This is a genomic window from Silvania sp., from assembly GCF_051656365.1.
GTDB lineage: Bacteria > Pseudomonadota > Gammaproteobacteria > Enterobacterales > Enterobacteriaceae > Enterobacter > Enterobacter hatchlandensis.
On sequence record NZ_JBOGBT010000014.1, the window covers coordinates 1 to 47,523 of the forward strand.

Consider the following 47,523-nt stretch of genomic DNA (forward strand, 5'->3'; position numbering starts at 1 on the left):
TTCCGGCTTCGGGTCGGGCGCGATCCTACATCCATGTAGGTCACGCCCTCTCGGCGCATCCATGCGCCTCGCCCCGGCCTACAGGAAACGCTTCGGCGATTTTCAGCCGGACCAGGGTATCGCTGTAAGAGATTTATTCTCTTGTCGTTATTCCGTTGCTTTAAGATTAAAAATTACTGGGGATTGGTTAGCCCACAGGGAGAGGGAGAAAAACAGGCATCAGGCGTTGGACTTGACCAATAGCGTCAGCACTTCGTAGTGCGCGGTATGCGGGAACATATCGAACAGCTGCACGCGCGCGATGCGATACCCGGGCAGATCCCGGAGATCTTTCGCCATCGTCTGCGCATTGCAGCTGGAGTAGATAATAAACGGCGGGGCCATCTGGCTCAGGTAGTCGCACAGCGCTTTGCCAATCCCGCGACGCGGGGGGTTGACCAGCACCAGGTCCGGCACATCTTGCTGACCGGTGGCAAACTGGGTTGAATCCAGCGCCTGGAAATGCAGATTTGTTAACCCCAGCTCGCTGGCCGACTGCGTGGCACAGGCGATCGCCTCGGCGGAGATTTCGATTCCCGTCAGGCGCATCTGCGGCGTGGCGCAGTGCAGACCAAAGCCGCCGACGCCACAAAACAGATCCCACATATGGTTCACCGGCAGCAGGCCGACCCAGTCGCGCGCCGTGGCATACAGCTGGCTGGCCACCGTCGGGTTGGTCTGGAAAAAGCTTTTCGGGCGGATCCACAGCGGCACGTCGTTGAAGCGCTCGGCCAGCGCCTGCGCCGGAGTAAAGAAGATCTCCTCCTCCCCTTCCATGATCGCCATATGCACCGGCTGAATGTTCGCGGTGATCACCTTCAGCTGCGGCAGCTGTTCCTGCAGCCACGGCAGCGCCGCGCGCAGCTGGGCGACTTTAGCGTCGGAGCGCAGCACAAATCGCAGCATCATCCCGCCATCCTGCTGGCTTTCGGTCAGCAAAAGATACTTCAGCTCGCCGCGCTTGCGCTCGACGCTATAAGGCGTAAGGCCCGCGCGGGCAATAAAGGGTTTCAGAGCCGCAAAGACCGGGGCGAAAGAGGCGGGATAGAGCGGGCAGTCGGTCAGATCTTCTGGCGTGCCGTCGCGGTGCAACATTCCAAGCAGCGGTTTTTCGACGCTGCCGCTCACCACCATTTTGGCTTTATTGCGAAAAGCCTGCTCCGGCCCGCCGATCGGCGCGCACCACTCCGCCACCGGTAAGTCAGACAGTAACGTCTGCAGGTCGGACATTTTGGCGGAAAGCTGAGAAGAGACCGGCTGTTCAATCCACTGACAGGAGCGGCAGCGACCGGCGTCATAGAGTGCGCACTGCATAACAAAACCTTAATACGTCTGGGGGCAGCGATTATACACGTTATTGCAAACGGAAAAACCGTCGGCTGGCAGGCGGAATAAACAGCAGGCACAGCACCAGCACATCGGGCAGCTTTTGCATCATCAGGGTGCGGAAAATTTCCTGTTTGGTCTCACCGGGGATGCTGAAAAGCTCCGGATAACCGTAGCCCAGCGACGAGGCCCACAGGTATGCGGTGGTGATGGCGTGGATCAACATATAGACCCAGCGCGCCCAGTTGCGCCCCTTGATCAGTGAAAATGCGCAGTAGATCTCGGCAGACACCAGCAGCAGGCTGCTAAAAAACACCAGCGTTAAGCTCCAGCTTTGCACGCTGCGGTGGATAAACTCGGCGATGCCATGCACCCCGAGGGTGCTGAAAATCATCACCAAATCGAGACCGCGGATCAAAATAATGGCGAGCGCCGCCACCTGAACCAGCGCAGGGACGTTTAGTCGGGCATGGGTATGGCGTGTTTTTTTAAAAAATCCCAATGTTTCACTTCCCTGAAAAACAGTGCCGCGACAAGCGCGGCACTTTACGGGAAATTTTAATCGTTTCAGTGGCGCCTTGCACGCTGGATATCACGCACGCGCTGTTTTTCAGACCGCGCCATCAGATACCAGGCGATAAGCCCGACAATGCCGACTACGCCCAGAATCAGCGTCGCCAGAGCATTTATCTCCGGATTAACCCCCATTCTGACGCTGGAGAAGACCAGCATCGGCAGCGTGGTAGCCCCCGGGCCGGAGACGAAGCTGGCGATCACCAGATCGTCGAGCGACAGGGTAAACGCCAGCAGCCAGCCGGAAATCACCGCCGGCATGATCATCGGTAAGGTGATGATAAAGAACACCTTCAGCGGCGTGGCGCCCAGATCCATCGCCGCCTCTTCAATCGAGTGGTCCAGCTCGCGCAGCCTGGAAGAGATCACCACCGCCACGTAGGCGGTACAGAAGGTGACGTGCGCCAGCCAGATGGTCAGCATGCCGCGATCCGACGGCCAGCCAATGGCGTGCCCCATGGCCACAAACAGCAGCAGCAGCGACAGACCGGTGATCACATCGGGCATCACCAGCGGGGCGGTGATCATAAAGGCAAAGCCGTTTGCGCCGCGAAAACGACCAAAACGCACCATCACCACCGCCGCAATGGTGCCGAGAATAACCGCCATCGTGGCCGCACAGGCGGCAATGGTCAGACTTAAGCCGACGGCGCTCATCATCGCGTCGTCGCGAAACAGCTCCCCGTACCAGCGCGTGGACCAGCCCGCCCACACCGTCACCAGCTTCGAGCTGTTAAAGGAGTAGATCACCAGCATCAGCATCGGGGCATACAGGAAAGTAAAGCCGACCACCAGGATCAGGATCCGCCACGGAGAGCGCACTACCGGTAAGTTGTTCATCCGTGATCCCCCATCTGTTTCTGCTGATATTTGTGGAACCACATGATCGGCACGATCAGCAGCAGCAACATCACGATCGCCACCGCCGAGGCCACCGGCCAGTCGCGGTTATTAAAGAACTCCTGCCACAGCACGCGGCCAATCATGATGCTGTCCGGACCACCGAGCAGTTCCGGGATCACGAACTCGCCAACCGCCGGGATAAACACCAGCATTGACCCGGCGATAATCCCGCCTTTGGTCAGGGGCACAATCACGCTGAAGAAAGTTTTCAGCGGACGAGCACCGAGGTCCAGCGCCGCCTCGACCAGCGAGTAGTCGATGCGCGTCAGGGCGGTGTAAATCGGCAGCACCATAAACGGCAGATAGGCGTACACAATCCCGATATAGACCGCCAGATTGGTGTGCAGAATAGTCAGGGGCTGATCGATAACCCCCAGCCAGAGTAAAAAGTTGTTCAGCACACCGTTGTTTTTCAGGATCCCCATCCAGGCATAGACGCGGATCAGAAACGAGGTCCATGACGGCAAAATCACCAGCAGCAGCAGGATATTGCGCGTCGACGGCTTACTGTGTGCCACCGCCCAGGCCAGCGGATAGCCCAGCAGCAGACAGCAAATAGTCGCCACGCCCGCCACCTGCAGCGACTGCAGATAGGCCTCAAAATAGAGCGGATCGTCGGTGAGCTGAAGGTAGTTGCCCAGATTGAGGGTCACCGACAGCTGAGCGTCGGCCCAGGCCACCAGATCGCTGTACGGCGGGATCGCGCGCGCCATCTCCGCAAGGCTGATTTTGAATACAATCAGGAACGGCAGCAGGAACAGCAGGATCAGCCACAGGTACGGCAGGCTAATCACCAGCTTGCGCCCGTGTGCCATCTGCATCCGGGTCAGCCAGGACGTTTGCGTGCCCATTTGTGTGCGGGCCGCAGGTTCAGGTTTGTTCATTGCCCTTCCTTATACCGTCAGCACAACGCAGCTGTCCGCATCCCAGCACAGACGCACTTCGTCGCCCCAGGTCGGGAGGCCTTTACGGTAGCGGTCCGTGTTCTGCAGCTGGGCGCTGATCATCTGCCCGCTTTTCAGGCGAACGTGATAGATGGAGAGATCGCCGAGGTAGGCGATATGCACCACTTCGCCCACGGCAAAGTTACAACCATCGGCGGGCGGCGCATCACAGAGGGTAATTTTTTCCGGGCGCAGCGCCACGTACACCGGCACGTTATCAACCACCGAGTTATCAACGGCCACTTTCAGCGGGTGGATCAGCCCCGGGGAGTCAATCACCAGCCCGTCTTCCTCGCGCGATTTCAGCAGCCCTTCGAACACGTTCATCGAGCCAATAAATTCCGCACTGTAGCGGGTGGTCGGGTGCTCATAAATCTCTTCCGGCTCGCCAATCTGCACGAACTTGCCGCGGTTCATGATCGCGATACGACCGGCCATGGTCATCGCCTCTTCCTGATCGTGGGTAACCATTACGCAGGTTGCGCCGACACGTTCAAGAATATCCAGCACTTCGAGCTGCATGCGGTCGCGCAGCTTTTTATCCAGCGCCCCCATTGGCTCATCCAGCAGCAGCAGCTTTGGCCGCTTCGCCAGGCTACGGGCCAGGGCTACGCGCTGACGCTGGCCGCCCGAGAGCTGGTGTGGCTTACGCTTAGCAAACTCCTGCATGTGCACCAGGCTCAGCATTTCGGCGACCCGTGCGCTGATTTCGGCTTTTGGCAGCTTGTCCTGCTTCAGACCAAAGGCGATGTTCTGCTCGACGGTCATGTGCGGGAACAGGGCGTAAGACTGGAACATCATATTGATCGGCCGCTGATAGGGCGGCACCTGCGACAGGTCCACGCCATCGAGCACAATCTGCCCGGCGGTCGGCTGTTCAAACCCGGCAAGCATACGCAGCAACGTCGATTTCCCGCAGCCGGACGCGCCGAGCAGGGCAAAGATTTCGCCTTTATAGATAGTCAGGCTGACATCATCGACGGCGTGCTGGCCGTCGAACGATTTGGTCAGGTTACGGATTTCCAGCAGCGGGGTCAGCGCTTTACGGGTTTTCGCCTGTGGGCGGGGGATCGCGTCGTTCACGGGGTGCTCTCCGGCATCAATCAAACGGGTGCAGGCGCACCATGACGGTGCGCCTGATGCCGGGCAACGGTGCAACTGCCCGGCCTGATTCTTATTATTTACCGCTTTTCACTTTGGTCCACGCACGAGTGCGCACGCGGTCGATTTTCGGTTCTTGTACGCTGAGGGTGAACATTTTGGCGCGCACGTCAGCCGGCGGATAGATGCCCGGATTGTCACGCACTTCGGCGCTCACCAGCGCGGTGGCGGCTTTGTTGCCGTTGGCATAGAAGATGTGATCCGAGATATGGGCAATCACGTCCGGACGCAGCAGGTAGTTCAGGAACTGGTAGGCTTCGTCTTTGTTCTTCGCATCCGCAGGCATCGCGAAGACGTCGAAGAAGGCCATCGCCCCCTCTTTCGGGATAGAGTAGGCGATATTCACGCCATTTTTGGCCTCTTTCGCACGGTTAGCCGCCTGCAGAACATCCCCTGCCCAGCCGATCGCCACGCAGGTGTCGCCATTTGCCAGGTCGTTAATGTACTGGGAGGAGTGGAAGTAACGGATATTTGGACGCAGCTTCAGCAGCAGATCGGTGGCCGGGCCGGTGTAATCATCCGCTTTGGTGCTGTTCGGATCTTTACCAAGGTAGTTCAGCACCGTGGCAAAAATCTCTTCTGGCGCATCGAGGAACGAGACGCCGCAGCTTTTCAGTTTTTCGAGGTTTTCTGGCTTCAGCACCAGATCCCAGCTGTTCACCGGCGCGTCGGTACCGAGCGCTTTTTTCACTTTCTCGACGTTATAGCCAATACCGGTGGTCGCCCACATGTACGGCAAGGCGTATTTGTTTTCCGGGTCGTGCTTGGCAATCAGCTTAAGCAGATCGGGATCGAGGTTTTTCCACTCCGGGAGTTTGCTTTTATCCAGCGGCTGGAAGACACCGGCCGAGAGCTGACGCTCCAGGAAACTGGCTGACGGTACCACCAGGTCAAAGCCGGTGCTGCCCGCCATCAGTTTGCCTTCCAGCACTTCGTTGGAATCGAAGACGTCGTAAACCACTTTAATACCGGTCTCTTTTTCAAAATTAGCGACGGTGTCCGGCGCAATATAATCAGACCAGTTATAGATATGCAGCGTTTTTTGTTCCGCAGCGAGCGTACCAGCAGAGACAGCCATCAGAGCACCGGCAATCAGCCCCGAAACCCAGGTTTTTTTTAAAGCGATCATAGCGTTTATCCTTCTGAAAGCGCGTTAACAAACGCACTAAAAATGAACACTCTTAGTCTATGCAAGAATCGTGCATAATTTATCACTCTGCCAGCAGCAGAAGATATTGCTCTGTTGGCAGTATCTGCTCGCAATTAACAGCATCGCAAGAATAAACTGTAGCTTGTCTTTGCGGCTATAGCCCAGATTAAAAAACGCCTTTTATCAATTTTTTATGCAGAATCGGTCTACGTGATAAGCCGAAAAACGAGGAAGGTGGTGAATAATTCTTTAAAGAAAGGTTAAAGCCAGCACAAAAGAGGGTGTTACGCAGCCGCCACGACAGCGACTGCCTGAATGTCAGACAAGATTAGTGCAGGAACGGCGTAGCCGCGTCAGGATTCTCAGGCTCGTCTTCGGTGTTAAACAGCATGTGATGGGCGTTGGCTTCCAGCATCACCATCGAGATCTGCTCTTCGCTCTGCTGGAAAAAGCCTTCAAACTGCTGATAGGTTAACCCCGTGGCAGCGAATAAAGACTGGCAAACCACCAGCTTTGGCAGATTATCATCCTGTATGTCGAGAAAGGCTTTGACCGTCAAAGAACTGGCATTGATGGCTGACAGATCCGATGCTAACGCCAGCAGCGCTGTGGGTTTGACCTCCGCGAGGGCGGAAAAAAGAATGACGTCATTGATCACATCGAGCTTGGCATCGAACACGCCGTCAAAATTTTGCATGTGCGGCAGGTGCAACGCCTGACAGGTATCGCATTCAAAAAAGCTGATGCTCATATCGTCGAGCCATTGGCGTAACGTATCAAGTGTCGGTACGACGAGTGAATCCATAACCGTGGAGCCCCTTAAGAATTAATTCGCTAGCTTACGCAAAAAGTGTGCGTCATACCATTTATCCGCCCGTTTTCAGGCAAAACTCCGGCGTGGCATGACGTTCGATCCAGTCGATCATTTTCCCGGCGACATCAACCCCGGTGGTACTTTCAATGCCTTCGAGCCCCGGCGAAGCGTTGACTTCCATCACCAGCGGCCCACGATCGGCACGTAAAATATCGACACCGGCAATATCGAGACCCAGGGTGTGGGCGGATTTCAGGGCGATTTCACGCTCGCGTTCAGTGATCTCCGCCACCCGCGCCACGCCGCCGCGATGCAGGTTGGAGCGAAAATCGCCCTCTTTGGCCTGACGCTCGATGGCGGCCACCACTTCGTCGCCTACCACCAGACAGCGAATGTCACGCCCTTTTGCCTCCTGAATATACTCCTGCACCAGAATATGCGCATTCAGACCACGAAAGGCGTCGACCACGCTCTCTGCTGCCTGACGCGTTTCGGCCAGCACCACGCCGATCCCCTGAGTGCCTTCCACCAGCTTCACCACCAGCGGCGCACCGCCCACCATGTCGATCAGATCGCTGGTATCGTCGGGAGAGTGGGCAATACCGGTGATCGGCAGGTCAATTCCCTGGCGCGCCAGCAGCTGCAGGGAGCGCAGCTTGTCGCGCGCGCGGGTAATGGCAACGGATTCATTCAGGGGATAACTGCCCAGCAGCTCGAACTGGCGCAGCGCGGCGGTGCCGTAAAAGGTGATCGCCGAACCAATGCGCGGGATGACCGCGTCGTAATGCGGCAGCTGGCGTCCTTTATAGTGAATAGAGGAGGCCGCCGGGCTGATATTCATATAGCAGGACAACGGATCGAGGACTTCCACCAGATGGCCGCGTTTATGCCCTGCTTCACGCAGGCGCTTACACGAATAGAGCGTTCCATCCCGGGACAATATGGCAATTTTCACCCTGCACCTCTCAGATATGATCTGGTCAAAAGCCTGCGTATCATACACGCAGGCAGGCACAGGATGAATGGACTTATCGCGTCGCCCAGCCCTGTTTATGCAAATAATCCAGAATAAACGGACGGTTCTCTTTGATGATGGTGCGCTGGATATGATCGCTCCAGGTATCGCGACGGTTATTGGTCGCGCGGGAGAGGTAGTAGTTCGCCAGCTCCTCGTCGTACCGGGCAAGAACCTCGCTGTCCACCGGCTGGTAGTGGTTTTCATGTACCACCATCGCCGCAGGCAGGCGCGGCTTAACGTCCGGATTATCTGCCGGCCAGCCGAGGCAAAGACCGAACAGCGGCAGAACGTGTTTTGGCAGCTGCAGCAGCTCGGTCACCGCCTCGATGCTGTTGCGGATGCCGCCGATGTAGACCCCGCCCAGCCCCAGTGATTCCGCCGCCGTCAGCGCATTCTGCGCCAGCATCGCGGTATCCACCACGCCGAGCAGCAGCTGTTCTGCCAGGCCGAGCTGCGCCTCGGGGCAAATCTGCAGATGACGATTAAAGTCGGCGCAGAACACCCAGAACTCTGCCGCCTGTGCCACGTGTTTTTGCCCGCCGGTGAGGGTCACCAGCTGTTCGCGCATCGCCGGGTCAGTGATACGAATAATCGAGCTGCACTGTAAGAAGCTGGAGCTGGAGGTCCCTTGCGCGCCAGCAATAATTGCTTCACGCTGGGCATCGCTGATGGGTTGGTCGGTGAAATGGCGAATCGAGCGGTGGGAACGGAGCAAATCAATAACAGGTGTCATCTCGTCTCTCTTTACGGCTTAACTGACAATATTGGCCAGTATAGGCAAAGATAACCGTGCTGTAATTGGCCAAATATAGCCTGTAGATATCAATGCAAAAGGCAGAACCTGCTTTTCATTACTGAGCGTTAGCGGCAATATAGGCCGTATTCGCCGTCAGGCTTAGATTCAGGAGAGAGAAATGTTTGCAGTTATTTTTGGACGTCCGGGTTGCCCTTACTGTGTGCGCGCGAAAGATCTGGCAGAAAAACTGACCGCCGAGCGTGAAGATTTTAACTACCGCTACGTGGACATTCACGCGGAAGGCATTTCCAAAGCCGACCTGGAACAGACCGTGGGTAAACCGGTTGAAACCGTTCCGCAGATCTTCCTCGACCAGACCCATATTGGCGGCTTTACTGATTTTGAAGCCTACGCCAAAGAGCATCTGGGACTTTTCGCTGCCCAGTAAGTCTTTAACGCCCTCCCCGGAGGGCGTTTTTAGTTTCACGACGATGTTCGACTGCCCTGCGGACAAACAGAAAGAACAGCGCGCCCAGCGCACACCAGAACACCCCGCTCAATAGCCAGGCCAACTCCTGCATAATCGTGCGCGACGGGATAAACACCATACGCATCACCACCAGACAGATGGGTGCAGCAAGAATGGCACCGACCAGGGGTCGGACCACTTCCCCACCTCGAGAAACAAAGCTGGCAACGATACCCGGCAGGATAAAGCACAGCAAACCCAGCTCAGGATGTCCGGAGGCGATAAAAGCCCCTTGCACTTTGAAAGTCAGGCAGATACACACCGCCGTAAACAGTAAAAAGCAGCACGCGATACCCGGCCAGTTACGTTTAATATTCAAATCCTCCCCCTGCCCTGTCAGGCAAATACATTTTTCGTCACGTAAACACCCAATTAGATGAGTAAAGCGGCACTCCATGCCTGAAACAGTCGGTGATGATTTCATCGCCATCGAATTCCGATAACTGTTAAAAATAAACTAATTATTTGATATTTTTTTGTGAGCTAACTATAATGCGCGATCAGGCGCAGCCTTCTCGTCTTACAGCGCAAACATAGCCTAAATAGCCCATCCATTCAACCACTTACTGGTAAACGAAAAGTTATCCTCCGTGAACATAAACGTCGCAGAATTGTTAAACGGGAATTACATCCTGTTATTATTTGTGGTACTGGCTCTGGGTCTTTGCCTGGGTAAATTACGTCTGGGATCGGTCCAACTCGGTAATTCCATTGGCGTTTTAGTGGTTTCTTTATTATTAGGCCAGCAGCATTTCAGTATTAACACCGATGCCCTGAACCTGGGTTTTATGCTGTTTATTTTTTGCGTCGGTGTTGAAGCCGGACCCAACTTTTTTTCTATTTTCTTCCGCGACGGCAAGAATTATCTGATGCTGGCGCTGGTAATGGTCGGCAGCGCCCTGCTTATCGCGCTTGGCTTAGGCAAACTGTTTGGCTGGGATATCGGGTTGACGGCGGGCATGCTGGCCGGATCGATGACCTCGACGCCGGTTCTGGTGGGTGCGGGAGATACATTGCGCCATCTCGGCCTGAGTGATGCCCAGCTGTCGCTGGCGCTGGATCACTTAAGCCTGGGCTATGCGTTGACCTATCTGATTGGGCTGGTGAGCTTGATTGTCGGCGCGCGCTATTTACCGAAACTGCAGCATCAGGATCTGCAGACCAGCGCCCAGCAAATCGCCCGTGAGCGCGGCCTGGACACCGACAGCAAGCGCAAAGTGTATCTCCCGGTGATTCGCGCCTATCGCGTGGGGCCAGAGCTGGTGGCCTGGGCCGACGGCAAAAACCTGCGTGAACTGGGTATCTACCGCCAGACCGGCTGCTATATCGAACGTATTCGCCGCAACGGCATCCTGGCAAACCCGGATGGCGACGCGGTTCTGCAGATGGGCGACGATATTGCGCTGGTGGGCTATCCGGATGCACACGCGCGCCTCGACCCGAGCTTCCGTAACGGCAAAGAGGTTTTCGACCGCGACCTGCTGGACATGCGCATCGTCACCGAAGAGATCGTGGTCAAGAATCACAACGCCGTCGGACGTCGTCTGGGACAACTTAAGCTGACCGATCACGGCTGCTTCCTGAACCGGGTTATCCGCAGCCAGATTGAGATGCCAATCGACGACAATATCGTCCTGAACAAGGGCGATGTACTGCAGGTGAGCGGCGATACCCGCCGCGTAAAAACCGTCGCCGACCGCATCGGCTTTATCTCCATCCACAGTCAGGTGACCGATCTGCTGGCCTTCTGCGCCTTCTTTATCGTCGGCCTGATGATTGGGATGATCACCTTTCAGTTCAGCAACTTTAGCTTTGGCATCGGTAACGCCGCGGGCCTGCTGTTCGCCGGGATTATGCTCGGCTTCCTGCGAGCTAACCACCCGACGTTCGGTTACATCCCGCAGGGCGCGTTGAACATGGTGAAAGAGTTTGGCCTGATGGTGTTTATGGCGGGCGTAGGCTTAAGCGCGGGCAGCGGCATCAGCCACAGCCTGGGTGCAGTGGGCTGGCAGATGCTGGTGGCCGGACTTATCGTCAGCCTGGTACCGGTGGTGATCAGCTTCCTGTTCGGCGTGTGGGTTCTGCGTATGAACCGTGCCCTGCTGTTTGGCGCGATGATGGGTGCCCGCACCTGTGCGCCCGCAATGGAAATCATCAGCGATACCGCCCGCAGCAACATTCCGGCGCTGGGGTACGCAGGCACCTATGCTATCGCTAACGTGCTGTTAACCCTGGCGGGGACGCTGATTATCATCATCTGGCCAGGGCTGGGGTAGAGAGGGATTTTGCGCACTGGCGAAAAAAATTTCGCGATGCGCAGAACTTTTCGTTCAGACGTCAGTCATAACTATTGCCACTGCTTTTCTTTGATGTCCCCCAATTTGTGGAGCCCATCAACCCCGCCATTTTGGTTCAAGGTTGATGGGTTTTTTGTTGCCTGCTATATTACCCCTTAAAAATCACTATGTTATAGCCTCTAGACAGTGCCATTGGCGACAAAGTGGCGACAGAGATACAAAGTGTGAGATTCTTTACATGGATAAAGTGAATACCGTTTTGGTCCTCCTGATTACACTATCGCTAGCTCTGATAGCACTGTTCACGGGAACTGGTTCAGTTTCAGGTACAATACCGATTGGAAGTTCTGGCGTTTCATTCCTAGCACCAAAAGCAATACCTCTTATTCTGATGGTCATTTGGTTATTGCTATGGCAACGCTTCATGGTTCTCTCAATGCATGAAAATAAACCCGAAATAGACACATTAATCCAAAACAAACTGAACGTATCGGGCTTCGTACATAAAGTGTTCTCTGCTAAAAAGGTTGGGTTTCCTGGAGCTTATGCCGTGAGCAAATGGGCATGGCCCGATCCAAAAATCCCACAAGCAGCAACTGGAAACTACGTTCATTATGAAAGAGGGTTGCTGGCTCGGAGGTTCAAGTTTTCATATTTTGGCAACGATTCTACAGGCGGAGGGATGTTTGTTCATTTCGGACCAAAAGCGAGCAACATCAAGAACGGGACGCTGACCCCATTAAATTTGGGTTATTGGAAGTGCCTGCTTTTTGAGATGAAATTTCTTGTTATTCGCCTTTTCGATACCCCTTCAGTAGGGCAGCACTACATACCCCATGTAATTGCATGGGCTACAGTTCTAACAATCATCATCACAACAATATATCAATAAACCATCTAATTTTTTCAGTTTCGAACCGTTAACAGAAAGCGTTGCAATACAAACCAGCCAAAGCTTTTTGCACAAAAAAACCTGCTTTAGCAGGTTTTTTTTCATCCAGTGAATGGATTGCTGACCGCTATTTGTTGGGTGTGGTGGTGCAGGATTTATTTTTCCGGGGGTGACAATGAATCTTTCTACGGTTTCCATCATCACAAAAGCGGTGTCCAGCTCGCCACCGATTACCAGCAGCAGCCAGATATCTGGCGCAGTGAGCTGGTGTGGTTGATCTGAGTTGAGCTTATTGCGCAGTATTTGAACGTTCATACCTGCATTTTCTGCAAGCTTGGCCATGTTGTGGCGTAGAGCGAAGGTCCGGCAGGCTTCATCAAAGTGTCTGTTTTTGGAAACTTTATAATCAAACATAGTTTTCATCTCCGAACTTATCGCAAAATCGAACCTTAAAAGTGACTGCGATAAGCAAAAGTTTCTTAAGCCGATAGTGCATCTAAAGTCAGAGCAGCCATGTTAATCATGACCTTTTCGCGCTTTTTATCTTTACGAAGACGATGGCGGGGAAGGCGACCATCAGCCAACATGTAATTGATCGTATCGACTGGAAGGCCTGTAAGTTCGCTATAGCGCTCAATTGTGACGTGCGGTGTATTCAGAGTGATTGAAATGTTTGGGGTCATGGTGCAACATTCCTTCTTTAGTTCGGCTTGTGGCGAGCCGTTGTTTCTCGTGATTAGCTGTGAAGGCTCCAAAAGAACACTTCGAGTTCAACTTTAAGGTCGCTCCTGGAGTCTTCGAATGCAATTTAGATTCTTTTGGAGGACTTTGGGATTTCAATAGCGGCGGTAAGGAAGTGATTGAGCGGTTAGTTGAAGCATACGGTTTCAGCACACGGCAGGCCCTTTGCGATCACTTGGACGTGTCCAAGAGCACCATGACTACGCGTTACATGCGGGACATCTTTCCTGCTGATTGGGTTTTACAATGTGCGATGGAGACGGGGAACTCACTTAAATGGCTATCTTTTGGTCAAGGAGAAAAGAAAGCTAGTTTAAAAATAGACACCCGTACTTTACCCAAAAAAAGATTAAACAATGGGCGACTGGAAGATAATGGCTCATATGTCTTTGATAATGCTTTTCTACCTACAGACTTAACAGATGGATTAGTTATATCGGACGAACAATCAGAACTTATTTGTGAACTGAAATTTGAAGACGTGCGCGATGGCAAGTGGCTGGTTGATATAGATGGTGAAAGTTCTTTCAGAAAAATAACTCGCCTTCCCGGCGGTAGAGTGCATGTTACTTCAGAAAACCATTCATTTGAGTGTGCATTAACCGACATTAGCATTGTTGCTAAAGTTATGATTAGTTGCATTCGCTGACGTCATAAAACAATCAAAAGGATACTAAATTGGAACGTGGAGAATTCGATTGGCGCTGGAATGAACAAACCACATTTTCATTGAATGGAGAGGATGAATTTTTTTCAGAGGATAAGCTAGATAGAAGAATGTACGCTGAATACCTTTACTTTTATCTCGAAAATAAAGGCCGCGTTAATAACACCGTCATTAATCTAAATGCTGAATGGGGAGCAGGAAAAAGCTTTTTTATAAAAAGATTCTATAATTCAATAGCAAAAGTTCATCCCTGTGTATATATAGATGCATGGAAACAAGATTTTTCTGACGATGCTTTCCTAACTTTATTTTCTTCATTATCACAACAACTTCAGAAATATGCAGGTGATCTTGACGCTCGTTTGATAGAGTGCGGTCAAGCTATTGGTCGATTTACCAAAGGTGTGATCCCCGTAATTCTATCTGGCCTCATGAAAAAATATACCGGAGTAGAAAGCGTTGGTGATATAGCTAAAGAAGCATCCCAATTGATGCTGAAAGAACACCAAGAAAAACTAAAAAGCATTCTTAGCTTGAAAAAAGAGCTTGCTCTGTGGTCAAGATTGGCATTTGATAAAGGTTTTTCAAGTCCCATATTCATTTTCATTGATGAGTTAGACAGATGCAGACCAGACTACGCAATTTCTTTACTTGAGATCGTAAAACATATTTTCGACATTCCTAACTTTGTTTTTATAATTGCGACAGATACAGATCAATTACAACATTCAATTAAAAATATCTACGGAAGTGATTTTTCAGCAAATGATTATTTAGGACGTTTCTTTCATAGGCGCTTTACATTAAAAACACCAGAAATGAATGTGTTAATTAATGGGATAATTCAGGAAAGGCTAGGTAACCGTTATAGTGAATCAGCTCTTCAATTATATCCTATAACATCTACTGTCGTGAACTTTTCCTCAAATATCTCAGCAGTGTTTGAGGCTTTCGAACTAAATCTCAGAGATTCAATTCGTAACGTTGAAAGGTTAATAGATCTGATGGAATCTGATTTGCTCAAGAAAAAATTAGATTATATTTTCCTTTTAACCTTAATGATTATCTATGATAAAGATCGCTCTATAATTGATTCTTTAATTGGGCGAAGCAAGAATGAGAATAGGTTACCCGACCTAATAAAAGAAAGCCGACATTTGAAGGGAGTGTCTAAATCCGTGATCAATCTAGCTTTAGAAACAAGGAAAAATTCATTAGGTATAAATTACTATTACAGAAGTGCAAATATGAGAATATCAATATCTGAAGTTGCGTCAGAAATTGACATTACATTCCTTAGTTATTTAACACATGCAATTTACTTCATAACTAATATCCACATGCTGAAAATTGATATTAGAAGAACGGGTTTAAACTCCTTAATGTCTTTCTCCACTGTACCTTCGAATGGTGAGGATACAATTAAATATCTCAATGGCGTCCTTTTGGAAAGAGAACATGATTTACAGCTTTACTCCTTAAAAAACTATATAGAATTCATAGAGTTGGCCACTTCATTTGATTAAGTAAATATTTAAAATTATAAAATCACACATTGAACACTGTTCAAATACACAGTTAAATTTAGCCCTCAGACATGAGGGATTTTTTATGGCAGTACGAAAACTCGACACAGGAAAATGGATTTGCGAATGCTACCCCGCCGGACGCAGTGGGCGTCGTGTGCGTAAACAGTTCGCAACCAAAGGCGAAGCATTAGCCTTTGAGCGTCACACGATGGATGAGGCTGAGGCTAAGCCCTGGCTGGGTGATTCGGTGGACCGTAGGACTCTGAAAGACGTTGTTGAGCTCTGGTTCAAACTGCACGGCAAATCCCTGACTGCTGGCGAGCATGTTTACGACAAGCTGCTCCTGATGGTCAATGCACTCGGAAGCCCTCTTGCTACAGTTCTCAGTTCCAAATTGTTCGCGCATTACCGTGACAAACGCCTGACGGGTGAAATCTATTTCAGTGAGAAGTGGAAGAAAGGTGCCAGCCTGGTAACTATTAACCTTGAGCAAAGCTATCTCAGCGGAGTTTTTAGTGAACTGGTTCGTCTTGGAGAATGGACAGCACCGAACCCGCTAGAGAACATGCGCAAGTTCACCATTGCCGAAAAAGAAATGGCCTGGCTAACGCATGAACAAATCACTGAGCTTCTGTACGATTGTCAACGCCAAAGCGCCCTACTCGCTTTTGTCGTCAAAATCTGCTTATGTACCGGAGCACGCTGGCGCAAAGCAGTGAACCTCACCCGCTCCCAGGTCGCAAAGTACCGAATCACGTTCGTCAGGACCAAAGGCAAGAAGAACCGCAGTATTCCAATCAGCAAAGAGCTGTATGAGGAAATCATTGCCATGGACGGCTTCAAGTTCTTTACTGACTGCTATTTCCAGTTTTTGTCTGTGATGGTCAAAACTTTCATCGTGCTTCCACGCGGGCAGCTAACCTACGTTCTGCGTCACACGTTTGCTGCTCATTTTATGATGACGGGTGGAAACATTCTTGCTCTGCAGAAAATCCTGGGCACCACGACAGCAGGATGACAATGCGCTATGCTCATCTAGCTCCTGATCATCTTGAAACTGCTATGCGATTCAATCAGTTAGCAACATTACCAAAAAGTGATATAGAACATTAATAAATATGGCCATAATCTTCATGAAGTTCTTTCTTTTGAAATGACATCAATTTCACTTTTCGTTGCCCCCTCTCTATTAAACAGAAAGGAGTTAACTTATTAAATTTAAATACATTTAACTTCAACTCCCTTTTATTAATCACTTAAAAATCCATTTCCAGTTTAAACAACCTATTATATCCACCTTCAAATGAACCCTGTAACCTAGTCAACAACCCTACATCGATGCCAAAAGAAATATCTAGGGATAAATTATGATTTACTTTCCTCAACTGATTTGGATTATCTATCATCTGTTTTGCCAATGCGCGCAATGAAGGTACTAGATCTAATGAACTTAGTGATTGTTCCGCTTTTAGAGTATCTAAAGTTCCGTTTAATTCAGAATATAAACTATATGTCGATTTCCTATCGAAATTTAGACCTATTTCTGCTGAAAGCTTCTTAAGTTCATTTGTTAAACTGATATTCGCATTAGCCTGTGCTGTAGTTTCATCCATCATATGAATTTTTTTTGCATTAAGATTTCCAAATACATTAATTATCCCTTCTCTAATATACGACCACATTTGATCTGAATAGTTAACCGAGGGAATAATCTTTCCAGCATTGACTACATAAATCCCAACCGACGAAATCTCCTCATAGTAATTAAAATTCACAGAATCGATATCGCAAATGAAGATCTCAGAATCAGTTGAAGGTAAAGACTTAATCACTTCTTGAAAATGATTATCTGTTTTAAACAAACCTTTAAATATAGGATCGTCGTATTTTACACGCCCCGAAATAATTGTCTTTTTATTTATTATAAGAGAACTCAACATTATCCTAGACCAAATATCACCTTGGCCGTTAGGTTTGTCTATTTTTATAGTCTGCAATTCGAAGTCATCTTGAAATAAGTATGTATAACCAGATTTGAGCATGGAATTGCTAAACATGAACTGAAAAAAGCTTTCCTTATTTAAATTTTCTTTGTAAATTTCCAAAAAGTCTTTTTTAGTATTTTTAGTGACAAGGTAACCTAAGTTAGGTTCTTTTGAATTAGTTATTAATAAAAGCTTCATGATTATAATTCACACTTCTCATATGAGTTTATGATTCATTGGAAACAGTTGATTTTCACAGGAAAAAATTAGTTATTTCTTAGCCATATGTCAAATACTATTTTTGCAAAATATTAGATCATCATATCATATTCACTTACCTTCAGTTGTGACTCATACGGCATGTACAAGGAAAAATTTTTCTTCGCGTAACCCAAATTTATGACAATAAATATTAAAAAAAATTAAGTGGTAGGGCATTCAAGTAGTGATGTTCTTCAAGTCGAGTGGCTACAAAGTGGCGACAGCGGTTGGCAATACCCCGTAATCGCCACTCCTTACCACCAACCTAACTTTTTGATTATCTTGCAAGTCATTGTTTTCACTAACCCGTTTACATAAATGGTTTTTTTGTTACCTACCGTTCAGGCAAAAATCCAGCCTGCCCGTTCCCACCCTTCCCCCATTTAAGTGTTACGCTTAAAACCTGAAACCCAACCCCAGGGAGCACCATGCTCGCCCTATACAACACCTTGATCGTGCTTTTAACCGTTGCCGCGATGGAGTTAGTCGCCGCCCTTGCGCATAAGTACATCATGCACGGCTGGGGATGGGGTTGGCATGAGTCGCACCACGAGCCGCGCACCCACTGGTTTGAGGTGAACGACCTGTACGCGGTGGTGTTCGCCATGCTGGCGATTGCGCTGATTGCCCTCGGGACCTGGGGCCTGTGGCCGCTGCAGTGGATCGGTGCCGGGATGACGCTGTACGGGGCGCTCTATTTTATGGTGCACGATGGGCTGGTGCATCAGCGCTGGCCGTTTCGCTATATCCCGCGTCGGGGTTATCTCAAGCGCCTTTATCTGGCGCACCGTCTGCATCATGCAGTGCGGGGCAAAGAGGACTGCGTCTCCTTTGGTTTCCTGTATGCGCCGCCGATAGAGAAATTGCAGGCCACGTTACGCCAGCGCAAGGCTAGCGCGGTCGCTGCCAAAGCTCAGGCGGACGCGGGGCCTGTGTCGCAAAACGAGAAGTAAGCGCCAGCCCAGCCCCTTTCAGCAGTAATCCCGCCTTCTCAAAACGGCTGGTTCCCTGCCGTTTATCCCAGGCGCGAGGGCCTGCCGCGCTTACCTTCACGCCAATCTCACGATACACCCCGTGCGCTGAGGCAATCGCCCATGCGGATCGCAGCGGCAGCCCGGCCAGGCCTTGCCGGGCAGAGGCATAGTAAGGCTCGGCTTCTGCCACCAGCCGCCGGGCAAGTCCCGCAAGGGGCTCGCGCATTTGGGGTTCAGCAATCGCCTCAGGGTGGATGTTCGCCTCTGCCAGCCATTGACCCGGCAGATAACAGCGGCCAACCCGGGCATCCTCGACGATATCGCGGGCGATGTTGGTCAGCTGAAACGCCAGGCCCAAATCACAGGCCCTGTCGAGCACGGCATCATCGCGCACCCCCATCACTCTGGCCATCATTAACCCCACCACCCCCGCCACGCGATAGCAGTATTGCAGGGTGTCCTCGAAGGTCTCGTATCGCGTCTCACGCACGTCCATGGCAAAGCCATCAAGATGATCGTAAGCCAGCTGGAGCGGGATGTTGTGGCCCAGTGCGACCTCCTGAAAGGCGGCAAAGGCGGGCTCGCGCATCTCTCCCCCTTCCCATGCACGCAGGGTCTGGCTTTTGAGCATCTCCAGACGCAAATCTGCCTGTGCGCTGTCCACGGGACTGGCGTTAAACCCCAGTTCCTGGCCGTCGATAACGTCGTCGCAGTGGCGGCACCAGGCGTAGAGCATCAGCACGCTGCGTCGGGTCGCGGGGTCAAAAAGCTTCGCCGCCGTGGCAAAGCTTTTTGACCCCAGGGTTATGGTGTCGGTTGCGTGATCCATCAGGGTGGTGTTCATCGGGAAAGCGCCTTCAGCATTAACCCTGCCGTCGCTTTGGCCGAGCCGATCACCCCGGGAATACCGGCTCCAGGATGAGTTCCGGCCCCGACCAGGTAAAGATTGGCAATCCGACTGTCGCGATTATGCGGTCGAAACCACGCGCTCTGGCGCAGGATCGGTTCGATGGAAAAGGCGGAACCCAGATGGGCGCCAAGCTGGTCGCGAAAATCAAAAGGCGTAAAGATGCGATGGGTTACCAGTTGGCTACGTAATCCCGGCATGTAATGGGCCTCAAGATAAGCAAAAATCCGATCGCGCAGGCGCGGCCCCTCAACGTCCCAGTCGAGATCCGCCGTGCCCAAATGGGGCACCGGCGCTAACACGTAATAGCTGCCGCAGCCCGGCGGCGCCAGAGAGGGATCGGTGACGCAAGGAGCGTGCAGGTAGAGCGAAAAATCGTCTGCCAGCGCATTTTTATGAAAGATATCGTCGATCAGTTCTTTATAGCGCGGCCCGAAACAGACCGTGTGGTGCGCAAGATTGTGCTGCGTGTTAAGGCCAAAATAGAGCACAAACAAGGAATTACTCATGCGTTTGCGCTTGAGCGACGCTGCACGTGCCGAGCCCACCGGATGATGCCCCAGCAGCTTTTCATAGGTATGCACCACGTCGGCGTTAGACGCTACCGCCGCGGTCGGGATCGTCTGGCCATCTTTTAGCTCCACGGCGCAAATGCGTTCGCCCTCTGTCTCCAGCCGGGTCACTTCAGCATTCAGCTGCAACTCACCGCCCAGATCCTGATACAGCTTCACCAGCCCCTGCACCAGCGCCCCGGTGCCGCCGCGGGCAAACCAGACGCCCCACTCACGCTCAAGGGCGTGGATCAAGGTATAAATGGACGAGGTGGCGAACGGGTTGCCCCCCACCAGCAGGGAGTGAAAAGAGAACGCCTGGCGCAGCTGTTCGTTCTCGATAAAGCGCGAGACCATACCGTAGACGCTGCGCCAGGCCTGCAGACGAGTGAGCTGCGGCCCGGCGCGGAGCATATCGCGAAAAGAGAGAAACGGCACCGTACCGAGCTTGAGATAGCCCTCTTTAAATACTTCCCGCGAGTAGGCGTGAAATTGACGATACCCCTCCACGTCGCGCGGATTAAAACGGCTTATCTGCTCTTCCAGCCGCGTCTGAACATTGTCGTAATCAAACACCTCGCCCGTCTCCCAGCACAGGCGATAAAAAGGCGTCACCGGCAGCAGTTCGACATAATCCTTCATCAGTTTTCCGGCCAGGGTAAATAACTCGTCGATGGCACTGGGATCGGTGATCACCGTCGGCCCGGCGTCAAAGGTGAACCCGTTATCGTGATAAACGTAAGCGCGCCCGCCGGGCTTATCCCGCTGCTCCAACAGGAGGGTGTTAATGCCCTGCGCCTGCAGCCGAATGGCCAGCGCTAATCCGCCAAAACCGGCGCCAATAATCACTGTTTTATTCATGGTGAAACGCTCGCATCCGGGGAGTGAGTTTCAGTATGGCGAGCATCGCTTCGCCGACGGGAACCGGGGGCTTACCTGCCAGAATCCGCGCTTTATCCGCCAGGGTCAGCTGCCCGGCGTAAAAGCGGGCAATCAGCCCTTCGTTAAGAGAATAAAAACGCTGCATCACCCGCCAGCGTTTATCGGCATCCCCCGCCAGAAACAGCATGCGGTTCAGGGTGCGGAAAAAACGCTGCGCGTGCCACTGGCGCAGGGCATACAAATGAATAACGGCAAAGATCGCGGCCGCGTTGATCTCCGCGCTTGCGGCAATGGCATCTGTCAGCGCCACCGCGTGCGGCAGGGAATAGCCGGTTGTGGCGTGAAACAGCCCGGCGCGCAGGCCGCTGCACGGCTGTTTATCCCGCGCCTGCCAGTACGCCGGGAAATCACCCGCCAGCATAATCGGCAGTTGGCCCTGCTCTTCGCGGATCAGATTATCCAGGACCCATCCCTGCTGGCGGGCGTAGTCAGCAATGTTGTGCCGCGCGGCATCGAGATCCAGCCGGGCGGCGTCAATATAGTGAGTATCTTCGATCAGCAGTTCAGTGGCAGAAAGCGGAAGGGTATAGACAAAACGGTACCCGCCCTGCTGATCGACCGTGGCGTCCATCAGTATGGGCCGCGTCAGGCCGTGGGGCTGGCGAAGATGCCACTGTTGGCCGAGAAATGACTGACAGGCGGTGTTGAGATGTTTGTCCGGCGTATAGCCCCGGCCATCGATCACCGCCCGGGCCCGAAGAGTTGTGCCGTCGGCAAGCGTGACCGTTTCCGGGGTGAGCGCGGTAATGACGGCATGGGTTTGCAGGCTATCCCCGAATGCGTCGGTCAGCGCGGCGGCAAACTGCGCGGAAGTGATGCTGAGATAGTCACCGGCCAGTGATCGGTTAAATGCGGGAAAGCGGACGTCGTACCCCTGCCAGCGATGGGCGATCAGCGGCGCAAGCCACCGGTGCTGCTCTGAAGTAATATCGTCCTGATGAAACGACCAGGTGTGATTTCCGCCCGGCCTGCTGTCGGCCTCAAGAATCAGCACGCGCAGTTCCGGGCGCTGTTGTCGTAACCGTAACGCGATCAGCCCGTTCGCCAGCCCGCCGCCCGCGAATATAATATCCCACGTTGGCACCATCAGGATTGTGCCACCAGCGGGGCCTGACGCAGCTGCGCCAGGTTGGCGCTCCCGGTGCAGAAACAGGCCACACGCAGCTGGGCAATGATCACCTGGAAATGGTCAATCACCGCTTCACTGGACGTTAACGCGCTTTGCAGCACCCCCGCCGCCTGCCCTACCACGCTGGCGCCTAAGCGGATCGCTTTGGCCACCTCTATGCCGTTGGCGATCCCGCCCGAGGCTACCAGTGGCATGTCGGGCAGCGCCTGATGCAGATCCTGTAACGCCGTCGCGGTCGGGATCCCCCAGTCGGCAAAGGCCATCGCTACCGCCCGGTCATGCGCAGTGATGGCGCGTTCCCCCTCCACCTTGGCCCAACTGGTGCCGCCAGCACCGGCGACATCCAGCATCGCCACGCCCGCCGCCGCCAGCTGACGGGCAACCGTTACCGAAAGCCCGCTGCCCACCTCTTTTACCACCACCGGCACAGGCAGCGCCTCGACGGTGCGCTGAATGGCGTCGATCACCCCGCACCAGTTGCGATCGCCCCCGTGCTGGAGCGCCTCCTGCAGCGGGTTGAGGTGGATAATCAGCGCATCGGCCGCAAGAGTCTCTACGGCACGTCTGGCATAGTCGATGCCCTGTCGACCGGCGATTTGCGCCGCGCCGAGGTTGGCCATTAGCACCACGTCCGGGGCAAAGGCGCGCAGCTCGCGCGTCAGACCATAATTGGCCTCACTCTCCAGCGCCACCCGTTGGGAGCCCACCCCCATCGCCAGCCCCAGCGCCTGAGCGGCAAGGGCAAGATGCTGATTGATCTGGCTTGCTCGTCGGGTGCCACCGGTCATTGAGCTTATCAGCAGCGGTGCGTTCAGGGTTCGGCCAAACAGCGAGGTCGAGAGATCAATATCATCAAGATGCAGTTCAGGCAGTGCACAGTGCCCAAAGCGCCATTTTTCAAAACCGTTAGTACACTTTTTTGCGCCGGGTGCGCTGTTCAGGACGATATCAAGATGATCGCTTTTACGTTGCGACAGGCTGCTCATTGGCACTCCGACGGGGATAACGACAAACTGTGGCTGATCAGCATCAGCTGTTTTTCAAACCAGGCGTGAACATAGTGCCGGGCGGTATTTCCCGGCTGACAGGCGGTGGCAATATGCTGATCGGCGCTGCGCACATGCTCGCGCAGTCTCAGGAATACGGTTTCTGCCCCGAGCACCGCCACCAGCGTCGATTTATCTTTATCCTGATGGGGATCTTTGCCGGTGGATGTTGAACCGTCCGTCAGGTCATCAATCAGCTGGAAGGCCTGACCAAGATCGCGGGCGAAAAAGTGCAGACGTTCGCTGACCTGGGGCGAAGCCTCGGCCGCAATGGCCGCCAGCTGGAGAGTCGCGTTGAACAGGCTGCTGGTTTTCAACTCATTGGTCAGCAGGATCTCATCGGTATTCAGGCTCTGCCGGGCACCATTCAGATCGCGAAATTGTCCCTGCACCAGCCCCATGTGCCCCACCGAAGCCGAGAGCTCTGCAATGGCCCGCGCTTTTGCCTCAGGCGTCAGCGAAGGCGCGCGGGAGATGACGCAAAAAGCGTGACTCAGCAGCGCCACCGCCGCCAGTATCGCGACGTGTTCGCCATACTGACAGTGCACCGTCGGGCGTCCGCGCCGGAGCATGGCATTGTCCATGCACGGCATGTCATCCAGAATCAGGGAGGCCACATGCACCATCTCAATGGCGCAGGCCAGATCCAGTACGCCCGTCTGCTCGGTTTTATAGCCCATATCCGTTGCCGCCAACAGCAGCAATAAGGGGCGCATTCGCTTGCCGGCGACCAGCGTAGCTTCACGCATGGCCGCGTAGACCTGGCCCTCTTGCTCGCCCTCGGGCAACAGCTGTTCAAGACGGCGTTCAAACGCAGACAGCAGCATTTTGACATCATCTTCATGACTAAGGGTCATAGGGACTTCCCCGGTGTTAGGGTAGCGACTTCCGCAGATAGAGGTAAAAACGCTTGCCGCAGGGTGATGTTAAAAAGCGTAGCGTATCCCTCTGCGTTTTGTTGCCCGACAGGAGAAGAGAAACTAACAGGGGACTTTAAGTGAATTAAAAACAGTGAGATACGATTTACCCTATGGGATAAATTGCACAGGAATTTACATTTGTAGAGATTTTACGACGCACTGCCGTTCCGGCGACGGCATGGCCCCGGCGCCGCAAAATGCATTTAACGCTTTACTCCCCCGCAATCCTCCCCACCATCGCCCTTAACTCTTCACGCGTGAGCGGCTGTCGGTCGGTGACAAAATGCAGCGTCATCCCCTCGATAAAGGCATCCAGCGCGCGGGCGGTGACCGGGTCGAACCACTGCTCAAGCGTGGTCTGGCTGGTTTTCATCCAGTCCTGCATCACGGCTTTTAATGACGCGCTGCGGTTCATAAATGCGTAAAGCTGATACATCAACTCCATGCTGCGCGGGGTGGTGACTTCGGAGCTGTAAATCAGGGTCGTGATGGAATCGCAGGCCATTTCCGGGCCGCTGACGCCTGCAAAGAACTCGCGATACTGAACCGACATCTGCTGGGTAAACCAGGTGAACGCTTCTTCGAGCAGCGCATCCATCCCGGCAAAATAGTAAGTCATTGACCCCAGCGGCACCCCGGCGCAGCTGGCGATTTTGCGATGGGTTACGGCGTTCAGGCCGTGCTCGGCGATGGTATCCAGCGTGGCCTGCAGGATCCTTTCCCGCCGCAACGGATCGTTCGGTCTTCTGTTCATTTTTACCTCAGCGCATTTATGTACAAATGTACACAATCTTGCTAGTGTTGTCGTCAGTGTTTTCCTTCTGGTGTTGCAATCATGACCGTCATCTCATCGCGCAAAATTCTGCAGCGGCGCCTGTGGGCGCTGTTTATGTTCTTTTTTATCCCCGGTCTGTTAATGGCCTCCTGGGCCACGCGTACCCCCGCTATCCGCGATATTTTGTCGGTCTCGACGGCGGAAATGGGTATCGTGTTATTTGGTCTGTCGATCGGCTCGATGAGCGGCATCCTCTGTTCGGCCTGGCTGGTTAAGCGTTTCGGCACCCGGAAAGTGATTCGCACCACCATGTGCTGCGCGGTTTTGGGTATGATTATTCTCAGCGCAGCGCTGTGGATGACCTCGCCGCTAATTTTCGCCCTTGGGCTGACGGTGTTTGGCGGCAGTTTTGGGGCCGCAGAAGTGGCGATCAACGTCGAAGGCGCCACCATCGAGCGCGAGATGAACAAAACCGTGCTGCCGATGATGCACGGCTTTTACAGCCTCGGTACGCTGGCGGGCGCGGGCGTCGGGATGGCGCTGACCGCCTCGGGCATCGCCGCCAATATCCATATTTTGCTGGCCGCGCTGGTCTGTATTGCCCCCATCCTGCTGGGCATCGTCTATATCCCGGACGGCACCGGCAAGAACCCGGTGGATGAGGCCAAAGCGGGTGAGAAAGGATTACCGTTCTATCGCGATATGCAGCTGATGCTGATTGGCGTAGTGGTGCTGGCGATGGCCTTTGCCGAAGGCTCCGCCAACGACTGGCTGCCGCTGCTGATGGTGGACGGTCACGGCTTTAGCCCGACCTCCGGCTCGCTGATTTACGCCGGGTTTACGCTCGGCATGACCGTCGGGCGCTTTACCGGCGGCTGGTTTATCGACCGCTACAGCCGGGTCGCGGTGGTACGCGCCAGCGCCCTGATGGGCGGGCTGGGCATTGCGTTAATCATCTTTGTCGATGTCGACTGGGTGGCGGGCGTCTCGGTTATTCTGTGGGGGCTTGGCGCCTCGCTCGGCTTCCCGCTGACCATCTCCGCCGCCAGCGATACCGGCCCGGATGCACCAACCCGCGTCAGCGTAGTGGCCACCACCGGCTACCTCGCCTTCCTGGTCGGCCCGCCGCTGCTGGGCTTCCTCGGCGAACATTACGGGCTGCGCAGCGCCATGCTGGTGGTGTTGGGATTAGTGATGATTGCCGCCCTGGTGGCCCGGGCGGTTGCCAAACCGGATTCGCAGGTTAAATCTGCCATGGAGAATGGATATGAGCGTTAAACTGATTGCAGTTGATATGGATGGCACCTTCCTGAACGATGCGAAAGAGTACAATCGCGCGCGTTTTCTGCGCCAGTATGCGCAGATGAAGGAACAGGGCATACGGTTCGTGGTCGCCAGCGGCAACCAGTATTACCAGCTGATCTCCTTCTTCCCGGAGATCGCCCATGAGATCGCCTTTGTCGCCGAAAACGGCGGCTGGGTGGTCAACGCCGGGGAAGATGTCTTCAACGGCGAGCTGACCCAGGCCCAGTTCGACACCGTGTCGGCCTTCCTCTGTGCAATACCCAAAGTGGAAGTGATCGCCTGCGGCAAAGGCAGCGCCTACACCCTGAAAGCCTACGGCGAAGTGTTCCACGATCTCGCGGCGAAGTATTACCATCGTCTGGAAAAGGTGGATAACTTTGAGCACTTCAACGACATCTTCTTTAAATTTGGACTGAACGTACCGGACGACGAGATCCCGCGCATTCAGGCAATGATCCACGAGAAGCTGAGCGATATTATGGTGCCGGTGGCCACCGGGTACGGCAGTATCGACCTGATTCTACCGGGTGTTCACAAAGCCAATGGCCTGAGCCTGCTGCAAAAGCTGTGGGGAATTGAAGACAGTGAAGTGGTCGCCTTTGGCGACAGCGGGAACGACATTGAGATGCTGGGTCAGGCCGGGTTTGGCTTTGCAATGGCAAATGCCAGAGATAGCATCAAAGCCGTGGCCCGCTTTGAAGCGCCGCACAACAACGACGAAGGGGTGCTGGCGGTGATCGATAAAGTATTGAACCAGGAAGCCCCGTTCCATTAAGCGTCTGGCAGGCCGGGCAGAAACCCGGCCTGCTGCATTAGTCCGGCTGCAGCGCGCTGCCGACCTGCTTGTCTTTCAGGAACACCACCATCAGCGCCAGCCACAGGATGCCGTTTATCAGGTTAAACAGGCTGAACAGCCCGTTCCCACCGCTACTGAACGCATGCTTGCTCACTTCGATTCCGACGGTGAAAATCAGCATCTGTAACATTCCCATCGCCGCCGACACCGTGCCTTTACTCATATCGCTGGCAAACAGCGTCAGGCGCACCAGCCCGGCATTCGCCAGCCCAATCCCGAACGCATAGATACTGAGCCCGGCGGTCATCCACAGATAAGCGTGGGACGACACTACCGTTGCCACTGCAGCCACCACCAGCCCGATTATAATCGGCCAGCCGCCCATGATGATTAACGAGCGCACGGTCCGGCGGGAGGTCAGACGAGCCAGCACCACGTTGCCGATAATCAGTGCGCCAAAGATTGGCACCTGCAGCAGGCCGTATTCGTAGCTGCTGAGCTTCTCACCGCTGATGATGATTACCGGCGACTGGGCAATCCACGCCAGTAACGGCAGGCAGACAAAGCCGATAGCCAGCGCGCCCGCCACAAAGCGCACGTTTTTCAACACTGCTTTATAGTCGCGCCCCAGCTCCTGCATCGACAGTTTTTCGCCAATACGGGTGGCCGTTTCAGGCATCGCACGGTACAGGCCATAAAACGAGATGGCCGCCAGTACTGCGAACAGTACAAACATCCCCTCCCACGGCGCGACGTGAACCCACGCCGCCCCCACCAGCGGGCCAAGCAGAGGCGCAATCAGCGCCACATTGGCCATCAGGGCGGTGATTTTGATGCACACCGCCTCTTCGAAGGATTCCTGGATTGCGGCGTATCCGACGGCGCCGATAAAGCACAGGCTGACGCCCTGCAGGAATCGCAGCACCATAAACTGCTCAATCGACTGCGCCAGCAGGGTCGCCAGGCAGGTGACGATAAACCACACCACCCCGGTCAGCATCACCGGACGACGGCCAATACGATCCGACAGCGGCCCGAGCAGCCACTGTAAAAACATGCCCCCCGCCAGATAGGCGGTCATTGAGGTCGGTACCCACTCGATCCCGGCGTTGTACTGCGCCACTACCGCCAGCATGCCGGGTTGGATCATATCGTTGCCGATATAGGTGGAGAATTCGTAAAGCACCAGACACAGGGGGAACAGCAACGCCTGGCGCCCAAGACGAGTGCCGGCAGAAGAACGGTTTTGCATGGAGTCTCAATATCCGATAAAAAATCGCGCAGAGTGTAATTAAATGGCCGCGCCAGCGATAGCAGATTCACAAAGGTAAACATAAATAACGCACAAATCGCCGTCGTTTAAGGTTTCCTTAAGTTGGCATCCGTATGCTTACGCTTTTCCAGTCATTGACCCTAATTATGACACAAATTTCTCCCGCTTCAGAATTGTCTAAGTTAAAGACAATTAAGACAAAATCGCTTTACCCTTTGCCGCTGCGTTTTTATGGTGGTCAGCTATTGACGCTGGTGCTGCTGGCGGCCGTTTTTAGCTGGTTGTCGCGGGATGAAGGCCTCGACAGGTTGATGACCGGGTACTGGTTTGACGCCGCGAGCCAGCACTTTCCGCTCAAGGATAATGCCCTGCTGGATCTGATCAACCATCGCCTGGCGAAATACCTGATCATTGCGCTGGCGGCCTGCACGCTGCTGTACGGGGCGTACAGGCGCAATGCCCGGCTGGTCACCGCCGCCTTACTGATGGGGCTCGGGGCGCTGGTTGTCGGCGCGCTGAAGGCCGTTAGCCACCACAGCTGCCCGTGGGATTTGCTGGAGTACGGCGGCGACGCGGTGTCGTATCCCCTGTTTGGCGCAGTACCTGCTGACAGCGGCCCGGGTCGCTGTTTCCCCGGCGGTCATTCCTCCAGCGGTTTTATGGTGATGGGGCTGTTTTTCGCCTTCTGGCGCGAGCGTCCACGGCTGGCCTGGAGCATGGTGGCGGTCGGTGTCGTCCTCGGGCTGGTGATGGGCTACGGCCAGGTGATGCGCGGGGCGCATTTTTTCTCCCATAACCTGTGGGCAGGTTGGTGGGTTTGGTTTTCTCAGGTGGTGGCCTACGGCCTGATCTCCACCTGGTTTGCAAAAAAGTGACGAGGCTATGTTAGAAAATCTCAACTACGGACTGTTTACTCTGATTAACGCCACCCCGGCGTCGCCCGAATGGGGTATCAGACTGGCGATTTTCATTGCCAAAGACCTGATCTCCATCGTGCCCGCGCTGGTGGTGATCCTCTGGCTATGGGGGCCGCGCAAGCAGGTTGCCGCCCAGCGCCAGCTGGTGATTAAAATCGCGATGGCGTTGGTCATCAGCCTGCTGGCCTCCTGGCTGCTGGGCCACCTGTTCCCTCACGACCGGCCGTTTGTCGATCGCGTGGGCTATAACTTCCTCCATCACGCCGCTGATGACTCCTTCCCGAGCGATCATGGCACCGCGATTTTCACCTTCGCGCTGGCGTTTTTGTTCTGGCATCGGGTCTGGTCAGGCATTCTGCTGATGATGGTGGCCTGCACAATCGCCTGGTCCCGGGTCTATCTTGGGGTCCACTGGCCGATGGATATGCTGGGGGGAATGCTTGTCGGCCTGTTGGGCTGCCTGAGCGCGCAGATCCTGTGGAATCTGTTCGGCAACGCCCTCTATCAGCGGCTGTCGCAGCTGTATCGTATTTGCTTTGCCCTGCCGATCCGCAAAGGGTGGATACGTGACTAAGTAAGGTCCCGCAGGTTACACTTGAGCCCCCTGCGCAGCGGGGGTTCATACACTGCTCCGAGGATCTATGGAAACACGACGCGACGAACGCCTGGCGCAACTGATTAATGCGCTCAAGCGCAGCGATAAACTGCATCTGAAAGAAGCCGCCGCGCTGCTGGGCGTATCGGAAATGACCATTCGTCGCGACCTCAACAGCGAGAGTGGGCCCGTTGTGCTGCTTGGGGGATACATTGTCCTTGAGCCCCGCAGCGCCAGCCACTATCTGCTGAGCGATCAAAAGACACGGCTGGTGGAAGAGAAGCGCAAAGCAGCGCGCCTGGCCGCCGGGCTGGCACAGCCCCATCAGACGCTGTTTTTTGACTGCGGCACCACCACGCCGTGGATCATCGAAGCCATTGATAACGACCTGCCGTTTACCGGGGTCTGTTACTCCCTGAACACCTTTCTCGCCCTGCAGGAAAAGCCCGGCTGCCGGGTGATCCTCTGTGGCGGTGAGTTCCATGCGAGCAACGCCATTTTCAAACCGCTTAACCTGCAAGACACGCTCAGCAACCTGTGTCCGGATATCGCCTTTTACTCGGCCGCGGGCGTGCACGTCCGCCAGGGCGCGACCTGCTTTAATCTGGATGAACTGCCGGTAAAACAGTGGGCGATGAGCATGGCGCAGTATCATGTGCTGGTGGTCGATCACAGCAAGATCGGTAAGGTGCGCCCTGCACGGATGGGGGATCTGTCGCACTTTGACGCGATCGTCAGCGACTGCCGTCCGGATGACGAAATGGTAACGTACGCGAAAGCCCAGCAGATTAAGCTTATCTATTAGGTGAGGGTTATTGCCCGGTGACGCTTCGCTTGCACGGGCCTGGGATTCTGTGCAGTGTGTAGCCGCCACCCGACAATGGCAGCGGCTTACTTTTTACCTACTTAAACCAACCCCCGAACCAGTCGTGGAATTTCATCAGCACGAAGTCCCACATCCGACCGAAGAATCCGCCCTCCTCGACCGCTTCCATCACGATCAGCGGACGCTGCTCGATGGATTTGCCGTTCAGCTGGAAGTCGATAGTGCCCACCACCTGGCCTTTTTTCAGCGGCGCAGTCAGCTGTTTTTCGGTCAGGGTGTAGCTGGCTTTAAGGTTTTTCAGCTGGCCGCGCGGAATGGTGACAGAGCCTGCTTCGCCCGCGCCGAGATTGACCTCGCTCTTATCGCCGAACCACACGCGCTGGCTGATAAAGGTGGCGTCAGGTTTGATCGGGGTGACAGTTTCGAAGAAGCGGAAGCCCCATGTCAGCAGTTTTTCAGATTCGTTAAAGCGAATTCTGTCGGTTTTGGTGCCGAGCACTACCGAGATCAGACGCATATCGCCCTGCGTCGCCGAGGCCACCAGGTTATACCCTGCCCCTGCAGTGGTGCCGGTTTTCATCCCGTCCACATTGACGTTGCTGCTCCACAGCAGTCGGTTACGGTTCTGCTGGCGGATCTTATTGAAGGTAAACTCTTTCTCTTTATGGATGGCGTACTCTTCCGGCACATCATGGATCAACGCCCGGCCCAGCAGCGCCATATCGCGGGCGGTACTGAACTGGCCCGGCGCGTCCAGCCCGTGGACGGTTTTAAAGGTGGTGTTGGTCAGCCCTAATTTCTGCGCATAGCCATTCATCAAACCAATGAAAGAGTCCTGGCTACCGGCAACATAGTCGGCCAGCGCGATACAGGCATCGTTGCCCGACTGAATGATCACCCCTTTATTGAGGTCAGAAACCGCCACCTGATCGCCCGGTTTCAGGAACATCACCGATGAACCGCGCAGCGCCGGGTTACCGGTCGCCCATGCGTCTTTACCGATCGTCACCATGTCCGTGAGCTTAATCTTGCCCGCCTTCAGCGACTGCCCTACCACGTAGCTGGTCATGATTTTCGTCAGGCTGGCCGGATCGAGTTTTTCATCCGCGTTGCCTTCCGCCAGCACTTTGCCGCTGGCGTAGTCCATCAATATCCAGGCGCGCGCATCAACGGGCGGGGCTTCTGGTGCCGCCTGTTCCGCTGCGTACAGCGAAGGTGCAAAAAGGACCAGCAGCGCAGAACCTGCCACCAGACCACGTAAAGAAGTTGTTTTTCGCATCATAAAGCCACCCGAATGTCCTTTCCAAAAATCACGCCACACCACCGTGTCGCAAGAAGCGATGAGTAATAACGTACTAATGAACTTAAAAAAACCTTAACCACGTAAAGTTTTTAAAGTTTATGCAATAACAACACAGGACGCTTTGACCAGGTCGATTTTTTTCTCATCTGTTGCGTAATTGTTAGGTTTATCCCACCATGGGAGCCACATGCGCTGATGCACATCCGGAATTCGTCTTTCACTTTAAGGGGTTATTATGATTACTTTGTGGGGCAGGAATAATTCAACCAACGTTAAAAAGGTACTCTGGACGCTGGAAGAGCTGGATTTACCGTACAAGCAGATTCTGGCGGGTTTACAGCACGGGGTGAACAAAGAGGCCGACTATCTGGCCATGAACCCGAACGGGCTGGTGCCCCTGCTGCGCGATGATGAAACCGACATTACGCTGTGGGAATCCAATACTATCGTGCGCTATCTCGCGTCGCAGTACGGTCAGGACCGCCTGTGGATCGATGCGCCCGCACAACGCGCCGAGGGTGAAAAGTGGATGGACTGGGCCAGCCAGACGCTCTCTCCTGCTCATCGGGGGATCCTGATGGGGCTGGTTCGCACCCCGGAAGCCGAACGTGATTACCCTGCTATTCATGCCGCAAAAGAGGCCTGTGAACCCCTGTTCGCACTGATGGACGCTACGCTGGCAACCCAGCCCTGGTTCTCAGGGGACAAATTTGGGGTCGGTGATATCGCCGTCGCGCCATTAGTCTGGAACCTGACCAACGTCAGCCTGGAGTGGACCGAGCGCCCGCATCTGGCACGCTGGCAGGCGTTGCTGACGGAACGCCCGGCTTACCGTCAGGTGGTGATGATCCCGGTCAGTTGAGTTAATTCCCGGACGGGCTGACTTTTAATAGCTGCCCGTCCGATTCATCGGTCAGCACGTATAAGTAGCCGTCAGGTCCGACCCGCACATCGCGGATCCGCTGATCCCGTTCGCCAAGAATGCGCCCCTCCTCCGTCACCGTATTGCCGCTGACGTTCAGCACAATCACATCTTTCTCTTTCAGAGCGCCGATAAAGAGTTTGTTTTTCCACTGCGGGAACACATCACTGTTGTAGAAGGCCATCCCGCTGACCGCCGGAGATTTTTTCCAGACGAACAGCGGCGGCTCGGTTCCGACCGCCGCTTCCCCTTTCGCTTCGGGGATCGGCAATCCGCTATAATTGATGCCGTGCGTCGCCAGCGGCCATCCGTAGTTTTTACCTCTTTCCGGGATGTTGATTTCGTCGCCGCCGCGCGGCCCGTGCTCATTGAGCCACAGGGTGTTGCTCCACGGGTTCATCGCCATCCCCTGCGGATTGCGAATGCCGTAAGCCCAGATTTCCGGCCGCGCCTGTTTGGTGTTTACAAAGGGATTGTCGTCAGGCACCGCCCCCTGCTCAGTCAGTCGCACCACTTTGCCCTGCAGCTTATCCAGATCCTGAGCGGTCGGGCGCTGATTATTTTCGCCGAGGCCAATAAACAGATAGCCTTTGCCGTCGAACACCAGCCTGCCGCCAAAGTGGTTGCCGGTAGAGAGTTTTGGCTGCTGGCGGAAGACGGTCTTAAACGCCTCAAGCCGGGTGGTATCGTCGCTCAGACGACCGAAGCCCACCGCGGTGCCCGCTTTGCCGTCATCACCCGCTTCGGCATAGCTCAGCCAGACCCGGCGGGAGGTGGCGAAGTCCGGTGCCAGCGCCACGTCGAGCAATCCGCCCTGCCCGCTGTCCCATACCTTCGGCACGCCGACAATGGGATCGGACAGCCCTTTCCCCGCATGCCAGCGCTTCAGTTGGCCTCCTTTAAGGGTGATCAGCATGCCCTGATCCTGCGGCAGGAAGGCCAGTGCCCACGGGTGATCGAGTTTATTTTGCAGAACCGAGACCTTCACCTCGGCAGGCGCGGCAAACAATGAGGCGGAGATAAGCAACATTGGCAGGGAAATAAGCGAGGTTCGACGCATAACGCACTCCTTTCAAGGTATGGCATAAGGTTAGCCATTCAGCGAAGGGGCGATATCACTTTTACAAAAGCTTAACCAGATGGGGGAGTTGCCTCCCCCAGGATCAGATCTGAATCAGCGGAGTATGTGATTTCAGATACTGGATGCAGAGAGTTAAATCATTCAGACAGTTTTCCAGCTTCTCTGCGTTGACGGCGATATATGTCGGGCAGTCATGACAGCCAGTCATCATACAAACACCTGCGGTGGTGAGCGATCCGGCGGCGCGATACAGGATAGCCTGCTCGTCAGCGTCGCAATGCGCTCTCAGGACTGGCGCTTTCTCACGCATATATGTACACAGTTCAAAGAAATTATCACGCAGATGGTCGCTTTCGCTGACTGACATGTACCCTTTCGCTTTCCTTAACTGCAGATACGCCGCGAGATCCAGGTGGGCGTTAATCATCTTGTTAAGAAGTTCGCGTTTCAGTCTGTCAACGGACATGCTAGTTCCCCCCTTGTCAGCCTTTGAACAAGAGTAGGATATGTGTATTTTTTGTACAATTTAATGCTTCACATCAATAAATCGTAACTCATTAACATAATTTACAATGTTACAACCGCGAGCAGATCGTGGCAGCGAGGGGGCTGGCTGTCATCAGCTTGTAAATTCATACTTTCTTTGCAACGCGCGGGCCTGCTGCATCGACTACTTTTACGGATGGCCACGATTGCGCACAGGCAGAGGTGAGTATGGCAACGTTTCCGGTATCAGAAAAAATCTGCTCGTTAACCAAAATTGACCTGAATCTGCTTACCCTGTTTTGTTTGATCTACAGCATGGGAAGTATCTCGAAAGTGGCTGATATGTTGAATATCTCGGCTTCGGCGGTCAGCCAGTCGCTGCGAAAACTGCGGGAACTTATGGGGGATAATTTGTTTGTGCGTAGCGGCAACAATCTCCTGCCTACCGTCTATGCAGATGAACTGTACGATAATATTCTGCCGATTATCGACAAACTGTCGACCCTGCAGCCACTCTCCTCTTTGGTCAAAAAGAAAAGGCTGACGCTCTATACCGAGGCGTTTATTTCGCCCTTAGTGGTGCCGGAACTTACCCAGAAGATTGTGGCGATTAATTCAGATATCAGCCTGCTACACCGCACGGCAGATCTGAATGAAGCGAAGATTACCGAGCTGTTGAATATGCGTCAGGCCGACGTGGTGTTTTCCACGTTTTCGGTCGAGAGCAGCAATATCGTGTGTCAGAAAATTTGTGATATGAAACTGGTGCTGATTGCTTCGCGGGATCATTCTGACTATCCGGATGTGATCACGGAAGCGATATTCAGAGAGGCCAATCTGGTGGGCTATAACACCAAAAATGAAAAGATTATTTATCATCGCAGCATTGTCGATAAAAAATTCCGCTCCAGTGAGCGATGCCTGCTGACAACCTCTTTTGCATCGATACTGATTATTGTATCCAAAACCAACTGCTTAGGCATTATTCCTGAGATGGTCTTTTCAACTTATGCAGAGATGTACCGCCTGAAAAGGCTCGATACGCCGTTCACTCTGCCACAGTTCAGTCTCTATTCTTCTTCCAGAAAAGAGATCGACAAAATCATCTCTGCTTTGCTGGTCGACTTTTCCGTTAATGTCTCTAACTGAATGTGAAGAGAACGACGAAAAATGCAATGACGTCACTGTATAGGATATTTTTCGTCGTCCTTGCTGGAGAAAGATGTTCAAAAAATCTTACCTTTTACCGGGTAAGCGGAACGAATACAGTAAAAAACCAATTGATAAATAAGACGTTAGTATTTTTTAACTTTATGCTTAGCAAACTCATCTTCGGCCGCAATTTTTAATTCAGCCATTATTTTGGGCTGAGTGAGTCCTGTTGCAACGGAAATACAGGACAGTTCCACGCCGTAAGCGTGCAGGGTTTTGGCCATTTCTAATTTAGATTGCAGATAGATATCTCTCATTACGTACCTCGTTATAGTTAGCGACGAGGTAAAAGATAAATTATCTGTTTGGCTGATCCAATAAGGGCCCCTTAAAGCCGGGATAAGTAAAACTAAGTAGTATATTTTCACTGTAATAGATTGATTTTACGATGTAAATATTTAAGACATTCATTGCTTACGATTAAAGCGCACCGGTATGGCATACAATTTTGCCCTGTGAAGGGCTTCTCATCTCCCCCAATGCACAGATCGCTATAAATCTGTCGAGGAACTCTGTAAAATCCCGCCCTTATAACTCGATAAATGATGAATTTTTAACCTATGAGCAATGTAACACACCAGCCGAAAATCGGCTTCGTCTCGCTGGGCTGCCCGAAAAACCTGGTGGATTCCGAACGTATCCTGACCGAACTTCGCACCGAAGGCTATGACGTCGTGCCAAGCTACGACAATGCCGACATGGTGATCGTTAACACCTGCGGCTTTATCGATAGCGCCGTGCAGGAGTCTCTGGAAGCCATCGGTGAAGCACTCACTGAAAACGGCAAGGTGATTGTCACCGGCTGTCTGGGTGCCAAAGTCGATCAAATCCGCGAAGTTCACCCGAAGGTGCTGGAGATTACCGGCCCGCACAGCTACGAGCAGGTGCTGGAACATGTGCATCACTATGTGCCAAAACCAAAGCACAACCCGTTCCTGAGCCTGGTGCCGGAACAGGGCGTGAAGCTGACTCCGCGTCACTACGCCTACCTGAAAATTTCCGAAGGCTGCAACCATCGCTGCACCTTCTGCATTATCCCGTCCATGCGTGGCGATCTGGTGAGCCGTCCGATTGGTGAAGTGCTGGCCGAAGCCAAGCGCCTGGCCGATGCGGGCGTCAAAGAGCTGCTGGTGATCTCCCAGGACACCTCCGCCTACGGCGTGGACGTGAAGCACCGCTCCGGTTTCCACAACGGCGAGCCGGTGAAAACCAGCATGGTCGGCCTGTGCGAACAGCTCGCTAAGCTGGGCATCTGGACGCGTCTGCACTACGTCTATCCGTACCCGCACGTTGATGATGTGATTCCGCTGATGGCGGAAGGCAAAATCCTGCCATACCTGGATATCCCGCTGCAGCACGCCAGCCCGCGTATTCTGAAGCTGATGAAGCGTCCTGGCTCCGTTGACCGCCAGCTGGCGCGCATCAAACAGTGGCGTGAAATCTGCCCGGATCTGACCCTGCGCTCCACCTTTATCGTCGGCTTCCCGGGTGAAACCGAAGAAGACTTCCAGATGCTGCTCGACTTCCTGAAAGAGGCCCGTCTGGATCGCGTGGGCTGCTTCAAGTACAGCCCGGTGGAAGGCGCTACCGCCAACGAACTGGCGGATCAGGTGCCGGAAGAGGTGAAAGAAGAGCGCTGGAACCGCTTCATGCAGCTGCAACAGCAGATTTCAGCTGAACGTCTGCAGGAGAAAGTGGGTCGCGAAATTCTGGTGATCGTCGACGAAGTGGATGAAGAGGGCGCGATTGGCCGCAGTATGGCCGATGCCCCGGAAATCGACGGCGCGGTGTACCTGAACGGCGAAACCAAGGTGAAACCAGGCGATATCGTGCGCGTGAAAGTCGAAAACGCTGACGAATATGACCTGTGGGGTAGCCGGGTTTAATCCGCCCCTGCATAACGCCTGATGGCGCAGCGTTTATCAGGCCTGGGAATAAGGGGACTTTACGTCCCCTTTTTTATTTCTCTTAATACTCGAACTGCCGGTAGTAGCGGCGAATATCCAGACTGTGGCCGGTGTAGTGCTCAAAATGGGCGGCAAGACGGTCCACCAACAAGGTTGAGATGATGCATGGCGCCAGCAGCCAGCGGAACGCATCGTCAATCCCCGCCAGAGCGTACTCACGTGGATCAAACACCACCAGGTTATCGGTAATTTTCGCCGCAAAACGCTCCACGCGATCGTCCAGCGCCCGGCATTTGCCCTCACCCTTCACCAGGAACAGCGGGACCTCTTTCTCCAGCAGTTCGAGGGTGCCATGGAAGAACTCCGCCGAGGAGACCGATTTGGTGCGCTTCCACTGCATCTCCTCCAGAATACACATCGAGAAGAGATAGACTTCGCCCCACATCTCCGCTCCGCCAATCCACATCATATAGTCAGCGTTATGATATTTTTGCGCGATAGCATCGGCCTGCGGATCAAATTGCTTTTTGGCGTTCAGGAGATTCTCAGGTAACAGCTCCAGCTGGCTGGCAAACTGATTATATTTTTCAAATTCTCCGTTACCCTGCACTAAGCGGAAGAATACCCAGTACAGCAGCATGTACTCATATTCCACGCCATTCTTGTGCCGCATCGGAATATGCCAGGTGGCGGCGTTCGCCAGCGGCGAGTCGCTGTTTTTGGTGATCGCAACCACGCGGATCCCCTGCGCCTTGCACCATTCGGCAATCGCCATCATCGGGGCTAAAGATCCACCTACCGAGGCGAAAAATAGCGTGCTGAAGCCCTGCTGAATATTCTCATCAGCGACCTATTCCGCCTGTTTACGCGCAGCAACAATCTCACGAGCACTGGTCAGGTACTCGTCCTGATTAAAACCTAACATAGTCATTCTCCTTTAGATTTTACTTCTTAAAACCCGATCGAAGTCGTCGAAGATACGCACTGAGAGATCGATGCCTTTGGCGCAGGCGACGTTATCAGCGCGAACCCGCTCTGGGAGCCGCTGGCAAAACATATGATGGTGATCGCCGGGAAGTTAAATGCCGGGTCTATTTTTGGACCCATTTTTTATTGGTCAAAAAAAAAACGAACGGTAGTATTCCTCCATCGAGACGACTCACTGGACCACCGTCTCCGTCATGGTAAGGAAGAATTCACCTGTTGCCTGTAATTAACTATGCTCTATTTGCTTTTAACTTCACTGCTTGCTGTTAGTTTTACCTCATTTTCTGCGTTCAGTGTCGAATTGCCCCCATCAATGTTAACTCTGGACAGCGAATACGCTTTTTCGCCTGCATCCGCACACCAACAGAATGGCCCGCTGCGTACCCGCATCCTTACGCAATATCACCACTGGAAAGGCACCCATTACCGATGGGGCGGCACCACGCATAATGGCGTGGACTGCTCCGCCCTGATGCAGCACCTGTTTCGGGATGCGGCGCACCTGTCGTTACCGCGTACCACCGGGGAGCAGATCCACAGAGGGGTTAAAGTGGAAGAACTGAGCCTGCAAGCCGGGGATTTGGTGTTTTTCCAGACCGGAGAGCACCGTCGCCATGTCGGTGTGTATATCGGCGATCATCAGTTTATTCACGCATCTACCAGCCAGGGAGTGACCGTTTCTGACCTGAGCGATGACTACTGGCAAGCGCACTTCATCACCGCTCGTCGGGTAACGGGAGCGGCCTGAATCAGCATCATCGCGATTTTTTGCGAGGCGCCTTCCGGGAATGATTTTCCCGGCTTGTCGCCGCTAATGCTTCGCAGTATCTTCCTGTTGCGCCTGCAAAATCAGGCGCCGGGATTGGAACCCTGGCTGACTTTATCGATGACATAAGAGGCCTTATGTCGTACGCTCTGCTGCACTTCAATGGTGGGCTGGCGGGGGCATCGAAAGATGCGCCGGTATCCGATAAAGCCGGTAGTTCCAACCTCGCTCAGTCCACCGCCATGAGATTGGAACCTCTGACGGTGGGTTTAAAAACTTTATCGGAGGCTGCCACTATGGCTACTACCCCAACCCATGCTCAGGCATTATTCTGCGTCCCCTTCTCCCACAACACCGACTTCACCGAGCTGGCGAACCACTGTGAACGCTTTGCCCATACCCTGCTGGAAACCGACGACCTGACGGAAAAACTGGCGCTCTGCGCCCGTCTTTCAGCCTGTCTCGCGCTATTGCAGCCGATGCTTAACGAGCCGATTCCGCCACACCTGGTGGAGCATTTTACCCTGACCGATCTGCCGTCCCGTCTGCCCGCATTTGAACCGGAAAGCGACCTGCTGGGGCTGTACTGCCAGACCATTACGCAATTGCTGATCAGCAACGTCTTACCGCGGGATATGGCCGAGGTGATGGAAGGGCTGCTGTATGAACTGGTGAATTTCTACACCGATACCCTGAACGCACCGCGCTGGCTGCAAACGCCAGAAGGTCGCGTGGCGATTGATGCGTTGAATAACTGAGGAAGGTTAACGGGGGAATGTGGGCGTTGTTCCCCCTCACCCTAACCCTCTCCCTCAGGGAGAGGGGATCGACCGTGCCAATCATTGTTAAATCGTAATCCGATAGCGAACGTAATCATCTACCGTTGCCAACTTGTCATACAGCGCCCGGGCCGGATTGCCCTCCCGGGTGACCCAGTAGACCTTCGACCATGACTGCTTCCGGGCCTCATCAATAATGGCCTCAATCAACGCCCTGCCCGCCCCCTTGCCGCGCGCCGCGTCATCGACAAACAGATCTTCCAGATAGCACAGCGGCTGGGTCACCCAGGTGCCTTCATGCAGGACACAAATCGCGAACCCCACCACGCCCTGTTCGGTTTCGGCCAGTCGGCAAAACAGGCCCGACTCCGGGGACAACACCCGCCGCCAGGTCGCCAGGGTTACCGCTTCATCCAGCCCGGTGCCGTAAAAATTCAGATAGCCCTTCCACAACCTTAACCATACGTTGAAATCTTCCGCCTGCGCGTCACGTACCTTAACCATCGTTTATTCCTTGATGTGTCTGAGATTTACTGATGATAACCAGGATTGTCCTCCTTCCCGGGCAGGAGAATAAAATTATTACTGGTAGCTGCCGTAATAGTTCCGAAACAGCTCTCTCTTCGAGGATGGCTTTGCCGAACCAGGCTATTTTTAAAGCTCGTATCATCACCGGAGCGAATAATGAAAGTCTTAATGGTTCTCACCTCTCACAGTGAACTGGGCAATACCGGTAAGAAAACGGGCTTCTGGCTGGAAGAGTTTGCCGCCCCGTATTACATCTTCAAGGATGCGGGGGCCGACGTGGTACTGGCCTCCCCGGCAGGCGGCCAGCCTCCGCTGGATCCCAAGAGTGATTCAGCCGATTTTCAGACCGAACTGACCCAGCGCTTCAAAGCCGATCCGGCGGCCCAGCGCGAACTCGCCAACACCCTCAAGCTCGATAGTGTGCGTCAGGACGATTTTGATACCGTCTTCTATCCCGGCGGCCACGGCCCGCTGTGGGATCTGGCCGAGTCACAGACCTCCATCGCCCTGATTGAAGCCTTCACCCGCGCCGGTAAACCCACGGGCTTCGTCTGTCATGCGCCGGGCGTGCTGCGCCATGTGAAGGCCGCCTCTGGCGAGCCGCTGGTTAAGGGTCGTCAGGTGACCGGGTTTACCAACGGCGAAGAGGCTGACGTCGAGTTGACCGACATCGTCCCTTTCCTGGTGGAAGATGAGTTGATTGCCCTGGGGGCGAACTACCAGAAAGGGCCAAACTGGGGATCGTATATTGTCGAAGACGGCCAGCTTATCACCGGGCAGAATCCGGCCAGCTCCGAAGAGGTGGCAAAAGCGCTGGTTGCTGCGCTTCGTTAACTGCTTTCAGCCCGGCCGCTGGCCGGGCTGAAAGCAGGCACGATATCGCAATCAGGTCGGCATAGAGAAGGTGGTGACCTTATTGGTCTGCGGATCGATAGAGATAATGCAGATAGCAAAGTTGCCGCCAAAGCGGTCTTTACGATCGGAAATGCGCAGGTTGTAGGTTTCGGAGAACGAGGTATAGCCCGAGGAGTTGGACTCGTTCAGCTTGAAGCCGACGATCTGTTCGAAATAGTCCCGGCTCTTGCCGACGCTGGTCTTGCACTGGTCATTGGTGATGGTGCCGGACTCTTTTGCCGCCGCTGCGGTTTGCGCGCCAGTGGACGATTTGGGCGTCAGGGCCGTATTGACCGCTTTCATCCCGTCACTCATGTTTTTCTGGAAATCGGCGCAAGAGGTAGAAAGTAAAACCATGCCGCATAAAAGAAGCTTTTTCATTGTAATCCTTACAATATTTAACGTTATTCAATCATTAACTATTATAATTTTTACAAACCGTTAACTCCAGCAAACCTTTTATACGGCATTTCTTAACCCACTGAATATAAGAACCTTTTACCACTCACCTCTACAATTATTGGTAGGTTTTGGCATTACCCCTTAATTCTTGGATCAAGCGCGTCGCGCAACCCATCTCCCAGCAGATTAAACGCCAATACGGTGAGGAAAATCGCCATGCTCGGGAACAGCGCCACATGCGGAGCAATCACCATATCGGCCCGCGCCTCGTTGAGCATCGCCCCCCACTCCGGGGTCGGCGGCTGAGCGCCTAACCCTAAGAACGACAGGCTGGCGGCCGAGATAATCGACACCCCGATACGCATGGTGAAATAAACCACGATCGAGGAGACGGTACCTGGCAGAATATGGTTAAACAGGATGGTGGTATCACTGGCGCCAATGCTGCGCGCCGACTCGATAAAGGTCTGCTGCTTCAGGACCAGGGTATTGCCGCGCACCAGGCGGGCAAAGGCCGGGATGGAGAAGATCGCCACGGCGATGATCACGTTGGCCATGCCGTTGCCCATCACCGCCACCACCGCAATCGCCAGCAGAATGCCGGGGAAGGCAAAGAGCACGTCGCAGATGCGCATGATGATCCGGTCCCACCAGCCTTCGTAGTAACCGGCCATCAGGCCCAGCACCGTGCCGATAGCTGCGCCAATCAGCACCGCAAATACCCCGGCGGCGAGCGAGATCTGCGCCCCCATCAGCACCCGGCTGAAGATATCGCGTCCGAGCGAGTCCACGCCGAACCAGTGCATCATCGACGGGCCTTCGTTCAGACGGTCATAATCGAAATAATTCTCCGCATCGAAGGGGACGATCCAGGGGGCCAATACCGCCACCAGGATCAGCAGCAGGACAAACAGCCCGGCGGTCATCGCCACCGGCTGCTTACGAAAGCGTCGCCAGAATTCGAACCACGGCGTGCGGATCTGATCCGGTTTGAGTCCCGGCATCGCCTTTAACATGGCGTGCCGACGCCAGTTTAACAATCGCATCTTACTTGTACCTGATAGCCGGATTAATGGCGGCATAGAGCACATCCACCACTAAGTTGATAAGAATAAACTCCAGCGAAAAGAGCAGCACTTCCGCCTGGATCACCGGGTAGTCGCGCATGTCGACAGAATCGACCAGCAAGCGCCCGAGCCCCGGCCAGTTGAAGACCTTTTCCACCACGATCGAGCCGCCGAGCAGGAAGCCGAACTGCAGCCCCATCATGGTCACCACCGGGATCATCGCGTTGCGCAGGCCGTGCTTGAGGATCACCCACTTCTCGCTAACCCCTTTCGCCCGGGCAGTGCGCATATAGTCTTCGTTCAGCACATCAACAAACGAGGCGCGGGTGAAACGCGCCATCACCGCCGCCACCGCCGCCCCCAGGGTCAAAGATGGCAGGATATAGTGCCGCCAGCTGTCGGCCCCCACGGTGGGCAACCAGCCCAGCTCGACAGAGAAGACCTGCATCAGCAGCATCCCCAGCGCAAAGGCCGGGAAGGAGATCCCCGTCACCGCCAGCGCCATCCCCAGCCGGTCCGGCCAGCGGTTACGCCAGACGGCCGCCACAATCCCGGCCCCCAGACCAAACAGCATCGCCCAGGCCATGCTGGCAATGGTCAGCCAGAAGGTGGGCATAAAGCGGCTGGCGATCTCTTCCGAGACCGGTCTGCGCGACACCATCGAAGTGCCAAAATCGCCCTGCAGGACGTTGGTCATGTAGTGCCAGAACTGCACATACAGCGGTTGATCCAGTCCAAGCTGCTTACGCACCAGCTCGATCACCGTGGCGTCCGCTTCCGGACCGGCAATCAATCGTGCCGGATCGCCCGGCAGCATATGCACAAACAAAAAGACCAGCACCGCCACAATCAACAGCGTCGGGATCAGCCCCAACAAACGTTTAATCACATAATTCAGCATGCACATTCCTCTCATCCCGCAGGCGTAAACCTGCGGGAATGAGTGCTCTATTTCAGATCCGCGTCGTCAAAGCTAAAGCCGGTATCCGGCATGATGTAGAACCCGGTCAGCGCCTTGTTATGCGCCGACACCAGCTTCTCGACCACCAGCGGCACCCACGGTGACTCTTTCCAGATGGTATCCTGCGCATCCCTGTACAGTTTCGCTTTCTCTTCCGGTTGAGTGGTTTTCAGGGCATCCGTCAGATCTTTATCCACCTGCGGGTTGCTGTAGAACGCGGTATTGAACAGGGTTGGCGGCCAGTTTCCGGAGGCAAACAGCGGCGACAGCGCCCAGTCGGCTTCACCGGTCGAGGCGGTCCAGCCGGTGTAGAACATTCTCACCCCGCTCTCTTTCTGCCCTTTGCCTTCCACCTCGGCCGCGCGCTGACCGGCATCCATCGCCGTCACCTGCACCTTAATCCCCACCTGCGCCAGCTGCTGCTGGGTAAACTGCAGCACCTTCTGGGCGGTACTGTGATTGTGCGACGACCACAGGGTGGTGCTGAAGCCGTTCGGGAATCCGGCCTCTTTCAGCAGTTCGCGCGCTTTTGTCGGGTTGTATTCCCACGGGTGATACTGCTGGGAGTACGCGATGGATGGCGGTACCACGCCGGTGGCTGGGGTGGCATAGCCAGCAAAGGCCACCTTCACCAGCGCCTCGCGGTTGATGGCGTAGTTAATCGCCTCGCGCACTTTCGGGTTATCGAACGGCTTTTGCGTGACGTTCATGCTGATATAGCGCTGCATGATTGACGGGCTGGCCACCAGCTCCAGCTTGCTGTTTTTACTCAGCAGCGCCGCCTGCTCGTAGGGGATAGGGAAAGCAAACTGCGCTTCGCCGGTCTGTAACATCGCCGCGCGAGTGTTGTTATCCACCACCGGACGCCAGGTGATGGTGTCCAGCTTCGGCAGTCCCTGCTGCCAGTAACCGGCAAACTTCTTCACCTTCACAAAGTCGGTCTGATTCCAGGTCACCAGCTCATACGGCCCGGTGCCCACCGGATGGAAGCCAATCTCTTTGCCGTATTTTTTCAGCGCTTCCGGGGAGATCATCGCCGTGGCCGGGTGGGCAAGAATGTTGATAAAGGCCGAGAACGGCTCTTTAAGGGTGATTTTTACCGTGGTGGGATCGACAGCCTCGGTGCTGGCGATATTTTTATACAGGTTATAGCGCTTAAGGCTGTTTTGCGGATTGCTGGCGCGATCGAGGTTGACCTTCACGGCTTGGGCGTTGAAGTCGGTACCGTCCTGGAACTTCACGCCGCTGCGCAGCTTCACGGTATACACCAGCCCGTCGTCAGAGACCTTGTAGCTCTCGGCAAGCACGTTTTTCAGCTGCATCTCTTTATCAAGACCAAACAGCCCCTGATAAAACGACTTCGCCACCGCCTGCGACAGGGTGTCGTTGGCATCATACGGATCGAGGGTGGTGAAGTTGGACGCCACCGCCACCACGACATCTTTGGCCGCAAACGCGGGTGTGGCAGCCAGTGCTGCCGTGACGCTCGCGGCTAACAGCCATCTGCGAGCAACAAATTTTGTCATTGTATTCTCCTGTTGTTCCCTGCTGTTGTTGTTGGTTATAAACGTGAAAACGCATTATCCTGGCGCGGCGGCGCGACAAAATGACCGGGGCTCACCTCCCGAAGCACAACGCGCTCGGCAGACTCTCCCCGCTTGCGAATATTGCCCGGCAGCTCATCCTGCACCAGCACCCGTTGGGCGTGGCGATGAGCCGGATCGGCGACCGGCACAGCGGCCATCAGCTTACGGGTATACGGATGCTGCGGGTTTTCAAATACCGCGCGGCGCGGGCCAATCTCAACGATTTGCCCGAGATACATTACCGCCACGCGATGGCTGATGCGCTCCACCACCGCCATGTCGTGTGAAATAAACAGAAACGCGATGCCCATGTCCCGCTGCAGGTCGAGCAGCAGGTTGATGATCTGCGCCCGAATCGAGACGTCCAGCGCCGAGACGGACTCGTCGGCAATCACCACTTTCGGATTGAGCGCCAGCGCGCGGGCAATGCAGATCCGCTGCCGCTGACCGCCAGAAAACTCATGCGGATAGCGCCAGGCGTGTTCCGGCTTCAGCCCCACCCGCTCCAGCAGCCAGGCGACCCGACGCTCGGCGGCGACCCCGTCCAGCAGGTTATGCACCCGCAGCGGCTCCATGATCGAATAGCCCACCGTCTGGCGGGGATCGAGCGAGGCGTACGGGTCCTGAAAGATAAACTGAATATCCCGGCGCAGCGGCTGAAGCTTGCTGGCAGGCAGGGTATCGATGCGCTCGCCGTTGAAGGTGATGGTGCCCGCCTGGGACTCTACCAGCCGCAGCAGCGCTCGCCCGGTGGTGGATTTTCCGCTGCCGGACTCCCCCACCAGCGACAGCGTCTCGCCGGGCCATAAATCAAAGCTGACATGCTCCACCGCATGCACTTCTCGCTTGATGCGGTTCAGCAGTCCGCCGCGCAGCCCAAAGCGCGTCACAAGGTCCCGGACCTGCAAAATCGGCTCGCCCGGCACCACGGTATCCTGCTCGGTCTCCGCTTCCTGATAGTCAGGTTGGGCAGGCGAAATCAGCGGGAAGCGCCGCGGTAAGTCGGTTCCGTGCATCGCCCCAAGCCGGGGAACGGCCGCCAGCAGCGCCCGGGTGTAGGGATGCTGCGGCGCATGGAAAATCTGTTCAACCGGGCCGGTTTCGACGGCTTCGCCCTGATACATCACCAGCACCCGATCGGCAATATCCGCCACCACCCCCATGTCGTGGGTGATAAAAATCACCCCCATCTCCATCTCCTGCTGCAACACTTTGATCAGCTGCAGGATCTGCGCCTGGATCGTAACGTCGAGCGCGGTGGTCGGCTCATCGGCAATCAGCACCGCCGGGCGACAGGAGAGCGCCATGGCGATCATCACCCGCTGGCGCATCCCGCCGGACAGCTGATGCGGATAGCGGTTCAGAATGGCCTCGGCCTCCGGGATCCGCACCTGCTCCAGCATCCGTTTTGCTTCGGCCAGCGCCTCGACGCCATTCAGCCCCTGATGCAGGCGAATCGACTCGGCAATCTGCTCACCCACCGGAAACACCGGGTTAAGGGAGGTCATCGGCTCCTGGAAAATCATCGCCATATCGGCCCCGCGCACGCTGCGCATCTGCGACGGACTCAGGTCGGTGAGATTGCTCACCTGGCCGCTGCGGCGACGCAAGAGCAGACTGCCGCAGTCGACAAGCCCACCGGACTGCTCAATCAGGCGCATCAGCGATAGCGCGGTGACCGATTTCCCGGAACCGGATTCACCGACAATCGCCAGCGTCTCGCCGCGCTTCAGCGAAAAAGAGAGATTTTTGACCGCCGGGACAGGCTCCCGACCGTCAGGAAAGGCAACATTCAGATGATGTACGGCCAGCACCTGCTGGCTGTCGAGCCGATCGCTGTTCGGCATCCGGTTCCCCTTATTCACGATAGATCCCGGTGCTGGGCGCATCGCCGGCATAGCCCCAGGCGCGATACATACCTTCACTGTTAAAAGGCAACGCCACGTTACCCTCACGATCGACGGCAATCAGGCCGCCGCTGCCGTCGAGAGCGGGAAGTTTTTCCATCACCACCCGCTCGCAGGCTTCGGCCAGGCTTAAGCCGCCGTAGTCCATCAGCGCGGCGATGTCATAGGCCGCCAGGGTGCGAATAAACACCTCCCCGGTACCGGTACAGGAGAC

At 54.5% G+C, this 47,523-nt stretch carries 47 protein-coding genes and 4 pseudogenes; 18 read left to right on the forward strand and 33 right to left on the reverse strand.

Going from position 1 to position 47,523, the window contains the following annotated elements; translation table 11 throughout:
• Window positions 1–219: 219 nt before the first annotated feature.
• The 9 genes from rlmC to nfsA form a co-directional block, all read right to left on the reverse strand.
• The gene (rlmC, locus tag ACRDD5_RS02400; RefSeq protein WP_438675809.1) at window positions 220–1,353 is read right to left on the reverse strand and encodes a 23S rRNA (uracil(747)-C(5))-methyltransferase RlmC; all 1,134 of its coding nucleotides are present in this window, start codon (window positions 1,351–1,353) and stop codon (window positions 220–222) included.
• Window positions 1,354–1,393: 40 nt separating this feature from the next.
• On the reverse strand, window positions 1,394–1,867 hold the full coding sequence (locus ACRDD5_RS02405) for a YbjO family protein (RefSeq protein WP_271282125.1): 474 nt from the start codon (window positions 1,865–1,867) through the stop codon (window positions 1,394–1,396).
• Between the two features lie 65 nt (window positions 1,868–1,932).
• Window positions 1,933–2,778 carry a putrescine ABC transporter permease PotI gene (gene potI / locus ACRDD5_RS02410; RefSeq protein ID WP_271282126.1) on the reverse strand — a complete coding sequence of 282 codons (846 nt, stop codon included), beginning with the start codon at window positions 2,776–2,778 and terminating at the stop codon, window positions 1,933–1,935.
• Window positions 2,775–3,725: a putrescine ABC transporter permease PotH gene (gene potH, locus ACRDD5_RS02415; RefSeq protein ID WP_438675810.1), complete on the reverse strand. Its 951-nt coding sequence runs from the start codon at window positions 3,723–3,725 to the stop codon at window positions 2,775–2,777. The genes potI and potH overlap by 4 nt, the downstream gene beginning before the upstream one ends.
• A 9-nt stretch (window positions 3,726–3,734) precedes the next feature.
• A complete protein-coding gene (potG, locus tag ACRDD5_RS02420) occupies window positions 3,735–4,868 on the reverse strand; it encodes a putrescine ABC transporter ATP-binding subunit PotG (RefSeq protein WP_271282128.1) in 1,134 nt (377 codons plus the stop codon).
• Between the two features lie 94 nt (window positions 4,869–4,962).
• Window positions 4,963–6,075 (reverse strand): spermidine/putrescine ABC transporter substrate-binding protein PotF, encoded by a 1,113-nt coding sequence (gene potF / locus ACRDD5_RS02425; RefSeq protein ID WP_438675811.1) that lies wholly within the window; start codon window positions 6,073–6,075, stop codon window positions 4,963–4,965.
• Window positions 6,076–6,424: 349 nt separating this feature from the next.
• Window positions 6,425–6,901 (reverse strand): YbjN domain-containing protein, encoded by a 477-nt coding sequence (locus tag ACRDD5_RS02430; RefSeq protein WP_438675812.1) that lies wholly within the window; start codon window positions 6,899–6,901, stop codon window positions 6,425–6,427.
• 61 nt (window positions 6,902–6,962) lie between these two features.
• Window positions 6,963–7,865, reverse strand: a complete 903-nt coding sequence (gene rimK / locus ACRDD5_RS02435; protein ID WP_438675813.1) for a 30S ribosomal protein S6--L-glutamate ligase — start codon at window positions 7,863–7,865, stop codon at window positions 6,963–6,965.
• A 73-nt stretch (window positions 7,866–7,938) separates the two neighbouring features.
• Window positions 7,939–8,661: an oxygen-insensitive NADPH nitroreductase gene (gene nfsA / locus ACRDD5_RS02440; protein ID WP_438675814.1), complete on the reverse strand. Its 723-nt coding sequence runs from the start codon at window positions 8,659–8,661 to the stop codon at window positions 7,939–7,941.
• Window positions 8,662–8,842: 181 nt separating this feature from the next.
• Here nfsA and ACRDD5_RS02445 point away from each other — a divergent pair, with 181 nt between their 5' ends.
• Entirely contained in the window at window positions 8,843–9,112 is a 270-nt protein-coding gene (locus ACRDD5_RS02445) for a GrxA family glutaredoxin (protein WP_032617267.1), read from the forward strand.
• Window positions 9,113–9,116: 4 nt separating this feature from the next.
• Here the strand turns inward: ACRDD5_RS02445 and ACRDD5_RS02450 are convergent, their stop codons facing one another.
• Complete coding sequence (locus tag ACRDD5_RS02450; protein ID WP_438675815.1) at window positions 9,117–9,512, reverse strand: inner membrane protein YbjM; 396 nt, start codon at window positions 9,510–9,512, stop codon at window positions 9,117–9,119.
• Window positions 9,513–9,783: 271 nt separating this feature from the next.
• Here ACRDD5_RS02450 and ACRDD5_RS02455 point away from each other — a divergent pair, with 271 nt between their 5' ends.
• Window positions 9,784–11,469, forward strand: coding sequence for an aspartate:alanine antiporter (locus ACRDD5_RS02455; RefSeq protein WP_271282134.1), 1,686 nt, complete (start codon window positions 9,784–9,786; stop codon window positions 11,467–11,469).
• A 259-nt stretch (window positions 11,470–11,728) separates the two neighbouring features.
• On the forward strand, window positions 11,729–12,382 hold the full coding sequence (locus ACRDD5_RS02460; protein WP_438675816.1) for a hypothetical protein: 654 nt from the start codon (window positions 11,729–11,731) through the stop codon (window positions 12,380–12,382).
• Window positions 12,383–12,548: 166 nt separating this feature from the next.
• Here ACRDD5_RS02460 and ACRDD5_RS02465 read toward each other — a convergent pair.
• Window positions 12,549–12,796: pseudogene (locus tag ACRDD5_RS02465) on the reverse strand (phage regulatory CII family protein); the annotation flags it as partial.
• Between the two features lie 65 nt (window positions 12,797–12,861).
• Window positions 12,862–13,065: a regulator gene (locus ACRDD5_RS02470; RefSeq protein WP_438675817.1), complete on the reverse strand. Its 204-nt coding sequence runs from the start codon at window positions 13,063–13,065 to the stop codon at window positions 12,862–12,864.
• Between the two features lie 59 nt (window positions 13,066–13,124).
• Here ACRDD5_RS02470 and ACRDD5_RS02475 point away from each other — a divergent pair, with 59 nt between their 5' ends.
• From ACRDD5_RS02475 to ACRDD5_RS02485, 3 genes and pseudogenes are all read left to right on the forward strand, one after another.
• Complete coding sequence (locus ACRDD5_RS02475) at window positions 13,125–13,772, forward strand: phage repressor protein CI (protein WP_438675818.1); 648 nt, start codon at window positions 13,125–13,127, stop codon at window positions 13,770–13,772.
• A gap of 29 nt (window positions 13,773–13,801) precedes the next feature.
• The gene (locus ACRDD5_RS02480; RefSeq protein ID WP_438675819.1) at window positions 13,802–15,316 is read left to right on the forward strand and encodes a KAP family P-loop NTPase fold protein; all 1,515 of its coding nucleotides are present in this window, start codon (window positions 13,802–13,804) and stop codon (window positions 15,314–15,316) included.
• Between the two features lie 85 nt (window positions 15,317–15,401).
• A pseudogene (locus ACRDD5_RS02485) lies at window positions 15,402–16,432 on the forward strand (phage integrase).
• Window positions 16,433–16,575: 143 nt separating this feature from the next.
• Here ACRDD5_RS02485 and ACRDD5_RS02490 read toward each other — a convergent pair.
• Window positions 16,576–17,502 carry a hypothetical protein gene (locus ACRDD5_RS02490; RefSeq protein WP_438675820.1) on the reverse strand — a complete coding sequence of 309 codons (927 nt, stop codon included), beginning with the start codon at window positions 17,500–17,502 and terminating at the stop codon, window positions 16,576–16,578.
• Window positions 17,503–17,993: 491 nt separating this feature from the next.
• On the opposite strand from ACRDD5_RS02490, the gene ACRDD5_RS02495 reads away from it, so the two are divergent.
• Window positions 17,994–18,518, forward strand: a complete 525-nt coding sequence (locus ACRDD5_RS02495; protein WP_438675821.1) for a sterol desaturase family protein — start codon at window positions 17,994–17,996, stop codon at window positions 18,516–18,518.
• Here the strand turns inward: ACRDD5_RS02495 and crtB are convergent.
• The 6 genes from crtB to ACRDD5_RS02525 form a co-directional block, all read right to left on the reverse strand.
• The gene (gene crtB, locus ACRDD5_RS02500) at window positions 18,457–19,383 is read right to left on the reverse strand and encodes a 15-cis-phytoene synthase CrtB (protein WP_438675822.1); all 927 of its coding nucleotides are present in this window, start codon (window positions 19,381–19,383) and stop codon (window positions 18,457–18,459) included. The genes ACRDD5_RS02495 and crtB overlap by 62 nt on opposite strands.
• Window positions 19,380–20,858: a phytoene desaturase gene (locus ACRDD5_RS02505; RefSeq protein WP_438675823.1), complete on the reverse strand. Its 1,479-nt coding sequence runs from the start codon at window positions 20,856–20,858 to the stop codon at window positions 19,380–19,382. Before ACRDD5_RS02505 ends, crtB begins: the two co-directional genes overlap by 4 nt.
• Complete coding sequence (gene crtY, locus ACRDD5_RS02510; RefSeq protein ID WP_438675824.1) at window positions 20,851–22,026, reverse strand: lycopene beta-cyclase CrtY; 1,176 nt, start codon at window positions 22,024–22,026, stop codon at window positions 20,851–20,853. The genes ACRDD5_RS02505 and crtY overlap by 8 nt, the downstream gene beginning before the upstream one ends.
• Window positions 22,026–23,054: a type 2 isopentenyl-diphosphate Delta-isomerase gene (gene fni, locus ACRDD5_RS02515; protein ID WP_438675825.1), complete on the reverse strand. Its 1,029-nt coding sequence runs from the start codon at window positions 23,052–23,054 to the stop codon at window positions 22,026–22,028. Before fni ends, crtY begins: the two co-directional genes overlap by 1 nt.
• Window positions 23,051–23,971 carry a polyprenyl synthetase family protein gene (locus tag ACRDD5_RS02520; RefSeq protein WP_271282148.1) on the reverse strand — a complete coding sequence of 307 codons (921 nt, stop codon included), beginning with the start codon at window positions 23,969–23,971 and terminating at the stop codon, window positions 23,051–23,053. Before ACRDD5_RS02520 ends, fni begins: the two co-directional genes overlap by 4 nt.
• 274 nt (window positions 23,972–24,245) lie before the next feature.
• Complete coding sequence (locus ACRDD5_RS02525; RefSeq protein ID WP_271282149.1) at window positions 24,246–24,788, reverse strand: TetR/AcrR family transcriptional regulator; 543 nt, start codon at window positions 24,786–24,788, stop codon at window positions 24,246–24,248.
• Between the two features lie 81 nt (window positions 24,789–24,869).
• Here ACRDD5_RS02525 and ACRDD5_RS02530 point away from each other — a divergent pair, with 81 nt between their 5' ends.
• Complete coding sequence (locus tag ACRDD5_RS02530; RefSeq protein WP_438675826.1) at window positions 24,870–26,087, forward strand: MFS transporter; 1,218 nt, start codon at window positions 24,870–24,872, stop codon at window positions 26,085–26,087.
• Window positions 26,077–26,889: a Cof-type HAD-IIB family hydrolase gene (locus ACRDD5_RS02535; RefSeq protein ID WP_438675827.1), complete on the forward strand. Its 813-nt coding sequence runs from the start codon at window positions 26,077–26,079 to the stop codon at window positions 26,887–26,889. Before ACRDD5_RS02530 ends, ACRDD5_RS02535 begins: the two co-directional genes overlap by 11 nt.
• Before the next feature lie 37 nt (window positions 26,890–26,926).
• Here ACRDD5_RS02535 and ACRDD5_RS02540 read toward each other — a convergent pair whose 3' ends face one another.
• A complete protein-coding gene (locus tag ACRDD5_RS02540; protein ID WP_438675828.1) occupies window positions 26,927–28,162 on the reverse strand; it encodes an MFS transporter in 1,236 nt (411 codons plus the stop codon).
• A 167-nt stretch (window positions 28,163–28,329) separates the two neighbouring features.
• On the opposite strand from ACRDD5_RS02540, the gene ACRDD5_RS02545 reads away from it, so the two are divergent.
• The 3 genes from ACRDD5_RS02545 to deoR all read left to right on the forward strand — a co-directional run bounded on the left by ACRDD5_RS02545 (window position 28,330) and on the right by deoR (window position 30,500).
• Window positions 28,330–29,058: a phosphatase PAP2 family protein gene (locus ACRDD5_RS02545; RefSeq protein ID WP_438675829.1), complete on the forward strand. Its 729-nt coding sequence runs from the start codon at window positions 28,330–28,332 to the stop codon at window positions 29,056–29,058.
• 7 nt (window positions 29,059–29,065) lie between these two features.
• The gene (gene ybjG / locus ACRDD5_RS02550; protein ID WP_438675830.1) at window positions 29,066–29,674 is read left to right on the forward strand and encodes an undecaprenyl-diphosphate phosphatase; all 609 of its coding nucleotides are present in this window, start codon (window positions 29,066–29,068) and stop codon (window positions 29,672–29,674) included.
• A 67-nt stretch (window positions 29,675–29,741) separates the two neighbouring features.
• Window positions 29,742–30,500 (forward strand): DNA-binding transcriptional repressor DeoR, encoded by a 759-nt coding sequence (deoR, locus tag ACRDD5_RS02555; RefSeq protein ID WP_271282155.1) that lies wholly within the window; start codon window positions 29,742–29,744, stop codon window positions 30,498–30,500.
• Window positions 30,501–30,597: 97 nt separating this feature from the next.
• Here the strand turns inward: deoR and dacC are convergent, their stop codons facing one another.
• Window positions 30,598–31,803 (reverse strand): serine-type D-Ala-D-Ala carboxypeptidase, encoded by a 1,206-nt coding sequence (gene dacC, locus ACRDD5_RS02560; protein WP_271282156.1) that lies wholly within the window; start codon window positions 31,801–31,803, stop codon window positions 30,598–30,600.
• A gap of 256 nt (window positions 31,804–32,059) precedes the next feature.
• Between dacC and ACRDD5_RS02565 the strand changes: the two genes are divergently transcribed.
• A complete protein-coding gene (locus ACRDD5_RS02565) occupies window positions 32,060–32,686 on the forward strand; it encodes a glutathione S-transferase family protein (protein ID WP_438675831.1) in 627 nt (208 codons plus the stop codon).
• Window position 32,687: 1 nt separating this feature from the next.
• Here the strand turns inward: ACRDD5_RS02565 and ACRDD5_RS02570 are convergent, their stop codons facing one another.
• Both ACRDD5_RS02570 and bssR read right to left on the reverse strand, forming a co-directional pair.
• Window positions 32,688–33,806, reverse strand: coding sequence for a PQQ-dependent sugar dehydrogenase (locus ACRDD5_RS02570; protein WP_438675832.1), 1,119 nt, complete (start codon window positions 33,804–33,806; stop codon window positions 32,688–32,690).
• 103 nt (window positions 33,807–33,909) lie between these two features.
• Entirely contained in the window at window positions 33,910–34,293 is a 384-nt protein-coding gene (gene bssR / locus ACRDD5_RS02575; protein ID WP_271282159.1) for a biofilm formation regulator BssR, read from the reverse strand.
• 248 nt (window positions 34,294–34,541) lie between these two features.
• Between bssR and ACRDD5_RS02580 the strand changes: the two genes are divergently transcribed.
• On the forward strand, window positions 34,542–35,462 hold the full coding sequence (locus ACRDD5_RS02580; RefSeq protein WP_438675833.1) for a LysR family transcriptional regulator: 921 nt from the start codon (window positions 34,542–34,544) through the stop codon (window positions 35,460–35,462).
• 146 nt (window positions 35,463–35,608) lie between these two features.
• Here ACRDD5_RS02580 and ACRDD5_RS02585 read toward each other — a convergent pair whose 3' ends face one another.
• On the reverse strand, window positions 35,609–35,782 hold the full coding sequence (locus ACRDD5_RS02585) for a glycine cleavage system protein T (protein ID WP_271282161.1): 174 nt from the start codon (window positions 35,780–35,782) through the stop codon (window positions 35,609–35,611).
• Between the two features lie 303 nt (window positions 35,783–36,085).
• Here ACRDD5_RS02585 and rimO point away from each other — a divergent pair, with 303 nt between their 5' ends.
• Window positions 36,086–37,411 carry a 30S ribosomal protein S12 methylthiotransferase RimO gene (rimO, locus tag ACRDD5_RS02590; RefSeq protein WP_333850407.1) on the forward strand — a complete coding sequence of 442 codons (1,326 nt, stop codon included), beginning with the start codon at window positions 36,086–36,088 and terminating at the stop codon, window positions 37,409–37,411.
• Between the two features lie 82 nt (window positions 37,412–37,493).
• Here rimO and ACRDD5_RS02595 read toward each other — a convergent pair.
• Together ACRDD5_RS02595 and ACRDD5_RS02600 are read right to left on the reverse strand one after the other, a co-directional pair.
• Window positions 37,494–38,357, reverse strand: a pseudogene (locus ACRDD5_RS02595) (SIS domain-containing protein).
• Window positions 38,358–38,369: 12 nt separating this feature from the next.
• A pseudogene (locus tag ACRDD5_RS02600) lies at window positions 38,370–38,444 on the reverse strand (hypothetical protein); the annotation flags it as partial.
• 288 nt (window positions 38,445–38,732) lie between these two features.
• Here ACRDD5_RS02600 and ACRDD5_RS02605 point away from each other — a divergent pair.
• Both ACRDD5_RS02605 and ACRDD5_RS02610 read left to right on the forward strand, forming a co-directional pair.
• Window positions 38,733–39,167, forward strand: coding sequence for an NlpC/P60 family protein (locus tag ACRDD5_RS02605; protein ID WP_438675834.1), 435 nt, complete (start codon window positions 38,733–38,735; stop codon window positions 39,165–39,167).
• Between the two features lie 314 nt (window positions 39,168–39,481).
• On the forward strand, window positions 39,482–39,943 hold the full coding sequence (locus tag ACRDD5_RS02610; RefSeq protein WP_438675841.1) for a hypothetical protein: 462 nt from the start codon (window positions 39,482–39,484) through the stop codon (window positions 39,941–39,943).
• An 87-nt stretch (window positions 39,944–40,030) separates the two neighbouring features.
• Here the strand turns inward: ACRDD5_RS02610 and ACRDD5_RS02615 are convergent, their stop codons facing one another.
• Window positions 40,031–40,468, reverse strand: a complete 438-nt coding sequence (locus tag ACRDD5_RS02615; RefSeq protein ID WP_438675835.1) for a GNAT family N-acetyltransferase — start codon at window positions 40,466–40,468, stop codon at window positions 40,031–40,033.
• A gap of 180 nt (window positions 40,469–40,648) precedes the next feature.
• Between ACRDD5_RS02615 and ACRDD5_RS02620 the strand changes: the two genes are divergently transcribed.
• Window positions 40,649–41,326, forward strand: a complete 678-nt coding sequence (locus tag ACRDD5_RS02620; protein WP_438675836.1) for a type 1 glutamine amidotransferase domain-containing protein — start codon at window positions 40,649–40,651, stop codon at window positions 41,324–41,326.
• A 51-nt stretch (window positions 41,327–41,377) separates the two neighbouring features.
• On the opposite strand, the gene ACRDD5_RS02625 is transcribed toward ACRDD5_RS02620, so the two are convergent.
• The 6 genes from ACRDD5_RS02625 to ACRDD5_RS02650 all read right to left on the reverse strand — a co-directional run.
• Window positions 41,378–41,767 carry a hypothetical protein gene (locus ACRDD5_RS02625; protein ID WP_438675837.1) on the reverse strand — a complete coding sequence of 130 codons (390 nt, stop codon included), beginning with the start codon at window positions 41,765–41,767 and terminating at the stop codon, window positions 41,378–41,380.
• A 155-nt stretch (window positions 41,768–41,922) separates the two neighbouring features.
• On the reverse strand, window positions 41,923–42,834 hold the full coding sequence (gene gsiD / locus ACRDD5_RS02630; protein WP_271280588.1) for a glutathione ABC transporter permease GsiD: 912 nt from the start codon (window positions 42,832–42,834) through the stop codon (window positions 41,923–41,925).
• Between the two features lies 1 nt (window position 42,835).
• On the reverse strand, window positions 42,836–43,756 hold the full coding sequence (gsiC, locus tag ACRDD5_RS02635; protein ID WP_271280587.1) for a glutathione ABC transporter permease GsiC: 921 nt from the start codon (window positions 43,754–43,756) through the stop codon (window positions 42,836–42,838).
• 47 nt (window positions 43,757–43,803) lie between these two features.
• Complete coding sequence (gene gsiB / locus ACRDD5_RS02640; protein WP_438675838.1) at window positions 43,804–45,342, reverse strand: glutathione ABC transporter substrate-binding protein GsiB; 1,539 nt, start codon at window positions 45,340–45,342, stop codon at window positions 43,804–43,806.
• A 35-nt stretch (window positions 45,343–45,377) separates the two neighbouring features.
• Window positions 45,378–47,249 (reverse strand): glutathione ABC transporter ATP-binding protein GsiA, encoded by a 1,872-nt coding sequence (gene gsiA, locus ACRDD5_RS02645; RefSeq protein WP_438675839.1) that lies wholly within the window; start codon window positions 47,247–47,249, stop codon window positions 45,378–45,380.
• 10 nt (window positions 47,250–47,259) lie between these two features.
• Window positions 47,260–47,523 (reverse strand): isoaspartyl peptidase/L-asparaginase (locus ACRDD5_RS02650; protein WP_438675840.1); only part of this gene is annotated, 264 nt, incomplete at its 5' end.

Excerpts from the sequence above, each read along its gene's own strand:
- ACRDD5_RS02585 (WP_271282161.1), bottom strand. The coding sequence starts at position 35,782 with ATGAGAGATATCTATCTGCAATCTAAATTAGAAATGGCCAAAACCCTG.
- ACRDD5_RS02525 (WP_271282149.1), bottom strand. The coding sequence starts at position 24,788 with ATGAACAGAAGACCGAACGATCCGTTGCGGCGGGAAAGGATCCTGCAG.
- rlmC (WP_438675809.1), bottom strand. The coding sequence starts at position 1,353 with ATGCAGTGCGCACTCTATGACGCCGGTCGCTGCCGCTCCTGTCAGTGG.
- gsiB (WP_438675838.1), bottom strand. The coding sequence starts at position 45,342 with ATGACAAAATTTGTTGCTCGCAGATGGCTGTTAGCCGCGAGCGTCACG.
- gsiC (WP_271280587.1), bottom strand. The coding sequence starts at position 43,756 with ATGCTGAATTATGTGATTAAACGTTTGTTGGGGCTGATCCCGACGCTG.
- ACRDD5_RS02520 (WP_271282148.1), bottom strand. The coding sequence starts at position 23,971 with ATGACCCTTAGTCATGAAGATGATGTCAAAATGCTGCTGTCTGCGTTT.
- ACRDD5_RS02570 (WP_438675832.1), bottom strand. The coding sequence starts at position 33,806 with ATGCGTCGAACCTCGCTTATTTCCCTGCCAATGTTGCTTATCTCCGCC.
- ybjG (WP_438675830.1), top strand. The coding sequence starts at position 29,066 with ATGTTAGAAAATCTCAACTACGGACTGTTTACTCTGATTAACGCCACC.
- bssR (WP_271282159.1), bottom strand. The coding sequence starts at position 34,293 with ATGTCCGTTGACAGACTGAAACGCGAACTTCTTAACAAGATGATTAAC.
- ACRDD5_RS02615 (WP_438675835.1), bottom strand. The coding sequence starts at position 40,468 with ATGGTTAAGGTACGTGACGCGCAGGCGGAAGATTTCAACGTATGGTTA.
- ACRDD5_RS02490 (WP_438675820.1), bottom strand. The coding sequence starts at position 17,502 with ATGAAGCTTTTATTAATAACTAATTCAAAAGAACCTAACTTAGGTTAC.
- rimO (WP_333850407.1), top strand. The coding sequence starts at position 36,086 with ATGAGCAATGTAACACACCAGCCGAAAATCGGCTTCGTCTCGCTGGGC.
- ACRDD5_RS02495 (WP_438675821.1), top strand. The coding sequence starts at position 17,994 with ATGCTCGCCCTATACAACACCTTGATCGTGCTTTTAACCGTTGCCGCG.
- potF (WP_438675811.1), bottom strand. The coding sequence starts at position 6,075 with ATGATCGCTTTAAAAAAAACCTGGGTTTCGGGGCTGATTGCCGGTGCT.
- ACRDD5_RS02625 (WP_438675837.1), bottom strand. The coding sequence starts at position 41,767 with ATGAAAAAGCTTCTTTTATGCGGCATGGTTTTACTTTCTACCTCTTGC.
- ACRDD5_RS02620 (WP_438675836.1), top strand. The coding sequence starts at position 40,649 with ATGAAAGTCTTAATGGTTCTCACCTCTCACAGTGAACTGGGCAATACC.
- ACRDD5_RS02565 (WP_438675831.1), top strand. The coding sequence starts at position 32,060 with ATGATTACTTTGTGGGGCAGGAATAATTCAACCAACGTTAAAAAGGTA.
- deoR (WP_271282155.1), top strand. The coding sequence starts at position 29,742 with ATGGAAACACGACGCGACGAACGCCTGGCGCAACTGATTAATGCGCTC.
- crtB (WP_438675822.1), bottom strand. The coding sequence starts at position 19,383 with ATGAACACCACCCTGATGGATCACGCAACCGACACCATAACCCTGGGG.
- ACRDD5_RS02445 (WP_032617267.1), top strand. The coding sequence starts at position 8,843 with ATGTTTGCAGTTATTTTTGGACGTCCGGGTTGCCCTTACTGTGTGCGC.
- ACRDD5_RS02540 (WP_438675828.1), bottom strand. The coding sequence starts at position 28,162 with ATGCAAAACCGTTCTTCTGCCGGCACTCGTCTTGGGCGCCAGGCGTTG.
- ACRDD5_RS02430 (WP_438675812.1), bottom strand. The coding sequence starts at position 6,901 with ATGGATTCACTCGTCGTACCGACACTTGATACGTTACGCCAATGGCTC.
- ACRDD5_RS02460 (WP_438675816.1), top strand. The coding sequence starts at position 11,729 with ATGGATAAAGTGAATACCGTTTTGGTCCTCCTGATTACACTATCGCTA.
- ACRDD5_RS02610 (WP_438675841.1), top strand. The coding sequence starts at position 39,482 with ATGGCTACTACCCCAACCCATGCTCAGGCATTATTCTGCGTCCCCTTC.
- ACRDD5_RS02470 (WP_438675817.1), bottom strand. The coding sequence starts at position 13,065 with ATGACCCCAAACATTTCAATCACTCTGAATACACCGCACGTCACAATT.
- crtY (WP_438675824.1), bottom strand. The coding sequence starts at position 22,026 with ATGGTGCCAACGTGGGATATTATATTCGCGGGCGGCGGGCTGGCGAAC.
- ACRDD5_RS02605 (WP_438675834.1), top strand. The coding sequence starts at position 38,733 with ATGTTAACTCTGGACAGCGAATACGCTTTTTCGCCTGCATCCGCACAC.
- ACRDD5_RS02580 (WP_438675833.1), top strand. The coding sequence starts at position 34,542 with ATGGCAACGTTTCCGGTATCAGAAAAAATCTGCTCGTTAACCAAAATT.
- gsiA (WP_438675839.1), bottom strand. The coding sequence starts at position 47,249 with ATGCCGAACAGCGATCGGCTCGACAGCCAGCAGGTGCTGGCCGTACAT.
- dacC (WP_271282156.1), bottom strand. The coding sequence starts at position 31,803 with ATGATGCGAAAAACAACTTCTTTACGTGGTCTGGTGGCAGGTTCTGCG.
- potI (WP_271282126.1), bottom strand. The coding sequence starts at position 2,778 with ATGAACAACTTACCGGTAGTGCGCTCTCCGTGGCGGATCCTGATCCTG.
- ACRDD5_RS02535 (WP_438675827.1), top strand. The coding sequence starts at position 26,077 with ATGAGCGTTAAACTGATTGCAGTTGATATGGATGGCACCTTCCTGAAC.
- gsiD (WP_271280588.1), bottom strand. The coding sequence starts at position 42,834 with ATGCGATTGTTAAACTGGCGTCGGCACGCCATGTTAAAGGCGATGCCG.
- ACRDD5_RS02545 (WP_438675829.1), top strand. The coding sequence starts at position 28,330 with ATGACACAAATTTCTCCCGCTTCAGAATTGTCTAAGTTAAAGACAATT.
- ACRDD5_RS02530 (WP_438675826.1), top strand. The coding sequence starts at position 24,870 with ATGACCGTCATCTCATCGCGCAAAATTCTGCAGCGGCGCCTGTGGGCG.
- fni (WP_438675825.1), bottom strand. The coding sequence starts at position 23,054 with ATGAGCAGCCTGTCGCAACGTAAAAGCGATCATCTTGATATCGTCCTG.
- ACRDD5_RS02505 (WP_438675823.1), bottom strand. The coding sequence starts at position 20,858 with ATGAATAAAACAGTGATTATTGGCGCCGGTTTTGGCGGATTAGCGCTG.
- potH (WP_438675810.1), bottom strand. The coding sequence starts at position 3,725 with ATGAACAAACCTGAACCTGCGGCCCGCACACAAATGGGCACGCAAACG.
- nfsA (WP_438675814.1), bottom strand. The coding sequence starts at position 8,661 with ATGACACCTGTTATTGATTTGCTCCGTTCCCACCGCTCGATTCGCCAT.